The organism is Spirosoma litoris (assembly GCF_054776755.1).
The window spans coordinates 627993-685663 of record NZ_BAAHBI010000035.1; the positions used below are offsets into that span (position 1 = coordinate 627993).

47 protein-coding genes (2 of these 47 cut by a window edge) are annotated in these 57671 nt (G+C 47.5%); 31 read left to right on the forward strand and 16 right to left on the reverse strand.

The window, feature by feature from the left end; all coding sequences use genetic code 11:
* From ACYVGR_RS21940 to ACYVGR_RS21955, 4 genes are all read left to right on the forward strand, one after another.
* Positions 1-1254, forward strand: the final stretch of a protein-coding gene (locus tag ACYVGR_RS21940) for a TonB-dependent receptor domain-containing protein (RefSeq protein ID WP_460960660.1). The gene continues 1599 nt to the left of window position 1, outside the view; 1254 of the gene's 2853 nt are visible here — the last part of the coding sequence; its start codon lies beyond the left edge, outside the window; it ends in the stop codon at positions 1252-1254.
* Between the two features lie 32 nt (positions 1255-1286).
* Positions 1287-2033 (forward strand): GLPGLI family protein, encoded by a 747-nt coding sequence (locus tag ACYVGR_RS21945; protein WP_460960662.1) that lies wholly within the window; start codon positions 1287-1289, stop codon positions 2031-2033.
* 167 nt (positions 2034-2200) lie between these two features.
* Positions 2201-2524 (forward strand): hypothetical protein, encoded by a 324-nt coding sequence (locus ACYVGR_RS21950; RefSeq protein ID WP_460960664.1) that lies wholly within the window; start codon positions 2201-2203, stop codon positions 2522-2524.
* A gap of 226 nt (positions 2525-2750) precedes the next feature.
* Complete coding sequence (locus tag ACYVGR_RS21955; RefSeq protein WP_460960666.1) at positions 2751-3527, forward strand: hypothetical protein; 777 nt, start codon at positions 2751-2753, stop codon at positions 3525-3527.
* A 31-nt stretch (positions 3528-3558) separates the two neighbouring features.
* Here the strand turns inward: ACYVGR_RS21955 and hemN are convergent, their stop codons facing one another.
* Positions 3559-4935: an oxygen-independent coproporphyrinogen III oxidase gene (gene hemN / locus ACYVGR_RS21960; RefSeq protein ID WP_460960668.1), complete on the reverse strand. Its 1377-nt coding sequence runs from the start codon at positions 4933-4935 to the stop codon at positions 3559-3561.
* Positions 4936-5161: 226 nt separating this feature from the next.
* Here hemN and ACYVGR_RS21965 point away from each other — a divergent pair, with 226 nt between their 5' ends.
* From ACYVGR_RS21965 to ACYVGR_RS21980, 4 genes are all read left to right on the forward strand, one after another.
* Positions 5162-7693 (forward strand): heavy metal translocating P-type ATPase, encoded by a 2532-nt coding sequence (locus tag ACYVGR_RS21965; protein ID WP_460960670.1) that lies wholly within the window; start codon positions 5162-5164, stop codon positions 7691-7693.
* Positions 7694-7906: 213 nt separating this feature from the next.
* Positions 7907-8419: an RNA polymerase sigma factor gene (locus ACYVGR_RS21970; RefSeq protein WP_460960672.1), complete on the forward strand. Its 513-nt coding sequence runs from the start codon at positions 7907-7909 to the stop codon at positions 8417-8419.
* A complete protein-coding gene (locus ACYVGR_RS21975) occupies positions 8409-8972 on the forward strand; it encodes a hypothetical protein (RefSeq protein WP_460960674.1) in 564 nt (187 codons plus the stop codon). Before ACYVGR_RS21970 ends, ACYVGR_RS21975 begins: the two co-directional genes overlap by 11 nt.
* A gap of 36 nt (positions 8973-9008) precedes the next feature.
* Positions 9009-10187 carry an MFS transporter gene (locus ACYVGR_RS21980; protein WP_460960676.1) on the forward strand — a complete coding sequence of 393 codons (1179 nt, stop codon included), beginning with the start codon at positions 9009-9011 and terminating at the stop codon, positions 10185-10187.
* A 273-nt stretch (positions 10188-10460) separates the two neighbouring features.
* On the opposite strand, the gene ACYVGR_RS21985 is transcribed toward ACYVGR_RS21980, so the two are convergent.
* Positions 10461-11210, reverse strand: coding sequence for an acyl-CoA desaturase (locus tag ACYVGR_RS21985; protein ID WP_460960678.1), 750 nt, complete (start codon positions 11208-11210; stop codon positions 10461-10463).
* A 309-nt stretch (positions 11211-11519) separates the two neighbouring features.
* Between ACYVGR_RS21985 and ccoS the strand changes: the two genes are divergently transcribed.
* The 8 genes from ccoS (at position 11520) to ACYVGR_RS22025 (ending at position 18876) form a co-directional block, all read left to right on the forward strand.
* Entirely contained in the window at positions 11520-11693 is a 174-nt protein-coding gene (ccoS, locus tag ACYVGR_RS21990; RefSeq protein ID WP_460960820.1) for a cbb3-type cytochrome oxidase assembly protein CcoS, read from the forward strand.
* A gap of 21 nt (positions 11694-11714) precedes the next feature.
* Positions 11715-13937, forward strand: coding sequence for a cytochrome-c oxidase, cbb3-type subunit I (gene ccoN / locus ACYVGR_RS21995; RefSeq protein ID WP_460960680.1), 2223 nt, complete (start codon positions 11715-11717; stop codon positions 13935-13937).
* A gap of 99 nt (positions 13938-14036) precedes the next feature.
* Positions 14037-14207, forward strand: a complete 171-nt coding sequence (locus tag ACYVGR_RS22000; protein ID WP_182458007.1) for a hypothetical protein — start codon at positions 14037-14039, stop codon at positions 14205-14207.
* 11 nt (positions 14208-14218) lie between these two features.
* Positions 14219-15058, forward strand: a complete 840-nt coding sequence (locus ACYVGR_RS22005; RefSeq protein ID WP_460960683.1) for a cbb3-type cytochrome c oxidase N-terminal domain-containing protein — start codon at positions 14219-14221, stop codon at positions 15056-15058.
* 101 nt (positions 15059-15159) lie between these two features.
* A complete protein-coding gene (ccoG, locus tag ACYVGR_RS22010; RefSeq protein WP_460960685.1) occupies positions 15160-16608 on the forward strand; it encodes a cytochrome c oxidase accessory protein CcoG in 1449 nt (482 codons plus the stop codon).
* Between the two features lie 86 nt (positions 16609-16694).
* Positions 16695-17135, forward strand: coding sequence for a FixH family protein (locus tag ACYVGR_RS22015; protein ID WP_460960687.1), 441 nt, complete (start codon positions 16695-16697; stop codon positions 17133-17135).
* A gap of 3 nt (positions 17136-17138) precedes the next feature.
* Positions 17139-17837, forward strand: a complete 699-nt coding sequence (locus tag ACYVGR_RS22020) for a sulfite exporter TauE/SafE family protein (protein ID WP_460960689.1) — start codon at positions 17139-17141, stop codon at positions 17835-17837.
* Positions 17838-17949: 112 nt separating this feature from the next.
* A complete protein-coding gene (locus ACYVGR_RS22025) occupies positions 17950-18876 on the forward strand; it encodes a bestrophin family protein (RefSeq protein ID WP_460960691.1) in 927 nt (308 codons plus the stop codon).
* A gap of 92 nt (positions 18877-18968) precedes the next feature.
* Here the strand turns inward: ACYVGR_RS22025 and ygiD are convergent, their stop codons facing one another.
* The 10 genes from ygiD to ACYVGR_RS22075 all read right to left on the reverse strand — a co-directional run bounded on the left by ygiD (position 18969) and on the right by ACYVGR_RS22075 (position 26064).
* Positions 18969-19802, reverse strand: a complete 834-nt coding sequence (ygiD, locus tag ACYVGR_RS22030; RefSeq protein ID WP_460960694.1) for a 4,5-DOPA-extradiol-dioxygenase — start codon at positions 19800-19802, stop codon at positions 18969-18971.
* A gap of 123 nt (positions 19803-19925) precedes the next feature.
* Positions 19926-20471: an NAD(P)-binding domain-containing protein gene (locus ACYVGR_RS22035; protein ID WP_460960695.1), complete on the reverse strand. Its 546-nt coding sequence runs from the start codon at positions 20469-20471 to the stop codon at positions 19926-19928.
* Between the two features lie 131 nt (positions 20472-20602).
* Positions 20603-20977, reverse strand: a complete 375-nt coding sequence (locus tag ACYVGR_RS22040) for a hypothetical protein (protein WP_460960696.1) — start codon at positions 20975-20977, stop codon at positions 20603-20605.
* A gap of 64 nt (positions 20978-21041) precedes the next feature.
* Positions 21042-22058: a prolipoprotein diacylglyceryl transferase gene (gene lgt, locus ACYVGR_RS22045; RefSeq protein WP_460960698.1), complete on the reverse strand. Its 1017-nt coding sequence runs from the start codon at positions 22056-22058 to the stop codon at positions 21042-21044.
* Between the two features lie 184 nt (positions 22059-22242).
* The gene (locus tag ACYVGR_RS22050; RefSeq protein WP_460960700.1) at positions 22243-22452 is read right to left on the reverse strand and encodes a helix-turn-helix domain-containing protein; all 210 of its coding nucleotides are present in this window, start codon (positions 22450-22452) and stop codon (positions 22243-22245) included.
* Positions 22453-22455: 3 nt separating this feature from the next.
* A complete protein-coding gene (locus ACYVGR_RS22055) occupies positions 22456-22989 on the reverse strand; it encodes a DUF2975 domain-containing protein (protein ID WP_460960702.1) in 534 nt (177 codons plus the stop codon).
* Between the two features lie 336 nt (positions 22990-23325).
* Positions 23326-24438 carry an acyltransferase family protein gene (locus tag ACYVGR_RS22060; RefSeq protein WP_460960704.1) on the reverse strand — a complete coding sequence of 371 codons (1113 nt, stop codon included), beginning with the start codon at positions 24436-24438 and terminating at the stop codon, positions 23326-23328.
* Positions 24439-24663: 225 nt separating this feature from the next.
* Entirely contained in the window at positions 24664-25245 is a 582-nt protein-coding gene (locus ACYVGR_RS22065; protein ID WP_460960706.1) for a Crp/Fnr family transcriptional regulator, read from the reverse strand.
* A gap of 72 nt (positions 25246-25317) precedes the next feature.
* Positions 25318-25737, reverse strand: coding sequence for a hypothetical protein (locus tag ACYVGR_RS22070; RefSeq protein WP_460960708.1), 420 nt, complete (start codon positions 25735-25737; stop codon positions 25318-25320).
* Between the two features lie 12 nt (positions 25738-25749).
* Entirely contained in the window at positions 25750-26064 is a 315-nt protein-coding gene (locus ACYVGR_RS22075; RefSeq protein WP_460960710.1) for a thioredoxin domain-containing protein, read from the reverse strand.
* Between the two features lie 138 nt (positions 26065-26202).
* Here ACYVGR_RS22075 and ACYVGR_RS22080 point away from each other — a divergent pair, with 138 nt between their 5' ends.
* From ACYVGR_RS22080 to ACYVGR_RS22095, 4 genes are all read left to right on the forward strand, one after another.
* A complete protein-coding gene (locus ACYVGR_RS22080) occupies positions 26203-27420 on the forward strand; it encodes a PAS domain-containing sensor histidine kinase (RefSeq protein ID WP_460960712.1) in 1218 nt (405 codons plus the stop codon).
* Positions 27398-28456 (forward strand): response regulator, encoded by a 1059-nt coding sequence (locus ACYVGR_RS22085; protein WP_460960715.1) that lies wholly within the window; start codon positions 27398-27400, stop codon positions 28454-28456. The genes ACYVGR_RS22080 and ACYVGR_RS22085 overlap by 23 nt, the downstream gene beginning before the upstream one ends.
* Before the next feature lie 105 nt (positions 28457-28561).
* Positions 28562-29023 (forward strand): hypothetical protein, encoded by a 462-nt coding sequence (locus ACYVGR_RS22090; protein ID WP_460960717.1) that lies wholly within the window; start codon positions 28562-28564, stop codon positions 29021-29023.
* Between the two features lie 677 nt (positions 29024-29700).
* Positions 29701-33786, forward strand: a complete 4086-nt coding sequence (locus tag ACYVGR_RS22095) for an SdrD B-like domain-containing protein (protein WP_460960719.1) — start codon at positions 29701-29703, stop codon at positions 33784-33786.
* 86 nt (positions 33787-33872) lie between these two features.
* On the opposite strand, the gene ACYVGR_RS22100 is transcribed toward ACYVGR_RS22095, so the two are convergent.
* A complete protein-coding gene (locus tag ACYVGR_RS22100; RefSeq protein ID WP_460960722.1) occupies positions 33873-34295 on the reverse strand; it encodes a hypothetical protein in 423 nt (140 codons plus the stop codon).
* Between the two features lie 317 nt (positions 34296-34612).
* On the opposite strand from ACYVGR_RS22100, the gene ACYVGR_RS22105 reads away from it, so the two are divergent.
* Positions 34613-37396 carry a GEVED domain-containing protein gene (locus ACYVGR_RS22105; RefSeq protein ID WP_460960724.1) on the forward strand — a complete coding sequence of 928 codons (2784 nt, stop codon included), beginning with the start codon at positions 34613-34615 and terminating at the stop codon, positions 37394-37396.
* A 41-nt stretch (positions 37397-37437) separates the two neighbouring features.
* The gene (locus ACYVGR_RS22110) at positions 37438-38325 is read left to right on the forward strand and encodes a hypothetical protein (protein WP_460960726.1); all 888 of its coding nucleotides are present in this window, start codon (positions 37438-37440) and stop codon (positions 38323-38325) included.
* Positions 38326-38384: 59 nt separating this feature from the next.
* On the opposite strand, the gene ACYVGR_RS22115 is transcribed toward ACYVGR_RS22110, so the two are convergent.
* Positions 38385-40655: a T9SS type A sorting domain-containing protein gene (locus tag ACYVGR_RS22115; protein ID WP_460960728.1), complete on the reverse strand. Its 2271-nt coding sequence runs from the start codon at positions 40653-40655 to the stop codon at positions 38385-38387.
* 144 nt (positions 40656-40799) lie between these two features.
* Between ACYVGR_RS22115 and ACYVGR_RS22120 the strand changes: the two genes are divergently transcribed.
* Positions 40800-42125 carry a UDP-N-acetylmuramoyl-tripeptide--D-alanyl-D-alanine ligase gene (locus ACYVGR_RS22120; protein WP_460960730.1) on the forward strand — a complete coding sequence of 442 codons (1326 nt, stop codon included), beginning with the start codon at positions 40800-40802 and terminating at the stop codon, positions 42123-42125.
* Positions 42126-42174: 49 nt separating this feature from the next.
* Here ACYVGR_RS22120 and ACYVGR_RS22125 read toward each other — a convergent pair whose 3' ends face one another.
* Positions 42175-44706 (reverse strand): gliding motility-associated C-terminal domain-containing protein, encoded by a 2532-nt coding sequence (locus tag ACYVGR_RS22125; protein WP_460960732.1) that lies wholly within the window; start codon positions 44704-44706, stop codon positions 42175-42177.
* Between the two features lie 956 nt (positions 44707-45662).
* Between ACYVGR_RS22125 and ACYVGR_RS22130 the strand changes: the two genes are divergently transcribed.
* The 8 genes from ACYVGR_RS22130 to ACYVGR_RS22165 all read left to right on the forward strand — a co-directional run bounded on the left by ACYVGR_RS22130 (position 45663) and on the right by ACYVGR_RS22165 (position 56573).
* Complete coding sequence (locus tag ACYVGR_RS22130; protein WP_460960734.1) at positions 45663-46286, forward strand: hypothetical protein; 624 nt, start codon at positions 45663-45665, stop codon at positions 46284-46286.
* Between the two features lie 23 nt (positions 46287-46309).
* Entirely contained in the window at positions 46310-46951 is a 642-nt protein-coding gene (locus ACYVGR_RS22135; RefSeq protein ID WP_460960737.1) for a GDSL-type esterase/lipase family protein, read from the forward strand.
* A 198-nt stretch (positions 46952-47149) separates the two neighbouring features.
* Entirely contained in the window at positions 47150-47731 is a 582-nt protein-coding gene (locus tag ACYVGR_RS22140; protein ID WP_460960739.1) for an RNA polymerase sigma-70 factor, read from the forward strand.
* Positions 47732-47784: 53 nt separating this feature from the next.
* Entirely contained in the window at positions 47785-48837 is a 1053-nt protein-coding gene (locus ACYVGR_RS22145; protein WP_460960741.1) for a FecR family protein, read from the forward strand.
* Between the two features lie 29 nt (positions 48838-48866).
* Complete coding sequence (locus ACYVGR_RS22150) at positions 48867-52433, forward strand: TonB-dependent receptor (RefSeq protein WP_460960743.1); 3567 nt, start codon at positions 48867-48869, stop codon at positions 52431-52433.
* Positions 52434-52454: 21 nt separating this feature from the next.
* On the forward strand, positions 52455-54185 hold the full coding sequence (locus ACYVGR_RS22155) for a RagB/SusD family nutrient uptake outer membrane protein (protein ID WP_460960745.1): 1731 nt from the start codon (positions 52455-52457) through the stop codon (positions 54183-54185).
* A gap of 323 nt (positions 54186-54508) precedes the next feature.
* A complete protein-coding gene (locus ACYVGR_RS22160; RefSeq protein ID WP_460960747.1) occupies positions 54509-55735 on the forward strand; it encodes a metallophosphoesterase family protein in 1227 nt (408 codons plus the stop codon).
* Between the two features lie 40 nt (positions 55736-55775).
* Complete coding sequence (locus ACYVGR_RS22165; protein ID WP_460960749.1) at positions 55776-56573, forward strand: endonuclease/exonuclease/phosphatase family protein; 798 nt, start codon at positions 55776-55778, stop codon at positions 56571-56573.
* A 321-nt stretch (positions 56574-56894) separates the two neighbouring features.
* On the opposite strand, the gene ACYVGR_RS22170 is transcribed toward ACYVGR_RS22165, so the two are convergent.
* Positions 56895-57671 carry the 3' portion of a 3-hydroxyacyl-CoA dehydrogenase family protein gene (locus ACYVGR_RS22170; protein WP_460960751.1) on the reverse strand. The gene runs 219 nt beyond the window's last position, so only the last 777 of its 996 coding nucleotides appear in the window; its start codon lies off the right edge, out of view; it ends in the stop codon at positions 56895-56897.

Genomic DNA, 57671 nt, shown 5'->3' on the forward strand with positions numbered 1-57671 from the left:
AATCAGTACAAGGCCAATCTGCTCTACGTGGAACCGTTCGCCAAGAAATTCTTCTGGGAAACATTCTATAACTTCAACCTCCGTTACGACGAAGTAGACCGCGATGTATCGAACCTGGACGATAGCCGCCGACGGATCGATTCGTTAAGTTTGTACTATAAGAACAACTACCTGTTCAATCGACTGGGAAGCAGTGTACGGTACTCCTATAAAGGGCTGAATATATCGGCAGGGGTAGCTGGGCAGCAATTCCAGCTTGATGGGAAGTTCGCCCGTGATCAGAGTCAGCCGCTCCAACCCATCAACCGGACGTTTACGACGGTAATTCCGAACTTTTCGCTTAACTACGATCTGAAAAACAACCGATACCTTAACGCCAGTTATGATGTAGGTGTGCAGATTCCGTCCTCTCGCGATTTGCAGCCGGTAACCAGTAACAGCAACCCATTGGCGATTACTCGTGGTAATCCGAATCTGTTGCCTCAGCTGGGCCATAATCTGAGTGCTTATTTCAGCTATTTTAATCCGGGTAGTTTTATTAATTTCTGGTCGAATATCTACACCACGTATTACGTTAACCAGATTATTTATAGCCAGACCGTTGATCCAAAAACATTGATTACCACAACGATGCCCGAAAACCTGACGGGTGGTAAAAACCTGGGCTCGTACATTGGTTTTGGCTTCCCGTTGAAAAAAACAAAGGCAACACTCAATCTGAATACTCAGCTAAATTTTGGCCATAACCTAACACGGATCAATGAGGTGCTGAACGAAACCAACAACCAGAATTACTCGTTCGGCGTCCGGCTGGAGTTGACGCCTAAAGAGTGGATCACGTTTTACGGAAACGCGAACATAGGCATTACCAATACAAAGTATTCGATCAACACGGCGCAGAATCAGACCATTTACAACAACAGCGTTCGGGGTGATCTGAACCTAAAATTACCCGGAGGTTTTTACCTGAATACGACAATGAACTATAGTGCTTATAGAAATGATAAGCTGAATTTCAATCAGCAGATTCCCTTGTTAAGTTCGTCACTCTATCGTATTGTTGGGAAGGCGAAGAAAGCAGAAGTTCGGCTGTCGGGCTTCGATCTGCTCAACCGGAACGTGGTGGTATCGCAATATGCCGGACAGAATTACACAAGCACTGAACGAATTCAGTCGTTGGCCCGGTATTTTATGCTGAGCTTTACCTACAACATGCGCGGTGTTCAGGCTAAAATGCGCCGGGATTATTATTGATTTTAACCCTCTTCTAAACGCACTTATCTATCATGAAGAAACTAATCCTATTACTATGCCTCCTGGTCAGTTCGATGGCCATGGCCCAGAAAACGGAAGGTGTAGTGACCTATGTTCGTAAAGACTATTGGAGCAAAATGATCAATAGGCTGACGTTCCTGAATCAGGAACAAAAGGACCGTCAGACCCAACTACGGAAAAACTGGGAAGAGAACAACAAAGGCACAAAAATGAAGATGGCCTTTAATGCCAACGAAAGCCTGTATACCTATTTCAGCTCTGAGCCGGAAGAGGGTGGTTATTCCTGGCGGCAGTATGAATTGGATTTATACCGCAATTTTGAAAAAGACCATAAAACCGACATCATCGAAATGCTGGGTAAAACCTACATTGTTGAAGATTCGGTCCATGCGCCTGTCTGGAAAATCGGGAATCAGATCAAAGAGGTAGCTGGTTTCATCTGCATGAAAGCTGAGACGGAAGACCCTATTAAAAATCAGAAAATTACGGCCTGGTTTGCACAGGATATCCCGGTTTCGGCTGGCCCCGAACGGATGTGTGGTTTGCCTGGCCTGATTCTGGAACTAGACATTGATGACGGAACCGTGCTTATTGAAGCGACTAACGTTACCTTCCGGCCTCTCACTCCGAACGACCTTAAACTGCCAAAAGTAAAAGGCAAGAAAATTGACGACGCTGGCTACAATAAGGTGATAAGCCAATACATTTCTGAGCAAATGGTTGCTCATAATAATCCGTATTGGGAAATTCGGTATTGAGTCAGTTACTATTGTTTTTACAAGCCTGCTTTTAGCTGTTTCGGGTGTAAAAGCAGGCTTGATTTTTCTGTTGGTTGGGGAAAAGTCATTTTTTTGGCTGATCTACGTCAGGTAAGTTGCCAGCGTCCAGTGGTTGTTTTGTGTCATCATTTAAACGCAAACAAATCATGGCAACCCTCGCACATTCAACTGATACTTATACAACTACAGCTAACGATGGCTGGTATGCCAACTTTATTAACAAGGCCGAGTTTACTCGTTTTGGCTGGGCCGCTTCGGCACTAGCTATTCAGGGCTGTGTTCTATCGCCCACGCTGTTGTTAGTAATGGCCTACTTTGGTGGTGGCGATTGGCAGTTTCTGGTAGGTATGCTTTGCTTCCTGCTGGTATTGGTACCCATTCTGTCGGCTATGCCTGTAAAATATATATTTCCCGCTTTTGCAACCAGTGTGCTAATTCATATTCTAATGATTGCAATAGACTTGTTGTAAAGCCAAGAAACCCACCGTTTATATTCCACTAAACCGAGCCGCCTGATCTTGCATTAGGCGGCTCGGTTTGTAATATGTGGTGGTTCGGTAGAGGGTCTATTCGTTCATAAGCAGGGGATTAGCATAAAAATAGGTGATACCTAGAATAAAAGCGTCGTGCGTAAATTCATAACAGCAAAGATTTTACTTATTATTGCGTGGTCTCGAATCAAATTCACATCACCTTATGAAACTCAACCTTAGCTATTTGTTTGTTCTGGTAGCCTTAGCTGGTAGTTTATTCTCTTGTACAGATCACCGTTTAGGTGGGACTTTATCTCCGGTAAAGCTTCGGCTTAAAACCATACAAAGCGGTGCCGCCATCACTACCTACGCCTATGATAGTCAGAATCGTCTGGCTACTATCACTAAATCAGATGGTAGTTTAAACGCTTTATCATACGATGACGCAGGAAAACAGTACACGTATTTTAGCGAGTACCCCAAGGCTTCCGACCAAACAACTGGTCTGATTACGCTATATCCCTATAATCTCAGTGGGACTTCGTTTAGCGCCACGCAATACCCTATCGTAAATTCTGCTACGTTTTTCCCCGTAAAAAATGCCACGTTCAGCTATGGATTTGATACTAACAAGCACCTGACCGGGTTTTATAAATCGGATGGAGCTGATAATGCTAGTGCACGTGGAGGAGCAAGCTACACCTTTGTTGGTGAAAATATCAGTACGTCAAGCCCGTTTTTTGGCCGTACTACCTCTCCGGCCTATTCATACCAATATGACGATAAAATTAATCCGTTCTTCGGCTTATTTGATCCTGCTATTGATCCAGTACAACGGTTTAGTCGTAACAACGTCGTTAAAGCTGACTATCCGAGCAATACTGCCATGTCAATGACCTACGAATACGAGTATAATCAGCAAAATTTACCCACCAAACGTACGACGAAACAGGCTGGGACAATTACTGAAGTTACTACCTATACGTACGAATCGTATTAGGCTGAGACAGGAAAGGAGGGAAACATATAAATCAAACCGTCTTCGAAAACAGCTTTGTTTTCGCCGAGCCAGCCTTCGATTGGGCGTAGTTTAGTCGTTCGTCGAAGGCCATACAGATGTTTCGAAGAAATGGTCGTCCTTCGGGGTTTACGCGTAATCCTTCAGCGTCGTACTCCAGCAATCCATCGAGCCAGAACGATTCCAGGCGGGCGCTTAAGTCCTCCCATTCGTGTTTCGACCAACTGCCAATATGCCACTGCGTCTGCCCCTGACACATAATGTTCAGAATTTGCCGACGTAAAAACTGATCCTGATCATCGAGAACATGACCTCTCAATAAGGGAAGTTGGCCTGCCATAACTTTAGCTATGTAAGTCTCTACATCTTTCTCATTCTGCGCAAATGCCGACCAGACATCACCTATTGACGACACCCCCAACCCGAGCAACACCTTGGTTTGGGTAGTTGTGTAGCCCATAAAATTTCGGTGAAGCGTGCCTTCCTGCATGGCGCTATAGAGCGAATCATGGGGCATGGCAAAGTGATCCATGCCGATTTCGGTATAACCAGCATGTTCCAGTAAATCCCTGCCTGTTTCGTACAGCGTGCGTTTCTGTTCGCCCGAAGGCAGGTCTTCATCGCGAAAACCCCGCTGCCCATTGCCCTTAATCCAGGGGACATGAGCGTAGGAGTAAAAGGAAATCCGATCGGGTTGAAGTGTGATGGTTTGATAAATCGTATCAACAATTGAATTGGTTGTCTGAAATGGTAGCCCGAATACCAGATCGTGACTAATGGATGTATACCCAATCTGGTGTGCCCACTCGGTCACCTGCTTAACCTGCTCGAACGGCTGATGTCGATGGATGGCACGTTGTACCTCTAGATCATAATCCTGAACCCCAAAACTCACCCGTCGAAAGCCGAAATCATATAGAACCTGCAAATGCTGTTGGGTCGTGTTGTTCGGGTGTCCTTCCCAGCCGTAATCAGGCGATTCGGTTGAGGTGGCTCGCTCAAAGATTCCGATTAAGAGCCGTTTGAGTTGATCGGGCGCAAAAAAACTGGGTGTTCCTCCGCCCAGATGGAGCTCGGCAATGCGCGGTCTCTCGGGCAACAGATCACAATACAGATTCCATTCAGCCAGGAGTGCGCTGATGTAAGGACTTTCGACACTGTGATTTCGGGTGACACGCTTGTTGCAGCCACAAAAGGTACACAAGCTTTCGCAATAGGGTAGGTGGATGTACAGGCTAATGCCCGTTGTTGCGTTGCTCGCCGAAAAAGCTCGTTGCAGATTATGGACCCAGGCGGTTTCGCTAAAGGTTGTTTCGTCCCAGAATGGCACCGTTGGGTAGCTGGTATAGCGAGGTCCGGGAACGTTATATTTTTGAATGAGCGGATTCATGATGCTTAGCATGGAGCAAGGCGCACGGTGCGGGGAGAAAGAACTAAGCACGGATCTTTTTTCTTAACGCCATGCACCGAGCACCATGCTCCGTGCGCCTTGCCATTGATTACACAAAAATGACTTCCTGATGAATGGTGAACCCTGAGTCGTATCAGGCAGGGAGATGATGATTATCAGGAGTTAATAAGTAGTTGATTGCCAAATTGCCTCCAAATTCTTAGGTATGAGTACGGCAACGATTTCATCAACCATCTGCTACCATTGTGGCAATAATTGCCCCGACGAGTCAATCGTTCTTGACAATAAATTATTCTGTTGCGACGGCTGCAAAACGGTGTACAGCATCCTGAATCAACACCAGCTTTGTCAGTATTATGACATTGAACAATTAACGGGTTCTGATCAGTCCAGGCCGGGAAACAGTCTGAAAACGGACGGCGCACGGCAGACACGGCTGGAGTTTCTGGATCATCCCGATATCGTGGCCCAGTTACTTGAGTTTTCGAGTGAGTCGGTCGCGAAGGTTACGTTTTATATTCCGACGATTCACTGTAGTTCCTGCCTTTGGCTGCTTGAACACCTCTACCGGATCAATCCGGCGATTCAGCAGGCGCGGGTTGATTTCCTGAAAAAACAGGTTCATCTAACCTATAACCCATCCGAACTGACGCTTCGGCAGGTAGTCGAACTGCTCAGTTCTATTGGCTATGAACCGTTGATTAGCCTGAATGATGTTGTTCAGGCGGGCCAAAAAACGTCGAATCGCCCGTTTTTGTATCGGCTGGGAATAGCTGGGTTTTGTGCGGGCAACATTATGCTGTTCAGCTTCCCTGAATATTTGGGACTTGAGGATTCATCGTTCAAACACCTCTTCGGAATTCTTAATCTGCTGTTGGCAATTCCGGTTGTATTCTACTCGGCATCGGGTTATTTCGAATCGGTTTGGGCGAGCTTGAAAAAGGGAGTTATCAACATTGATTTGCCCATTTTACTCGGGATTCTAGTGGCTTTTTTTCGAGGAACCTATGAAGTGCTTTTTCTGGACGGAGCGGGCTATTTTGATTCGCTTACGGGCTTGATTTTCTTCTTGTTATGCGGTAAGTGGTTTCAGCAGCGCACCCACGAATTCCTATCTTTCGAGCGCGATTATAAATCCTATTTCCCAATGGCGGTGACACTGGTTGGGCGGGGGGCAGGGAGCGCGGAGCAGGGGGCGTGGAGCAAGGAGCGCGGAGCAGAGGGTATAGAGTATGAGAACGTCAATAACTCCGATCGCTCTACTCCCCGCCCTGCGCACCCTGCACCCTGCTCTATTCCCCTCGCCCAATTGCGCAAAGGCGACCGCATCCGAGTACGTAATAATGAACTGATTCCGGCCGATGGGCTGCTGTATAAAGGTCAGGGCCGGATTGATTATAGCTTTGTAACGGGCGAATCGGAACCGGAGTCTAAAGAACCGGGAGCACTCGTCTATGCGGGAGGTAAGCAGGTGGGTGAGGCCATCGAGCTGGAAGTGGTGCGCGACGTATCGCAAAGCTATCTGACTCAGCTCTGGAACAACGATGCGTTTCAGAAGAAAGACACGTCCCGGATTCGCACCTTTGCCGACGCCGTTGGAACGTATTTTACACTAACCGTTATTTCGCTGGCTACCCTCGTTGGTTTATATTGGTACGCCTGGCATGACCCCGCTCGGGCTATCAACGCCTTTACTGCCGTACTGATCATTGCGTGTCCTTGCGCGCTTTCGCTTTCGTATCCGTTTGCGTTAGGGAATGGGTTGCGGTTGTTGGGTAAACGTCATTTATATCTCAAAAACGCGGATGTTATTGAGCAGATGAGTGCTTGTGATACCATCGTTTTTGATAAAACCGGGACACTCACAACACCACAACAGGCTGTAGTCGAGCGGTTTGGTGAATCGCTAAGTTCGGTAGAGCGGGGCATGGTTGTATCCCTGGTTCGGCAGTCGGTACACCCGCTTAGTCGTAAATTAACCACGCATCTTTCCAATGCTTTATCACTGCCTGTCGATGGCTTTACGGAGGTGCCAGGGCATGGAATTCAGGCAATTGTAGATGGGATAATTGTTAAAATAGGCAGCCGTTCATTTGTGGACCCTACGTTCGGTGAGGACACAGAACGAGGAGAGGCACTAACTGAAGCACGAACGTATCTTAGCATTAATCACCAATACCGGGGTTATTTCGGTTTCCCGAATCAATATCGGTCAGGGTTAGATTCTATGCTGGCTAGTTTACATAAAACCCATCGGCTTTACCTGCTCTCTGGCGATAACGACCATGCGCAGGCTGAACTGACTCGTTTGTTTCCTGATGCCGGACAGATGTATTTCAACTGCCGACCCGAAGAGAAATTGAGCTTCATTAAACACTTGCAGGACAATGGTCGGCGTGTTATGATGGTTGGCGATGGGTTAAATGACGCCGGCGCCTTGAAACAAGCCGATGTGGGCATTGCCGTTACCGACGATACCATTCAATTTACCCCCGCCAGCGACGCAATTCTGGAGGCCGGAGCGCTTATGCAATTACCTGCCATGTTGAACTATACCCGGTTTGGTATGCGCTTAATCCGGTTCAGTTTTGTCGTATCGCTGGTCTATAATTTCATTGGCTTGAGTTATGCGCTGACGGGGAATCTATCACCAGTGGTAGCGGCTATTTTAATGCCGATCAGTTCGGCCACGATGCTGGCGATTTCTACACTAGGCATGCGCTGGAAGAAGTTTTGATCTGTTCCTGGCGCGAGTATGTACTCGTGCCTACCTTATCTAGTCAGTATTCACTGACGCATCTACAATCCCAGGTGCGCGAGTGAATACTCGCGGTATAAGTAGACACGAGTACATACTCGCGCCATTCTGAGCCAGCCTCCCCCAACTATTTTTTTTCTCTTTGTAAGGATTCTGTCCCTAACTAGTACTAATAGAGTAAATAGTGGGGTCATGAGTGAAATCGAACAGAATCGTATTTTTGATACGTGGCTTGGCCAGCATAAGGCACTGCTATTCAATGTGGTGCGGGCGTATGCGACCACAGCTATGGATCAGGATGATCTGTTTCAAGAGATTGTCATTCAGGTATGGCACTCCATTCCAACTTTCCGGCAGCAGTCTTCCAGTTCCACCTGGGTTTATCGCATCGCTCTTAATACGGCGTTGAAATGGGTGGGCAAAGAGCGAAAACATGCTGCCGCTCAGGAGTCGCTCGACAATATACCCGCTATTTTACAGGAAACTAAAGTTCAGGTCGATGAACGTCTGACCTGGCTTTATGAAGCAATTTATCAGCTCGATGAAATCGATCGATCCATTACGTTATTGCTTCTCGATGGATTCAGCTACAAAGAGATGGCGACGATCATCGGCATCTCAGAATCGAATGTTGGCGTGAAAATCAACCGAATCAAAAAACAATTGATCACAAAAGCTAAACAACAGGACTACTATGGAATTTGACGAATTGCAAAAAATCTGGCATTCCCAGGCGAACGAGCCGCTTTGGGTCATCGATGAAAAAGCATTATACAGGCGCGTTCTCGTAAAAAAAGAGAAGGTAAGCCACATCACTAATTTCAGCGAGTTACTTATCCTGATTGTTTATGCAGGAGCCGGAAGTTTTATTGTTGGGCTGAATTATGCTAAGTCAAATCTGGTACTATACCTGATGGCAGCCTGGATGTTTGTTACGGCTTTGTATGTGTTAATAAGCCGAATACGCCGGATAAAAGGGAGCCATACGTTCGATCGGTCCATGCTTGGAGAGTTAAATCATGCAATTTTTATAGCAACCTATCAGGTTCATTTCTCTCGGCTAATTCGCTGGAATATCATTCCAATTGGTGTCCTGAGTTTGTGGGGTGTCTGGCGAGTTGATCAATCGGTTTGGCTAGTGGTGGGGATAGTGATGGTGTTTATTCTGGGTTACGTTGGTGGAGGCTGGGAACATCGTATATACACTGCGAAAAAGCGGGAACTGGAAGCATTGCAACGTAAACTGATGATCGGTTAATACTCACGCCAGTGCCAAAAGGACTTATCTTTGGGCATGCTCGCTTCCTCTCGTATCAATGTTCAGTTGGTGGTTGTTGTCTTTGCTCAATTTGCCGGAACGTCGCTCTGGTTTGCTGGTAACGCGATCCTGCCTGAACTTCAGTCCCTGTTAAACGCAACGGGCACGGGACTAACTGGCTGGATTACATCGGCGGTACAAATTGGTTTCATTGCGGGCACGCTACTCTACGCGCTCTTCGCTATACCGGATCGATTTCGGGCAACGTATGTTTTCCTGGCATCCGTTACACTGGCTGCTATAGTTAATTTACTCTGGTTATTCCTGCCCATACAGGCAGAAACAATCCTAGCCAGTCGCTTCCTGACGGGTTTCTTTCTGGCAGGGGTTTATCCGGTCGGAATAAAGATTGCTGCCGATTTATTTAAGCCCATTTTAGGAAAAGCGATGGGGTTTCTGGTGGGTGCTTTGGTACTGGGTACAGCTTTTCCGCATCTTATGCGTGGCTTAGGAGAGAACCTGCCTTATCGCACCTTGATGCTGTCGATCAGTATGTTAGCCGTTAGTGGTGGTGTTTTGCTGGCGTTGGTTGTGCCGACCAAACCAGTACAATTTGCTGGGAGTTTCTTCCGTTTCCAGACGCTGCTTTCATTAGGAAAACCTTCGGCCTACCGACCTGCGATGCTGGGTTATTTTGGCCATATGTGGGAACTGTATACCCTCTGGGCGTTTTGGCCAGCACTGATTGCCTATTATCGACTACAACATCCTGATAGCGAACTAACCAATTCACTCTGGGCGTTTGGAGCCATTGCTGCGGGGGCCATTGGGTGCATAGGTGGCGGCTATTGGGCTTTACAGATTGGTAGCGCACGAGTAGCCCGTTATCTACTGCTAACATCGGGTTTATGTATTGTATTGACGCCTTTCCTGTTGAGCGCACCACCCACTTTATTTGGTTTATTCCTGTTGATTTGGGGAGCCACGGGTGCGGGAGACTCCCCTCAATTTTCGACGCTTGTTGCCAGTCATGCCACAAGTGAAAATCGAGGGAGTATTCTTACGCTGGTTACCTGTTTCGGCTTCCTGCTGACGGTGTTATCCATTCAGTTGATGGCCTGGCTGGTCGCTCATATTGGGATTTCTGGATGGCTGTTTTACATACTGCTTCCGGGACCGATATTGGGGTTGTTGGCGATGCGTTGGATGAGATAGATCAGTCTAGTTTCTATTGAATATATCTGACTGATTTTTAGGGGTTTTCGAACTAGTATTTAACGTGAATAATGGAGGATTTACGAATAGAATTATACTAGTTTTTGTCATCCCGACGCCAGGAGGGATCTTCGGTAAATAACCAGTTGCCGAAGATCCCTCCTGGCGTCGGGATGACAAAAACTAGTATTATAAATAACTGATAATCAGTCAATAATTTCAGATTTTATCCATTATTCACGTTATTTAGGTGATTTGAGGCTTAGTTTTATCTCACATATACGCTTCATCTCGCCCGAGTCGTAGCTTCAAGACACCAACTTTGTTGAGTAGCAAAATGAGCGGATAAGCTGGGTCAAACTCGTGCCAGCGGAAGCCGCCGAAGTTAGGACGACCACCGTACTTGTGGTGATTGTTGTGGTACGATTCGCCCATCATCAGAAAATCGAACGGGAGCAGATTTTTAGCCGTATCGTTTACTTCGAAATTGGTGTAGCCATAGCGGTGGGCATACCAGTTTATAATAGCTCCGTGGACAGGCCCCATCAGGAAATGGATGGGCAGCAACAGAAAGAACCAGGGGGATGTTGCAAACTGAATATAGAACAGCGTATAGGCCGTACCCCAGGCCAGTCGCACGGGCCAGCGATCGCCAAACCATTCCATAAACGCCCAGTTAGGCACCCCCTTTTTGAACTTCGCCGGAATCGTATCCCGGTTGTTCAGGATGTCGTTATAATACAGCCGGGTTTTCCACATCATGTCGAACAGGTTTGTGGAATAACTTGGCGAATGTGGATCATCTTCGGTATCGGCGTGTGCATGGTGCAGGCGGTGCATAATACCATAGGCGCGTGGACTCAGGAACGACGAACCTTGCCCCACGAACGTCAGAATATAGAAAAACTTCTCCCAGCCTTTGCTCATCGTGAACATCTGGTGGGCGGCATAGCGATGGAGAAAGAACGTTTGCATCAGTACCGATAAGTACCAGTGTGCGAGAAAGAAAGCGAGGATAATCATAAAAGTAAATAGCTGAATGACCCCACCCCCGGCCCCTCCCCTGAAAACAGGAGAGGGGTGACTAACATACGTTTTTTACTTATGCGGATGACTGCTCCCCTCTCCTTATTTCAAGGAGAGGGGCCGGGGGTGAGGTAAACTCCCGCAAAATTGCCCACCCTACACCCGCTTCCTCCTGACCCGCGTCACCTCGCTAATTGACTTTTGTCAGGTCATTCTCAATCCGGGTAAAGTCAGTTCCAGGCCTGACGAAACTCATGTGGCCTACCCTGAAATCGCCCCACTTTTGAGCCACAAATCGACAAGATGATGAGTATTATCTTTTTCATGATTGGTATCAGTCTGCTAATGGCACTGGGATTTCTGGGAGCGTTTTTCTGGTCGATGCGAACCGGACAACAGGATGATCTCTACACGCCCTCCATTCGAATGCTGCTGGACGATGACGTACCGACTACCTCCGAAACTCAATCAAACGCATAGTAACTTCTGTACTCCTATAGTATGAATGTTTCCTTCAATCAACCTACTGCCGTTACGTCGCCCAATCGAGCGACAGGCTCAATAGCCATTGGGCATCAGCCACCGGGTGGCGATGCTCCCGTGGAACGCTTCGCCTATGACAACCGGATTGTCCGGGATTTCGGCGTAGCCACCATCATCTGGGGTATCATCGGTATGCTCGTAGGCGTTATTGTTGCCAGCCAGTTGTTTGCACCAGCGGCTAACCTCGGCAATCAGTACACCACGTTTGGCCGGATTCGCCCCTTACACACCAACGCGGTGATTTTCGCCTTCGTCGGGAACGCCATTTTTATGGGCGTTTACTATTCGTTACAACGGCTCTGCAAAGCCCGGATGTTCAGTGATTTGCTGAGTAAAATCCACTTCTGGGGATGGCAATTGATAATTCTGTCGGCAGTGGCAACGCTGCCATTGGGGCTTACTACCTCTAAAGAATATGCCGAACTGGAGTGGCCTATCGACATTGCCATCACGCTGATCTGGGTCGTGTTCGGGATCAACATGTTCGGTACGATTATCAAACGGCGTGAGCGGCACCTATACGTAGCCATCTGGTTTTACATCGCTACGTTCGTGACCATTGCTGTGCTACACATCGTCAATTCGATGGAAATGCCAGTCTCGTTCCTCAAAAGCTACTCGATGTATGCCGGTGTGCAGGATGCGCTGGTGCAATGGTGGTACGGCCATAATGCGGTGGCCTTCTTCCTGACGACGCCGTATCTGGGCATGATGTACTACTTCCTGCCTAAAATGGCGAACCGGCCAGTTTATTCGTACCGACTCTCGATTCTACACTTCTGGGCACTGATTTTCATCTACATCTGGGCTGGGCCTCACCATCTACTGTACACGTCGCTGCCCGATTGGGCGCAGTCGCTGGGGGTTGTGTTCTCCATTATGCTCATTGCGCCCTCGTGGGGTGGTATGATTAACGGATTGCTGACACTTCGGGGTGCCTGGGATAAAGTGCGCGAGGATGCCATTCTAAAATTCATGGTCGTAGCTCTGACCTGTTACGGGATGGCTACGTTTGAAGGGCCGATGTTATCCCTCAAGAACGTAAACGGCATTGCCCACTTCACCGACTGGATTGTGGCTCACGTACACGTTGGCGCCTTAGGCTGGAATGGCTTCATGACATTCGCGATCCTGTACTGGCTGATTCCACGCATGTTCAGAACGCCTTTGTACTCAAAAAAACTGCTCAATTTCCACTTCTGGATTGGTACACTCGGTATTCTATTCTACGCCGTGCCGATGTACATTGCGGGCTTCACACAAGGGTTGATGTGGAAAGAGTTTACGAAAGAAAGCGTTCTGAAATACCCAACGTTCCTCGAAACCACGCTCCAGATTCTGCCCATGCACATGATGCGGGCGGTGGGTGGTACGCTTTACCTGCTTGGCGCTATTCTGATGGGCTATAACCTCTTCAAAACAATGGCTGCCGGTAAACTGGTCGCCAATGAAGATGCCGAAGCGCCTGCTTTACCGAAACTCTACAAACCAACAGGTGGCGATACGTTCTGGCACCGCACCTTAGAACGGAAGCCCTTCCCGTTACTGGTTAGCTCGCTGGTGGTGATTCTGATCGGCTCGCTCATTGAACTCATTCCGACCTTCATGGTGAAATCGAACGTACCAACTATTGCGTCGGTGCAGCCCTATACGGCGCTCGAAGTTCAGGGACGTGACATCTACATTCGGGAGGGTTGTGTGAACTGCCATAGTCAGATGGTACGGCCTTTCCGTTCCGAAACCGAGCGTTACGGCGACTACTCCAAAGCGGGCGAGTTCGTATATGACCACCCGTTTCTGTGGGGTAGTAAGCGTACCGGCCCGGATTTACACCGCGAAGGGGGTAAGTATCCGAATTCCTGGCACTACCACCACATGAACGATCCTACGTCAATGTCGCCAGGTTCCATCATGCCAGCGTATCCCTGGCTGATTACCCAAAAGCTCGACATTTCGAATACGGCGGACAAACTCACCGCCCTGAAAAAAATAGGCGTTCCGTACGACGATCCAACCATTTCGTATGCCAACGAAGACCTGAAAAAACAGGCCGATGGCATCAGCAGCCAGTTAGCTACAGAAGGCATCAAGGTCAGCTCTGACCGTGAAATCGTGGCCCTCATCGCCTACCTCCAGCGGTTAGGAACGGATATTAAGAAAATGGAAACTACTCAAAAATAAGGAGTTAGTATGTAGGAGTGAGGAGTTAGGAGGGCTGGCGCATGTTATTGTCGCCGGAGGCTCCTCGCTCCTAACTCCTCGCTCCTAATACTAAAAAACATGTTCAAGCAATTCATCTCAAAAATTCCCGGAGCAGACGTCTATATGATCGGTTCGTTCCTGACGTTTTTTACCTTCTTTATTCTGGTCGGACTGTATTTGCTGGTTGCTGATAAGCAGCACCTTCGGCAAATGGGTAATCTGCCATTAGACGATTCTACCAAGTCTTAACGACATCAGCTATGACTCTTCTGTTAACAACAATTCTTGACCCAGCCGCCGAAAAGTCGATCTGGAGTCTAACCTCTGGCGAAGACTTGCTATGGGTGATGGTGATGATCTTCGTGACGGTTGCGACGGGGTTATTATTGGTCATTACCCTTTATCTATCTTATATACTGCGCAAGGCGTTAGCGCCAGAGGCTGCCAAAACGAAAGCCGCTGATACACGTACCACATGGCAACGGTTTACGGGATTGCACGAGTTAAGTCAGGAAGAAGACCTGAAAATGGATCATGAATACGACGGTATCGCCGAGCTTAACAACCCAACGCCCCCCTGGTTTATGGGCTTATTTTATGCTACAATTGGCTTTGGTGTCGTGTATCTGCTGATTTTCCACGTGATCGGTAAGGGTAATATTATGGAGCAGGAATACACGCAGGAAGTGACCATTGCCGAAAAAGAACGGGAAGCTTATATCAAACTTGTAGCGGGTAAAATCAATGAAAATACTGTCACAATGCTGACGGATAAAAAAGGCGTTGAAGCCGGACAAGTGCTGTTCAATCAGTACTGTACAGCTTGTCACGGACAAAATGCCGAGGGGAAAGTTGGCCCCAACCTGACGGATGAATATTGGCTGCACGGTGGTACGATCAAGGACGTGTTTCATACCGTTACCGAAGGTGTTCCCGCAAAGGGTATGCTCTCGTGGAAGAAGCAGCTGAATCCGCTTCAGGTTCAGCAGGTTGCGAGCTATATTCTATCGTTGCAAGGCACAAAACCCGCCGGAGCCAAAGAGCCACAAGGCGATAAGGTTGAACCAACGCCTGCTACGCCAAAAGTGGCTATGCAGTAATTTTTTCCTTGTCATTCCGAGCGTAGGGAGGAATCTCAAGCTTGACTATTACGAAACTTGAGATTCCTCCCTACGCTCGGAATGACAAAAAATACAAAACAATGACACCGCATCTCAACGCTCCATCCCCATCTGTAACAACGACGACTAACAAACGACAGTGGCTTTATCCGCGTGTTGTTAAAGGACGTTATTATCGCTGGCGGACGGGAGTAGCCTGGGTCTTTCTGGCCATGCTGTTTGCCGGGCCATTTCTGAGCTACAATGGGCAACCGCTCTTTCTGTTTAATATTCTTGAGCGGAAGTTTAACTTTTTTGGCGTAACGTTCTGGCCACAGGATTTTTATCTGGTTGCCATTGGCCTGCTGGTATTCATCGTCTTCGTTGCCTTGTTTACGGTTATTTACGGACGAGTATTCTGTGGCTGGATTTGCCCACAAACGGTTTTTCTGGAAATGGTTTTTCGGAAAATCGAAATCTGGATTGAAGGCGACCATAATGCCCGTAAACGACTGGATGCATCGCCCTGGACCACAGAGAAAATCTGGAAGAAATCACTCAAGTACAGCCTCTTTTTTCTGGTATCGTTCTTAATCGCCAACACGTTTCTTGCTTACATCATTGGCAAAGATGCCCTACTGGTGGTCATCACCGATAACCCCGCTAATCACCTTGTGGGGCTAACTACGATCCTGCTGTTCACGGGCGTTTTCTATGCGGTATTTGCCTACGTACGCGAAATCGTTTGTACGACTATCTGCCCATACGGACGTCTTCAAAGTGTATTACTGGACAAGCAGTCAGTCATTGTCGCCTACGACGATGTTCGCGGGGAGCCGAGGGGGAAAAAGAGCAGGGAGCAGGGGGCTCGGAGCACGGAAGCAGGGGCAAACCTTAACACTTTCTACCCCCTGCCCCTTGCGCCGAGCTCCGAGCCAAAAGGCGATTGTATTGATTGTAAGCTTTGTGTACAGGTTTGTCCAACGGGAATCGATATTCGAAATGGTAGTCAGATGGAGTGTGTAAGCTGTACGCAATGCATCGATGCCTGTGATGACATCATGGATAAGATCGGGCGACCTCGGGGTTTGATTCGTCACGATTCGCTGGATGGGATACAGACGCGTAAGCCGTGGCGGCTAACGAGCCGTATGAAGGGTTACAGTGCGGTTCTGTTGCTATTGATGGGCGTGTTGGGCTTCCTGTTGTGGAGCCGTAGCGATCTGGATACGACGCTCCTTCGGGCACCGGGGCAATTGTATCAGCGTGAGAAAGGCGGACTGGTGTCCAACTTGTACCTAATCGAATTGGTCAACAAAACGCATCAGACAAAACCCGTTACGTTCCGTGTCGATTATCCGGGAGCTACGTTGAGGATGGTTCAACCCATCACGAAAGCACCCGCCGATGAACTAACCAAAGGCATGTTTTTTATACTACTCCCCGAGAAGTCCATTCATGAGAGTAGTACGAAGCTAACGGTCGAGATCGTCTCCGAAGGCGTCGTACTCGATCAAGTCAAAACAACATTTTTAGGACCGGTACAATGAGCGAAAGAGTGAATGAGTGAAAGAGCGAACAGGCTCGTCAATTATTCATTCACTCTTTCACTCATTCACTCTTTCGCTCATTACTTATGAACTGGGGAAAATCAATTATTCTCGTGTTTGTGCTCTTTGGGGGCTTCATTGGTACGATGGTGTACCGGATGACCCGCGAGCGCATCGATCTGGTCAATGATAATTATTATCAGAACGAAATCGAATATCAGCAACACATCGACCGGGTGAGCAACGCCCAACAAATCAACTCAGACCTTAATTCCGCGACAGCTATGACGTATCTGGCCGATCAGCAGCAGATCGTGTTTGTGCTGCCCACGAGCCTTCAGAAAGGCGAAATCACATTTTATCGTCCCGGTGACAGTCGGCAGGATTTTCGGGTGGCTATTGCAGCCAGACACCCAACCCGGCAGGTGGTTCCGACAAAAGCCATGGCAAAAGGGAACTGGCGCGTGCAGTTCACGTGGTCGGATGGGCACCGGGAGTATTATAAAGAGGAACAAATTTTTCTATAAACCATGTCGCCCTGGCTTGCCACCGCTTTCCTGACGGGTCTGATCAGTAGTCTGCATTGCGTAGGTATGTGCGGACCGCTGGTGGCTGCGTTGCCGGTTGGCCGATTACCGCGTGAACAGCGATGGCAAGCTGTTGGTCTGTACCATACCGGGCGAATTGCCATCTACAGTATGCTGGGGGCGTTGGCGGGTATATTGGGTTTTGGACTGAACTTCATAGGGTGGCAGCGGCCGCTGGCTATCGGGTGCGGGATTGTTTTGTTGGTGAGCTTTCTGTGGCGGAAAAGTTTGCCTGCCCGTTTCCACTGGCCCTGGTTAACGGTCCGAATATCGAAACTATTCGGGCAGTATGTTCAGCAACCTCGGCGCTGGAATTTTGCCGGATTGGGTATACTGAATGGCCTGTTGCCCTGCGGATTTACCTATCTGGCGCTAGCCGGAACGCTGTCGACGCATACGCCCTTAGCCGGAGCCTCGTATATGTTATTGTTCGGGCTGGGTACATTGCCTGCGCTTCTAGGTGTTAATCTGATCACAAGCTGGTTACCCATTATTGGTCGGCAACGACTGAATCAAGTACTCTCGGGCGCGACGATCGTTATCGCAGTATTACTCATTGGCCGGGGAATGGCTGAGTATCAGTTGCCAATTGGACCGGCAGATGTTATCCCGATCTGTCATGGATTGTTGACCGGGAAATAATTGTTTTCCCGATTCCCCTCCCCAATACCCGGCCAGGACTTGCCAGCTGAAGATGAATGTGTATATTGATTCTTTACGTGAGAAACAATAACACACTATTCTTCTACAACCGGTGATTATTTACGAAGCAAAAAATTGGTTTGGCGCGCTTAAGCATTTCCACACCAGCTACAGTATTCGGGTTCTTTTGCAACGCGTGGGGTATGTAAGCCTTTACGGTGTTTTGCTAACTTTAATCGATCAGCATGTTGCCGATATCCATGTACCGTTCGACGGAACACTCTTTTCCCTATTAGGTATCACGCTCAGTTTATTACTGGTATTTCGGACCAATACCGCTTATGATCGATTCTGGGAGGGACGCCGACAGTGGGGATTGTTAGTTAATTACAGCCGTAATCTGGCCGTTTTGCTGGATGGACTTTTGCCCGATGACGCACAAACAAATCGAGTTTTCTTCGCCCGAACGCTGTCTAATTTTGCGCTGGCACTCAAAGGCCATCTGCGTACAGGTGTTGAGTTTACAGAACTCGAAGAAGCGGGCGATGACCAACTGAAAACCCTCTCCGATTACGTGCATATCCCCAGCCGGATAGCGGCTTTACTCACTCGTCGATTTCAGCTATTACGTCAGGATGGCCTTCTCAACGACGCCGATTTAATTACCATTCGGCTTTATCATCAGGCATTGCTGGATATAACGGGTTCCTGCGAGCGCATCAAAAAAACACCGATTCCGTTCTCCTACAGCTTCTTTATCAAGCTGTTTATTACAATGTATGTGTTGCTGATCCCCTTGGTTCTCGTTTCTAACTACGGCTATTTCGGCATCATTGCAACCACACTGGCAGCCTATGCCTTGATCGGTATCGAGATGATTGGCGATGAAATTGAAGAACCATTCGGACTGGATTGCAACGACTTGCCCCTGAATCAAATTGCCCAGAATATCCGGCGGAATGTGCACGAAATTCTGGGCGTAAAACCTGCCGCAACAGTACTGGCCAAGCCGGAGGTTGATTATGTGAAGGTGAATTAGGCCGCATGGAGCAAGGTGCGTGGAGCAGGGGTTATAGCTGCGCTGTTCCACATCCCCTGCACCGTACACCATGCTCCATGCAACCAGCCCAATTACCCAATCTTCACCGACGTCATCGTCAACGAACCCGCTACGGCCCGGTCGTTAAAGAACGAGACGGAATCTTTGGTCCCTTGCAGACCTAAGCTGTATAATAGCGGCAGGTAGTGCTCGGGCGTGGGAATCGCTAAAGCAGCTTCCCGACCCAGCATGTTGTAATTGATGAGTGGCTTAACGTCGCCGTCGCTAATCAACTGTTTGAACTTGTCGTTGAGCGATTTTGCCCAATCGAAGCCATAGTTGGGCACGTCCATTTTATCCCAGGCCACCATGCGCAGATTATGGACCATGTTCCCGCTACCGATAATCAGCACGCCTTTCTTGCGTAACGCATAGAGTTCGCGGGCTAAATCATAGTGATATTGCGGACCTTTGGTATAGTCGATGCTCAATTGCAAAACGGGAATTTTAGCCTCAGGATACATGTGCCGGACGATTGTCCAGGTGCCGTGATCCAGGCCCCAATCGTGTGCTAATTCGACATGGGCGGAGTGAAGCAAGGTGGCTGTTTCTTTGGCTAACGCTGGATTGCCGGGGGCTGGATACTGTACATCAAACAACGCTTTGGGAAAGCCGCCGAAGTCGTGAATGGTTTCTGGGAAATCCATCGCCGTGATTTTAGTGCCTTTCGTAAACCAGTGCGCCGAAACGACCAGAACAGCCGTTGGTGTTGGAATTTCCTTCGCCATATGTGTCCAGCGACGGCTGAATTCATTGTCTTCGATGCCGTTCATCGGCGATCCGTGCCCAACAAACAGAACGGGCATGAGAGGGCCTGCTTCGTCCAGATCGTCGGTAAATTGTTTAAAGGCTGATAAAGTGTTCATTGTAATTGCTCCTGTTAGAATGGTCTTTACAAACTGTTTCCGTTCCATATATAAGTTGTTTTCGACAGGATTTACAGGATTGTCTGTCTCATAGTATTAATCCTGTGAATCTTGTAAATCCTGTCAAAGAATTTTTGTGCTATCTACCGACCAGTCTTCGGCAACGATGGGATTCAAACCAGCTTGCTGAATTAGCGTTGAAACCGTAATCAGTGCTTCCGGATACGTGCTGATGAGAAATGCATCTGTTCGTTCTTCGCCCATGATGATTACGTTCACAACCTTAGAATTCGGAAGCCGTTGTTGTAATTCCTCGCCCACGTGAATAGCTGTAGACTCAAAATGACGGCTGTCTTCATCATGCAATGGTGTATAAAGACGGATGACGATTTTGCAAACGGCCACGTCTCTGATTCGATCAGCCACCTCTTTTTTTGACGATTCGGGAACGGCCAACACAATGATGTCGGCTTCCCAGGACGCATTTGTCGGGCAGTCGATAGCTTCCACTTCGGCAGTAGGAGTGGCCGTCAAAAGCTGCTCAGTTAGGGCCTGTGCTTTAGATAAATCCTGATCGAAAATGAGCAGTCGATAGGGGCTGTTACGTAATCGGATAGCCAGGGCTGCCCCCAAATTACCCGAACCGATTATGGCGATTGTCTGCTTCATGGTGCTGAGTCGATTTGCCGACCCCTGACGTTGATACGACAAAATTACCGCCATCCAATAGGCAAAAACGATGATCTAGTACAAGAAATAACGTTGTACAAGGTCAATGAAGAAGTAGATAGGAATAGGATTTAGGTTGTCTTATACACATACCATCCATCCCCGATTTCTCGGAGCATAATGATCAGATCCGCACTCATGGCAGGTAAATTCTTTTTATTAGCGATGTACACATCTAACACAGTCAAAGCCACTACGGCCCGCTGATCTGTTTGACTGAGCAGTTGAAATCGGGTCGTTGAGTTTTTCGGTAAATCCTGACCATTGGGATGCCCGTTGTAGTCGTTCCCTTCAATATAATTAGGAAGGTCAGCGAAGCCTTCTTTATCAAAAATTCGTTTGGCTAATTCAAGAGGTTCGAGGGTTTGACAGAAGCCTGCCTGTGTACGCAGAAGCATCCATAAACAATAGCTTAGAATAAGGTTCAGCTTGACTCGTGAGGGCATTTCTTAAGGATGTTTTGTTGGTAAATGGTGTGGGACTTTCACTTGGCGACTTTTGCAACAGTCACTACGAATACGCTTGTAATCTCAATGTAGAAACCGGCTTTTTAGCCCATGTAATACGACCTTGAAAATGCTGCATTTGAGGATGCTTTTGACCAGAAATTAGGTCGTCGCACGGTCTGGATTGGGCTTTGTTGGAAGGCGATAAAGCCGACTGATAATCGCACTGATAACAAAGGCTTGACGACTGAATAACCAGAGCTACCGGAATCAATGAAGCAGGTCGGAAGAAGTTTCTTAACAGTAAAATCAGGCCGAGCAGAATGGCTGGTACGCTCAATAACTGACCCATATTGAGGCTCATACTATCTTCAAAGGCCACCTGATTTTCCTTGAAAAACTCCCAGACAAACCGGAAACCGAATACCCAAATGAGCGCTATACCAAGCATTGTACCGGGAGCTGACTGTTTTCGGTACGATCGCCAATACCAGAACAAACTGAAAAATAGGACCAAATAAGATAGGGATTCGTATAGCTGAGTAGGGTGACGGGGCACCTGACTGTAGTCATGATCTCTTACGAAGACAAACGCCCAGGGGACATCGGTTGGCTTTCCGAAAATCTCGGAGTTCATCAGATTACCAAACCGAATGAAGGCACCACCTAAGGCTGCGATAATAGCTATGCGGTCGCTAACCCACAAAAACGTTTGACCGCTGGCTTGACTTGACTGACGACGCACGTAAAACCAAAGGCCAATAACGATACCGATTATACCACCATGACTAGCTAGCCCACCAAAAGGAGGAGTTATGATGTACAACGGATTCTGGATGAACATATAGGGTTCGTAAAACAGAAAATGTCCCAGTCTGGCCCCCAGAATAGTTGATAACACCATTGTCATGAGTAGTGGATCAAGGTCGGAAAGGGGCTTCTTCTCCACGCTGAAAATGTACTTCATAATCTGAACCCCAATCAGAAAGCCCGCAGCGAATAGTAAACCGTACCATCTTACGGGCCAGGAGCCAATGCGGATTAGTTCGGGATCAACATTCCAGATAATGTATTGAAGCATGGTTTCTCAGCTGTCTATAGGGCTCTAAAGCAACAAGGTAATAGTTTCTTGTTGAATAGCGTTGCGCTCTATCTTGTATTCCTTCAAGGTCAAATGTTTATAGCACATGGGATTTACTATAAACATTTGACCCTGAAGGGGTCGTACAGATAGTGAATAAGCATTGCTAAATAGCCAAGATTACTTACTCGTGGTCTACATACTCCAGTAAATCGCCGGGCTGGCAATCTAATGCTTTGCAGATCGCTTCAAGGGTACTGAATCGTATGGCTTTGGCCTTTCCGGTTTTGAGAATCGAAAGGTTGGCCAGCGTAAGATCCACTTTTTCCGAAAGCTCATTTAATGACGTCTTGCGCTTGGCCATCATCACATCCAGGTTGACAATAATCGGCATGGCTTATACGGTTAATTCATTTTCTGCCTGGATTTCCACGCCCCGCTTGAACACCTGCGAAATAATGAATACGAGACCAGCCATAAACAAGAGTTCGTCGGTAGCGCCACTACTGAAAGACTCTCCAGTTCTTTTTAGTAGCCAGGACGTATAGGCGTTGCTGAGTGAGCCGACAATCCAGGCGCTTACTAAAACATAACTGATCTTTTCGAGGGTCTGGGCGACCTCCATTGTAAACGGGTTTGCCAGCGAAATCTTCGACAGAATTGTGGTTGTCAGAAAGAGAGCGTGCGCTTTCAGCATCAGTATCGCTAAGATGAAGGAGACCAGCAAAACATAATAGGTGATGTTCATTTGCCGAAGGTGATCGAGATCCAGCCCCTTGTAGAGATTCTTTACAGCCTCTGGGTTGATGAAGCTCACGCCAAAAGAAATCAGAATGGCTCCGGTTTTTATACAAAGCCCGATGTAGGCTATCCAGGTGAGGATTTGCATCACACTTAGGATCTGTTGCGTTCTCGTTGATTTACGTGTCATGTTTGTTGTTTTTTAGTAAATATTGAGCAAATATAGATAAATATTTATTGATAATCGATAATTGAAAAATAATTTTCTAAATCTTGGTTTGGATTTTGACCTACCGAAAGGCTAGTACTCGTCCAATTTAGTTTCTATCGATTCTTTGGATTCTATTGTCTTTGATTATCAGTACAATAGGACCAGCCGCGCGGGCGGCCCCGAGAATCCATAGAATCCCCTAGAATCTAGTTTGCCAAAGCACTAGTGAGTGTATGGCTGAAAAGAAAATGGCCTGTGAGGACACAGGCCTAGGAATGCACATAAGGAGTCTAATGCAGTCTATTTTTCTTTTCGCTACTTCAGTTTTTTTCGCAGCCAGGCTCGTGCTGGTTCATCGTACAGCTTTAAACTAGCATAAGCTAACACAATAGCTCCTGAAAAGGTGAGCAGTGCATAGGGCCAGGCCTGCCCTAATGTGATGCCTTTGTGATTGCTTACCCAGGCCACATAGAAATAGACAAGCACATAATGTGTCATGTATAAGGGATAAGAAAGATCACCGAGGAACTTGCAGATTTTCTCTTCCGTGGGACTACGCACCACACCGCTGGCCCCGATATAAACAATGAGCGGAAAGACAATGATGATGCAAAACGCTTCGTACAAACCATTCATCCAAAGATGGTTGGCACCGCCTATTCGTGGCATAAACAAAACAACTGCCACCAACAGACTACACCCTAAGAACGCATGTTTGATAGAGGTAGGCCGTGATACCCGCGATAAAAGTAGACCCGCAAAAAATGGAAAGATCGTACGTGTTATGCCAATACGCATCTGTTCGACGTTCAACGTCCAGCCGCCGGTAACATCGCCGTTTGGGTTTGTAATGGCAAAATGCAACAGCACGGCACCCGCCAGTACGACAAAACACGCCAATACTTTATTCGATAGTTTTCGCAAACCCAGGGCGTAAAGAATATTCGCGATGTATTCGAAAAATAACGACCAGCCAACACTATTGAGCGGATGCATTTCTTGCCAGCCGCGTATGTCCATAGAAAGTGGGATGGGCAAAATCGTCCAACCGATTAGCATAACGACGATCAGTTTCCATACAGGAACGGTATGAATAAGCGGCCATATGGTGGAGTCGGTAAAGTAAAAACCTATGGCACCGAGCGTCATGCCCAAAACAACGAGTGGTTGCAGTCGTTCGAATCGGCGCCGAAGAAAGCCGCTAATGGTTAATTGGTCCCATCGGTTGTCATACGCATACCCAATGACAAAGCCGGATAGGAGAAAGAAAAAATCAACGGCGAGGTAACCATGATTGACAACATTGTCGAGGTGGCTGCTGGCAAGTGGCTCGGTAAGGTGAAAGAATACGACGATAATAGCGGCTACTCCCCGAAGTCCATCTAATAGTTGATAATGCGGCTTTGTGTCAAGTTGGTTATTGTTCATTAACAGCAGGAAATTTGGGACTATACGGTGGCTTGGTCAGGAAACAAATAGATGGTACTATTTCACAAAGGCGGGTAAAAAGCCATGAAATTAGGGCTCAAGAAAGGGCTTTACCTAGCCCAAATCAACTTTTTATAGGGTCATGATTGATGACAAATGATCCTGGAGGAATAGCGATTAATTGCTGCGTTAAGCCAATAGCCACCCTAAAAGTACCAACAAAACTCAATCATCCGTGTGTTTTCGGGCGCGAATCCGGCTGAGGAAGGCGGGCGTAATGCCCAGATACGAAGCAATCATATGCTGCGGAACGCGCTGCACAATATCCGGGTAACGCTGTACGAATTCGGTGTAGTTTTCCTCGGCCGATTGACTCAGTGAACTCACAACCCGGCGGTGCGTGGCTATGTAATTGTTCTGGAGCATAATCCGAAAGAAACGCTCTAGTTTAGGGATGCTTTCAAGCATGCGTTCCATATTGCTCCGATCCAGCAGGAGCAGTTCGGAGTCTTCGAGCGCTTCGATGTTGTATTGCGAGCGTTCGCCGGTTAGGTAGCTGTACATATCCGACGTCCACCAGCCTTCCGGGGCAAACTGAACAATGTGCTCAGTGCCCTTGGCATCAACCGTGTATGTTCGTAAAAGACCTTTTTCGACAAAGGAGATGTATTTACAGAGGTCGCCTTCCTGGAGAATGTACTGCTTCCTCCGCAGTTTTTTGGGAATGAAAAACGTTTTCAACTGGGCAAACTCGCTTTCGGTGAGGTCGACCAGTCGGTCAATATGCGTTTGAAGGCGCTCGTACATGTCGCGTTGGCTAGATCGCAACAAGTATAGCGTCTTATGGGTTAGGAGCCAAAATTTAGTGAAGTCAACCGCTTACAGCAGGTTCAGACTCATCATGCCCGACAAAAACTGGAGGCAGCCATCTTTGATCCGGGAAAACTCATTGGCAAGCGCTGTCGCATGGCGTTCAATGGTAGCCGACAAGCCAAAGTGCGTATTGGTGCAGGTGGGTTGATTCAGTACAACCGGGCACTCAATGCCTTCGCAGATCAAGTCGCGGTTCAATCGAGTGAGCTTGGTTTGTAGCTGGTTCAGGTCCCGATAATAATCAACCGCATCGTGCCGCAAACTGCGACAGTTATAGAGATTCATAACGTCGAGTAACAACGATCGGAGATTACGAATCTCTTCTTCCTGCTGGCGAATAATTTGTTGCCAATGCTGGTGCTCGTGCTGGCAGGAAGCCGTTTGTTCAAGTAAAGGAAGCGACGGATTGACCTCGTTGGAATTCATACAGGATAGCTGTTAATGGGTTTGGGAAAATGTCTGATTCATCTGATAAAAAAGCTCTGGATTATCCACAGGGCCCGAGTAGCGCCATAATTCCAAACCTTGTTGAAGCAGAACAAAGGCTGGTAGGGTAGTAAACCCAAAACTGCGAACGACTTCTGGGTGCGTTGTTTCGCTAACACGCATGATCTTTACGGTTGGGCTTAATACCGATTGTGCCTTTTCCAGAAGCTGGTCAATTTCGACACGTTGAGTATGGGATGCCGACGTAAAGACCAGCAGCACAGGCCGTTGAGGTAAATCCGTCAGCAACGAAGAAGGAGGTGTCATGCCAATAGTCGGTTAATGACTCAAAATTGGCTTCCCTGTCGCTCCTGAATCGTGAGTCAGATCAATAGAAAAACTGATTTTTGTCAACCGCATTCGGATTGTGGGCGTTTACTTTGCAATCAGAAAGATTTGCTTTTTATGTTCGACGACTCGTTTGAGGCCGTTTTTACGCATGCCACCATTGGCATCATCGTTTGCGATGAACAGGGCCGTATTCGGTCGACGAATCGGTATGCCCGTACGTTGTTTGGATATACCGAGGAGGAGATGCATGAGGTATCCATCGATGCGCTTGTTCCTGATTCGGTTGCCGGTCGTCACGCTGCATTGAGAGCTTCATTCAATGCCAATCCACAGGTGCGGGCTATGGGCCACGGGCGCGATCTGTTTGCCAAACGGAAAGACGGTTCGGTGTTCCCGGCAGAAATTAGCCTGAGTTATTTTTATCGGGAGGGCGCCCTGTTGGCAGTGGGGTACATCATCGACATTACTGCCAAGAAAGAAGCCGAACGAACCCTGTTGGAACAAAAAAGCCGCATTGAACAACTCAACGCCGAACTGGAGCAGAAAGTCATTGATCGCACACACGCGCTGATGGCCACGTTGCATCAGCTCGAACAGTCGAAAGATGAACTAGCCAAAGCCTTAGCTGCCGAGCGCGAACTGGGTGAACTGAAGTCCCGGTTTGTGTCGATGGCATCGCACGAGTTTAGAACCCCTTTGAGTGCCGTATTGACATCGGCCTCGCTGATCGAGAAGTATCCTGAAACCGATCAGCAGGACAAACGACTTCGGCACATTCAACGAATTAAAGCGTCGGTCAATCACCTGAACGATATTCTGGAGGAGTTTTTGTCGGTTGGGCGACTCGAAGAAGGCCGGATTGAAGCGACTTTCTCGTGGGTCGAGTTGCCGAAACTGGTCGACGAAGCGTTTGCCGATTTACAGGGCAGCCTGAAAGCCGGGCAAAAAATTGAAACGCAATTCGATTGTCCGCAACCCATCCAGACCGACCCGTCTTTATTGCGAAAAATTCTGGTCAACTTACTATCGAATGCAATTAAGTATTCGTCTGATAATCAATCTATTTTTGTGAGTGCCCAATGTCGGGAAACTGATCTGACAATTACGATTCAGGATAAGGGAATTGGCATTTCGGCTGATGATCAGAAACACTTATTCGAACGATTCTTCCGAGCCAAAAACGCCACTAACTTCGCCGGAACGGGCCTCGGTTTGCATATTGTTGCCCGCTACCTCGAATTGCTGAATGGCACTATCGAACTAGCCAGCCAATTGGGCGAAGGCACTACGGTTACTCTTTTTCTTCCTCATGAAAACTATCCTGATCATTGAAGACAACACCGATATTCGGGAGAATACGGCCGAAATTTTAGAACTGGCGGGCTATCGAACGCTAACCGCCGAAAACGGAAAGATCGGAATTGAGCAGGCGCTGGCCAGCCACCCCGATTTGATAATCTGCGACATTATGATGCCCGTTCTGGACGGTTATGGCGTGTTGCACATTGTCAATAAAAACCCAGAACTCAATGGCATTCCGTTCATTTTCCTGACGGCAAAATCAGAACGGGTTGATTTTCGGAAAGGCATGGAACTGGGCGCCGACGACTATCTGACCAAACCGTTCGATGATACGGAACTGCTCAATGCGGTCGAAGGAAGGCTCAATCGGTTCAGTAAGCTTCAGGCCGAACAATATGATCTGAAACAGGAAGGGCTTGCACAGTTTCTGGATGACGCGCATAAAACGGGTGGTTTGCAAGGTTTGTCGGCCGATCGGAAAACGCACCACGTTACCAAAAAACAGTTTGTGTACACGGAGGGCGACGAACCCACGCGCTTGTATTTCGTAAAAAGCGGCCGCGTTAAAACCACACGAACCAATAATGATGGCAAAGAATTAGTAACGGGCCTCTATGGGGCAGGTGAGTTTTTTGGTGATCTGGCCTTGCTGGAAGAGACCGCCTATACCGATTCGGCGCTGACGCTCGATGACTCCGAACTGGTCTACATTCCAAAGCAGGATTTCCTGCAACTGCTAACCGCTCAACCCGAAGTCGGGCGGCAGTTTGTCCGGTTGCTGGCGGGGCGTGTCAGCGAAAAAGAAGATCAGTTGTTGGGGATGGCCTATAGTTCACTTCGTAGGCGAGTGGCCAATGCACTTCTGCGACTTCAGGAGCCCTTGCCAACCGGAGAACCTGCTCCACCTATTCAACTCTCCCGCGATGATTTGGCGGCCGTTATCGGCACCGCTACCGAATCGTTGATTCGAACCTTAAGCGAATTCAAACAGGATGGCCTGATTGAAGTAAGTGGGGGAGGTATCCGGGTGCTTCAGCCCGACAAACTGCGTCGGGCCAATTGGTAGACGGCCAACCTTTGTTGATGAGAATCAGTTTTCTAGGTGAGCTTTCTCACGTTGGGTAGCGGAGCGTCGGTGTAATTTTGGCAAGATTATTTGCTGTAATGACACATGAAAAAAGCCCTGTTGCTCACCGACTGTTCTGTTGATTTAGCACTGACCATAAACCGTTGGGCTGCCAATCAAATAGATGCTATCGACCTAACGGTTGTTTATGCCTTTGCCGTTTCGCAGGACGATAATCAACCCTTAACGGCAGCTACTCACCGGGCAGCCAAGCAGGAGGCCAATGCTAACCTCGGCCAATGGCTGAATTACCTAACTACACCCTGGGCAGGTAAAATTCAGACAGAAACACTTCTGGGCGATCCTGGGCTGGTTATACGCATTCATTTATTGCTGCGCCAGTACGATTATCTGCTCATCGACCTTGGGCAACAGGAAGTCGCATCGGCATTTTTGGCATGTCAAAACTATACTACAACTGAACTGCACAGACTAACCGTGGCCGAAGACGTCAGGCTTACTGCGGCTCAAACGGAGACACCGCAGCAATGGTTACGAGCCGCCTAATTTGTATGTGGGGAACAACTCATCCCATAGGGATAAAACAGCATAGCGTCGGTAGAAGAAGTAGGCCCAAGATACACTTATCGTGCCGTAGGTACGTGATCCATGATCAGTTACGTACCTACGGCACGACAACTAGCGGGAAACTCATTTATAGGCTATACTGCGCTGTTAAGCCCCTATCGGGGCGAAAAATTTAAAACCAGTATAGGATTTAGTTGTCCACCAACTGAAAAAAGCGAATTCCAGCGTCACGTTAATCTAGTAATACAACAAGTCAGCACCGATTGGCCCAACGGCCACTCCAGATACCATTCCGAGCGTTTTTTATCAGCGAATGCTATCTAAAAGAGAAAGCATGGTATAGTTATTGATAATTGAGCGCAGCTAGAATTAGGTGAATTCCAATTTTTGATAATTATACACACTGTTACTTATATATTAAATTAGTAAAATAGTTCCTTTATTTATATTCAATTATTGCCTTTATTTTATTAATCTAAAACATTACTGCCCTGTTGGTATAGCATTTGTATATGTGGTTGCTGTAGAGTTAGGTAGTTGTTCAGGATAAATGATTTCCAGTTCGTTGCTGTTTTTTCGTACGAACTACAAGTCGCTAATCAACTGCTGCAAAAGCTTCGGACACTAACTCTTACGCATACATCTACAAATCATTTATGAAAAATCTTGTACAATCTGTTCCACGAACAGTGCTTTGGCTCTGCCTTTTTGTAGCTGTTTCGGTAATTGCCAAGACATTTACCTTCGTAACTGGTCTACCTGCACAGCTTGCTTTTTCTGCCCCGTCTGGAGCAACTAGAATAGAGGGAAAAGAGCCGCGTGACCCATCGCAGGGCTTAGGCAGTTTGTTAACGTCACAAACCACGGCCCCTTGCTCGCTTACGTTTAACCGGGTCGATGTGTCGGGTTGTTATTCAGTAAGTGGCGTTAGTAAAGCAACTGTTAGTGTAGAAGTTGCCTGGACAGATGCTCCCACAAATGGGTATATAGTCGTAACGGCAGGCGTGCAGAGTCGGACGATTACACCTGGCACGATTACCGTCGACTATGGCTATCAGGTAGGTAACGCAACGCAATTGATTGTCTCACCACAGGTTGTTGCCTTCGAAATACCAGCCGACGGCGCATCTGGAACGATTACGGCCGTTTTTTCTGATAGTCCAGACTGTACAGTAACCCAGACATACATTGCGCCAGCAGCCTGTCCACCTACGGACTGTGCTACTGGCAATCAATTGGGCGGAACAGTTTTTAATGATTATAATGCTGATGGAACTAAAAATGCTGGTGAAACAACCGGGATTTCATCGGTTTCTGTAACGGCTATTGCCTGCGACGGTACGAAATACACGACCACAACGGATAATTTCGGTCAATATGCGCTCACTATTCCGCAGACTAACTATCCAGTTCGGGTTGAATTCAGCAACCTACCTGCCTATGCGGGTATGGGCACGCTTCATGGAACTGATGGTCAAACAACTGTACAATTCGTTAAGAGCCCCACTTGTGGCGTTGATTTAGGCGTTCTTGACCCTACAGATTACTGCCAGGCCAACCCCCAGCTTTTTGTGCCCTGCTATGTAAACGGGGACCCCTTAGTTAGTGGGACTACCAGTTCTGACGCCGACGCCTTTGTCAGTTTTCCCTACAGCGCTACGGGTGCACCGAAGCTAACAGGCTACGTTGGGCCAACCCATATAGCTACGGCGGGTCAGGTTGGGTCGCTATGGGGAGTTGCGTACAACAAGTATACAAAGCGTGTGTTTTCGGCCGCTGTATTACGTCGCCATGTTGGGCTAGGCCCCTTAGGGATTGGGGGAATTTATGTCGCTGACGTAACCAATCCAGCGTCGGCAACAATGACCAGTTTCATTGATGTCCGCACATTAGGCATTGTTGTAGAGGATCCAGCTAGTCCAGTTCTGTCAAATACGGCTCGAGGGTTATCAGCTAGTAAGACCTCACCTAGTTTTGATACCGACGCCTTTAGTAAAATTGGCACGGTTGGCCTGGGCGATATAGAGATTAGTGACGATGGCAACAAACTTTGGTTTGTGAACCTTTATGATAAGAAGTTATATTCGATCGATATCAGTGCCTATAACGCCGACGGAACCACACTACCCACCGCGGCTAATGTGACTTCGGTCCCTATTACAAATCCTGCCTGTGCAAATGGGACGTACCGGCCATTTGGCTTGAAGGTGCTCAAAGGAACGGTCTATGTTGGGGCTGTTTGTGATGCAGGTGTATCACAGGATAAAGCAGATTTACGTGCATTTGTTTTCGCTTACAATGGGGTAAGCTGGTCAACCATTTTTGATTTCCCCCTGACGTATCCAAAGGGCTTTGCTGACCCCAATAGTGGGTTAGCTACCCGGACAGGCTGGTATCCGTGGACCAATGATTTTGCCAAGATGACCACTGTGGTGCGCGATATAAATGGCGTTAAAGGCTTTACGTATCCAATGCCAATCCTGTCCGATATCGAGTTTGATATCGATGGTTCCTTAGTATTAGGGTTTGCCGACCGTGCCTCGTTGATGGCAGGTAGCGCAAACTATTCACCCTTGGGTAATACATCGCCACTTTACAGTGTGACGTCAGGGGGCGATATTCTTAGAGCCTATTCGTCAAATAATGCCTTCATTCTTGAGAATGCAGCGAAAGCTGGGCCTGAAATAGGGTCTAGCCCAACGAACAACCAGGGGCCAGGTTTTGGTGAATTCTACAATGAAAATTTAATTGCTGAGGGTGGATTACAACACGCTGAAACCGCATTGGGTGGCTTAGCCTTACGACCCGGTTCAGGAGAAGTAGTAAGCACATCTATTGATCCAGTTGATAACGTACCTGATTATGGTTCTTACGATATGGGGGGTGTTATTAAATTTAACAATACTACAGGTCTCAAAGCCAGTACATATGGGGTTTACCAGGGTGGGATCGGCACTGGATTGCTTGGCAAAGCGGCTGGTTTAGGTGATATTGAAATAGCCTGTGATGTACCCACCTATTTAGAAATCGGTAACCGGGTCTGGCGTGACGATAATACGGATGGCGTGCAGGATGCGTGCGAACCACCTTTGGCAGGCGTAACCGTTTCACTCTATCAAAATGGAACGCTGGTTGCCACGACAAGTACGAATGCCGATGGGGAGTACTATTTCAACAATAGCCCTATTAGTAGCACCCTGGCCGGTACCGTTTCAAACACCGCTATACAGCCCAATATAGCGTATCAAATTGTGTTTGGTAAAACACAATTTGATGGCAATCAATTGGCTCTCAGTGGCAACTCGTATGTGCTAACCAAAGCGAACAGCAGCACCACGAATGCCAACGACATGAACGACTCTGACGCGCTGGTAACAACAGTTGATGGTAGTGCTGCTCCCGTCATTAGCCTGACAACAGGCGCCAGTGGTACAGTCAATCATACCTATGATGCGGGCTTTTATCAGTTGGCAGGTCTGGGCGACTTTGTTTTCGAAGATGCGAATCATAACGGCCAGCAGGATGCGGGTGAGCCGGGTATCCAAAACGTCACGGTAACGCTGTTGAGTTCTGGAACAGTTGTAGCAACCACAACGACCAATGCATCGGGCTTCTACTCGTTCAAGGGCTTAACACCAAGCGTACCTTACTCAGTAAGTTTCACGGCACCTGTGGGCTATTCGGCTACATTACAGAACATAGGCAATGATACCACTGATTCGGATGGTAACCCAACTACGGGGCTGACGGGTGTATATAGCCTGACGGCTGGTGAATTCAACCCGACAGTGGACATGGGCTATTACAAGCTCAGTCCGACAGTGTCGCTGGATAAATTCGTGGATAAATCAAAAGCGAAAATTGGCGATGTGTTGACGTATACGATTGTTGTGGCCAATTCAGGCAGTGTTTCAGCTACCAACGTAGTGGTGCGCGATTCGTCAAGTATAGGGCTGACGTATGTAACGAACTCAGCTACTGCGCCAGTGGGAACCACGTTTACGCCGGGAGCCGTCAACACCTGGACCGTTGGTACGCTGTCGGCAGGGCAGAGCTTAAGCCTGACCTTCCAGGCCGTTGCTGATAGCTCGGGTATTTTGTACAACGTGGCTACTATTCCTGGCGATACCGCTTCGGTTTGTACCTCTGTTCCGTTTGTTATGTGTGCGGGGCAGGCATATACGTTCCGCTTAACAGCCGCTCTGGGCCGTTCGTCGTACAAATGGTATAAGGATAATGTGGAGATCGCAGGCCAGACGACAAACATCCTGGATGTGAGTGCGCCCGGTACCTACAGCCTGGCTGTGGATAATGTTACCGGCAAGTGCCCCGATTTCAGTTGCTGTCCCTTTATTGTGGAAGAGGATACGCTACCTACCTTCCAGGCTACAACAGTGCCCGTCGGTTGTTCAGGTATTGTAGCGCAAAGCAATGGTAAAATTGTGCTGAGCGCATTCAAACCGACCTACACCTACCAGTATTCGCTGGGAACCAGTTTCAATGAGGCTGCCGTATTGTCGGGCACGAAGCAGGTTATTCCGGCAAATGGTGTGATCGTGAGTAATCTGGCTAACCCCGTTTCGGCTCAGGCTTATACGGTTCGGGTGTACAATGCTTCTGGTTGTTATACCGATGTAACGGTGTTGTTACCATCTACTGTTTGCGATTGTCCGCCCGCCAGTTGCGTGCCTTTGCTAGTTAAACAAACCAAACGAGCCAAACGGATTGGGGATCATCCATAACTGTCTGGTTTTCTGTAAACAAAAAAGCGATGCTGAGACATTCTCGGCATCGCTTTTTTGTTTTAACGATTATGTATTAGATCGGGCTAATAGCGCTCGTTACCTTCTTCTTCCTCTTCTTCGAGTTCGGCGATTTCTTCGTCTATCTCTTCATCCGACAAGTCGTCGTCCGCTAAATCATCTTCGGTAAACTCGTCGGGCTCTTCATCGTTCGAGAGTTCATCGGTTGCATGACGTGCCGTAGCCGTGTCGGTATACAAAAGTGTGTCCGACGCTTCTTCGTCGCCGGGGTTTAAAATATCGGGTTGGTTGTTTACGCCCAGACCTGCATATACAACGGCATCTTCCTCTTCGTTGTTTTCGGGCGGATTATTATGTTGGGGCGAGAGCCCTTTTATCGAATTACCTGCTGTTTGGTCGGGGCTTTGTTGATCGGCGTTGTTCGTATTTTCCATAATCATCAGGAAGTTAAGTAAGCCTTGTTTCTGGTGTTGGTTGAGGCTATCCATCCGTTTACTCACTAACTATTAGGAAGGAAAAGAGTTTAGTTTGGTGCTCTTGCTGAAGCTACTTAAGGCATGAAAAACCTGGTATGATGGTGGTTTTGTAAAGCAGTATTGTAACTAACGTTTAAACGCCGTTTTGTATCAACTACTATCACTTTTATGTATTTTAATTGATATTTAGCTAGGTAAAATAGTATTTATAAATGCTGTTTTATCATCAATATTCTGAATAGTATTTACTTCCTGGTACAATGTTTGAGATGCGATGAAAATACCACATTATTCATCTTAAATGTTCTACCTCAGTCCTATTCAACCCCATGTCCAGGGTTACTCAAACACTTGGTATTCTGCTTCTTATTCAACTTCTGTTTATAGCTGGCCAGAGTAGAGCACAGGCTATTTGCGGGACTCCTCAGTTAACAGACGATCAACTGATTTGGCAAGAGCAATTGATCGCCCCTAAGCACTCACTTCCTGCTGGCCGACGTGCAACACAACTCCAGTACATACCCATCCGATTTCATGTCGTGCGTCAGAACGATGGAACGGGTGGGGCCGACATCGCCAGTCTGAACCAGGCACTGGTATTAATCAATCAGCTGTATCAACCGATCAATATCGCCTTTTATCTATGTGGTAAGCTACCGCATTATATCAACAATACGGCCTTGTTCGATTATGATAATACGGAAGAGAGCTTGCTGGCCGACGGAAATGATGTATCGAATGCCATCAATGTTTATCTGGTTAATACACTAACCTACGCAGGTAGTCAGGTAACAGGGTACGCCTACTACCCAAACGCACAGGCTACCACGAACCGGGTATTTTTGAAAGCCAGCCAGGTAACGGACTATACACTCGCCCACGAGCTGGGTCATTATTTTAATCTCTATCATACGTTTCAAAACAATCAGAGCAGCACGATCGCCAATCGCGAACTCGTGATTCGCCCTGGAGAAGCGTTGCAGGGACGACCGTTTGGCCCTAACTGTACAACCGCTGGTGACTTTGTGTGCGATACCCCCGCCGATCCGTATGGCATGACCGGGGCTACCACATCTGGCTGTAGTTATACCGGGACGAGTAAGGATGCCAACGGGGATTTATTTAATCCGTTAATCGCCAATATTATGTCGTATTATTTTTCCTGCGGCATGAGTAAATCGTTTACAGCCGGACAGTATGCCCGGATGACGGATGGCCTAAGCCTGCGACTCGATCCGGGTAACGCCTATGCCCTGACTTGTGCCGACAATTCAGTTGTAGCACCAACGGGGCTTTCTGTTATGGCTCAAACGGGAGTAGCAGGGGCACAACTTCAGTTTTCGTATTCCGGAACCAATGCTGCTGGATTTCTTATTGAACGTTCGCTTGATTCTACTACCAATTTTACGGTCATTGGTAGTTTACCTCCTGATTCATTTTCCTATACGGACGGCACTGTACTGGCGAATACCACCTATTATTATCGGGTCAAGGCCTCAAATGCAACTACCCAATATAGCGCGATAGCGAAGGTCAATGTAGGCCAGTTTTACTGCGTACCTGTTTACACCTGGCCTATTGGAAATTTTTTTCCACGAATTGATGACTTTATACTAACGGGAAGCCAGTCTACTTTACGTTCTGTAGCGACCGGTATTGGCCTGGATGGCTACTCCGACTATTCGGATATTTTGCATAAAGTACAGTCGGGGCATGTATACTCGTTTACAGCCAGTGCCATTACGGGAAATGTCGGAAGCTATATTAAGCAACACCTAACCATCTGGCTTGATAGCAATCAGGATGGAGTTTTTAGTGATACCGAAAAGCTTTTTCAGTCGTCAGCTACGCAGTATTTGACGCCTTCTCTAACGGGTACGCTAACCATACCGGCGTCATTCTCCGCTGGTCAGACCCGGCTCCGGTTACGTAGTCAGTATTATGCCGATGGGTTGGTCGAAAGCCCTTGCGATCCGTATAATTATGGCGAGGCCGAAGATTACACCTTAGTAATCGACAACCCCACGCCACCTTCCTGTTTTAGTTTGTCGGCGCTGGCAATTCCTGCGACCTGTGCTGGTAAACAGGACGGAATCGTTAGCCTCTTATTAGTAGGAGGGACGGCCCCTTTTTCCTATTCACTGGGCAATCAGACAAGTACAACAGGAACCTTCTCTGGTTTATCGGCGGGGAGCTATACCGCTACTGTCACCAATGCGGGTTGTAGTCAGAGTCTTGTTGTAACGGTAGGTCAACCTGCCGCCTTTATTGCTAGTATTTCTTCGTCGGCTACGTCGGTTTGCAGCGGTCAATCGCTAACGCTTGTTGCCAGCGCAGGAAGTCAATACCGATGGAGTACAGGGCAGACGGATGCCCAGCTTATCGTTGTGGCATCCGGTGCGTATTCGGTAACCGTTACTAGTGTAGCCGGTTGTACGAGTGTGGCCAGTACCTCGGTTCTGGTAACGAACTGTGTGTTGCTATACCGGGCAAAAGTGCTCCTTGAAGGATTTACGAATGCGACCACCGGGCTAATGCACAGCTTGTTGGTTTCTGGTAATCTGCTTCCTAAACAACAGCCCTATTCATCGGCTCCCTGGTCATATACTGGCTCCGAACAAGTCACAACTTTCCCGGCCAATGTGACGGATTGGGTGCTGGTTGTAGCCCGAAATGCAGCGGGTGAGGTGCTATCCCAAAAAGCAGCCTTTGTTCGAAACGATGGTACGTTGATTCGTTCTGATGGAACAGAAGGGGTTGTCTTTTCCACGTCATCAGAACCGATGTATGCATCGATACACCATCGTAATCACCTGGCCATTCTCTCAGGCAGGCCAATGGTCGACAACCAACTCGTTGATTTTACGACCGATGCCACCGCGGTTAAGGGGACGTCGCAACTTAAATCTGTGGGGAGTAAACTGGTCATGTATAGTGGTGATTACGACGCCAATGATGTGATCAATAGTACCGATTACAATAAATGGAAGGTGAACGCATCAGCCATTGGTCATTACTTATCTATCGACGCCGATGGCAACGGCATCATTAATAATCAAGATTTTAATCGCTGGGTACTCAACCGTTCCAAAATAGGCACCCCCGGTCTATAATCAATCAAGTTTCTGTTTTAGCTCTTATAAACCCTTTTCAAATGCAAAGGATTAGTCTCTTCATGACTATACTGTTGATAGGTGTAGTCTCTTCCAGGCTGCTGGCACAAACAGCTGACCTTCGACTGTCGACTCAAGTTGATTGTGAGAAGGGTCAGTATTTAGCTACCATCCAGATTCGGGCAAGTGACGCCACTTCATTTTCAATTGGTACGTCCTCGGTTTTTCTAAGTTATGATCCGAGTTCGTTGACGTTTGCCAGCTATCAGTCTCTTAATTTCGATAACAATTCTCTTTGTGGAGGCCAATCGCTTTGGGATTCCCATAGTTTTGATGGATCGAGCCCTGGTTTATTTAACCTGACGATGGTGCTTAACAGTTCGTCGATTAGCTGTCCGCTTATTACCAGTACCGACTGGGTGAGTATCGGTACGATCATCTTTCAGATACGTAATCCAGATGGAAATCCCACGCTGCTATTTAACCCTGATTTCAGCAGTTTTAATGCCGTTCCGGCTAATAACGGGTTGAATCAAATTCTACCGGGACAGTATACTGGAGTCAATCAGGCGAGTGTTTTGCGCTGTACGCCCATCTGCTCGCTGACAATGGCGGCCACGCCGGGCAGTTGCAATGCCAGCTCGAATCAATACACCCTGACCGGTACAGTAAGTCTACATAACGCAGTAGCCGGGAATTTGGTCATTACAGATGGTAATGTCTCAACAACAGTGTCGGTAGTAGCCAATCAGCCAACGGCGAGTTTTTTATTGACAGGGCTGAATGCGGATGGAGTAAGCCATACTGTTTCGGCTAGTCTAAGTGGTTGCAGTACTGTTACCACATCCTATGTGGCTCCGGTAAGTTGTACGGCACTTCCCTGTGCATCGGCCAGTTGTGTTCCTATGTACATTGTCCGATTACACTAGATTTTATCGCTGATGAGATTATGTTCCAGGACTTTCGCCTGGGCCAAAACACGGTTCTCTTATTTCCAGACCACTACTTTTTGTACCAGTGCTGGCCGATTTGCCCCCATAAGTCGTACTAAATACGTTCCGTCTGGAAGGCTACCCAGATCAATTGTGGTATCGGTATCAATCGCGACCGTTTGTGCTGGGAGCATTGTTTGGCCAGATATAGAAAGAACTTCTATCGTGCCGGCATAGGGCGGGCGCACCGTGAGGTACCGATCCGTTGGGTTTGGAAATGTCCAGGGGCCTGTTACTTCTTCTGGTACACCTGTTACGACCACTTTTTTGGATGTATTTTTCAGATAACGAAGTCCGCCAGCCTGGGTTCCCAACATCAGATCGGGGAGTTGATCGCCGTCGAGATCGGCAACGGTAGCAATGAGGCTCGTGCCCGGCAACCCGATGGACGCGAGGGAATCGATCAACGTGAGGGTAGATTGACTCGTTGGGTCGGGAAACTGGTAAACCCTAACCTTTCCATTGCTTTCGGCTAAGATTAATTCGTTTTTCTGATCACCATTTAAGTCCGCCACAACAATTGAGTGCGTATTATTAAACGCCAGGTCAGGTTTGATACCTCCGAAGGTCTGATTTTGCAACTGGAAGGTGGGACTAGCGGCTGTTCCGGCATTGCGGTAATAGCGAATCGTTCCGAGGCTGTTGCTACCGATTAACAGATCGGGCTTTCCATCTTTGTCAACATCAGCTACCGTGAGCAGATCGAGTGCTCCCATTAAATCGGGGGTTGGCCAGCGTAAGGCTCCGGCAAGGTTGTATTGTGAGGCAACTCCTTTGGCTGAGCCATTGATCAATACACGAATCTCAATCGCCTGGGTAGAGGTGCCGGTAATTATCAGATCCATACTGCCGTTGGCATCGACATCGAAAAAGGAAGGAACGATATGCGTCAACGTCAAGGATTTTGATAGACCGAGGTAATCGGTTGTGATGAGTACAAAGGCTGGGTTTTGGGTTGTGCCCTTGTTCTCGAACTGCCAGATACTGGCGCGGTAGTTACTGCCCAGCCCGACTCCGTCGTAACCAACCAGCATATCCAGGTCGCCATCGCCATCCAGGTCGGCCAGGGCGGGGGCAGCCCGTTCGCCCAGATCAAGCATGTCGCTTTGCAGGAAATCTTTCTGGGTTAATTGGAAGTCAGGTTTTTGTGTTGTTCCCTTGTTTTTGTAAAACCAGCTAGATGCCCGAAAGTCAAAGGCATAGTTATCGTTTGCCGTTACATTGGGCGATGCGATTAAGTCCTTCTGCCCGTCGGCGTCTACATCCTCAAAAAATACGGCTGGAAATGCCGGAAATAGAACTGGGTTGACGGCGGGGAACAAACTGTCGTAACTCGTAAAATTGGCTTTGTCGGAGTTGGCGCCATCATTGCGCAGGCGAGCCAGGTTTTCGCAACTTACAAAGCCGAACAGAAGATCTTTCTTTCCATCGCCATCCGTATCGACTACCGTAAGCGTGTTGCCTGAATGTAAAGGTCTGGCTCGGCTTGGATCGACCTTGCTCGTCTTCGCCGTGCTTGCAGTTGCTGACACCCGACCTGAGCCATCGCACTGATAATTAAATGTAAAATCGTTGCAAAACTCTTTGTGGAAGTGTCCCCAGCATGAACCGCCTGTGCGCTGAAAAATCAGCCCACCTTTCTTACCCGTTTTTTCAACGCTCATGTTCTGCTGGTAAGCTGGGATGTTTCCGTCCGCGTCGAAGGTGATAATGTCGATATCGCCGTCATCGTCGTAATCGGTAATGACCGGAATATCCGTATTGGCAACATAGACCGGTTGACTAGTTTCACTAAGGCCAATGGTTAAAAGTGGATCGATGGTTAGTTTGAACGATACCTGTCCGGCTTGAGACTCATTATGATAGACCGCGATGCCATTGGCGCTGGTTGTAAAGATGTCTTTGCGCCCATCGAAGTCGTAATCGACCAATAATAGCCAGTTATACAAGGGTGTTGGGAAGGCCGTTTCGTATTCGGGGGCATATTTCCAGGCCGTTCCGCTACCAGTTGGGTTATCGACCGCTATAAATGTACTAACCTTGTTCGTTGTCCGATCAAATACCACCAGGTCGTCGCGGGTATCATCGTTTAAGCGAATGGTTGAGTACTGAGGGGCGTTGAGTCCACCCGCCCAGGGGCTTAGCAACACGTTTGAATTCACCGTAACGGTTGGACTTTGGTCGTACCGAAAGCCAATTGCCCCGCCCGACTGCGCATAGTTGAACAGGGGACTCAGCAAAAAACAAAGCGTAAATAGCTTTTTCATCTAATTTTGGGCATGTTTAACCGCTACGGCGGCCCGGCGCAAAGTGCGCAGAGGTTATGCAGAGGACGCACTGCAAAATTTTCGTTGCGCCTTCGCGGTTGGAGCGAAACCTGATTTGAAAACGAAGAAACTGGTCCGAATGTGATGGTAACAACTGAACAACTCTACCATAAATTTCTGGAATGCACCGGAGTGTCGACCGATACGCGCCGAATTACCCCTGATTGTCTGTTTGTTGCGCTCAAAGGTGACAAATTCGACGGGAACCAATTTGCCGAACAGGCACTGGCCCAGGGTGCCCGCTATGCGCTGGTCGATGACCCCGCCGTGGCAGAGCGGGATCAGGAGGGTTGTCTGCTGGTGGCCGATGGTCTAACCGCTTTGCAAGACCTGGCTCGCCATCATCGGCAAACGTTTAGCTTTCCAGTTATTGGCCTGACGGGGTCTAACGGGAAGACGACCACCAAAGAACTTATCGCAGCTGTTTTATCGAAAAAGTACCGAACCTACGCTACCGTTGGCAACCTGAATAATCACATTGGGGTGCCCTTGACGTTGCTCTCCTTAAATGAACAGTGCGAACTGGCTGTTGTGGAAATGGGAGCGAATCACCAGAAGGAAATAGAATTACTCTGCTCCATTGCCCAACCCACGCATGGTCTGATTACCAATGTTGGCAAAGCGCATCTGGAAGGTTTCGGTGGTATTGAGGGCGTTCGGAAAGGGAAAGGCGAGTTATATGATTACCTGATTCAGAACGGAAAAACGGTCTTTATCAATTCCCGTGATAAAACCTTAATGGCCATGTATCGCGAACGATTGAAAGATACTCGTTCCGAATCTACGGCAGCTGAAGCCATTTTCTATCCTGCAGCAGAGGCTGCTGACGAGCCAATCGAATTGCTACAGGAGTCGCCCGTCGTGATCTATCGTAATTTGACCGGACAGGAAGTGACAACACATTTGCCGGGTCGGTATAATTTCGAGAATATGCTGGCCGCTTTAGCAATTGGTGATTATTTCGGAGTGTCAGTTGAAGAAGCCAACCGCGCCATTGCCGATTATAACCCGACTAACAACCGTTCGCAGGTGATTACCAAAGGGACCAATACCGTATTGCTCGATGCCTATAACGCCAACCCAAGCTCAATGGCGGCTGCGATCCGCCAATTTGCGGCTACCCCGGCCAAGCGCAAAGTGGTCATTCTGGGCGATATGTATGAACTCGGTGAGGAAAGCGAAGCTGAACATGCGGCACTGGGCAAACTCATTGCCGACAGTAAGTTCGATCTGGTTATTCTGGCCGGGAAAGACATGCATTATGCACTGGGTTACTTGCCCAAAGCCTATTATTTCCCCGACAAATTTTCGTTGCACAACTGGATCATGGACAACCCCATGACCGACACGAGTTTTCTGATAAAAGGCTCTCGGGGCATGAGTTTAGAAACGGTATTGCCTTTTATTTGAAAGATAAGACGGTCTACCATGGCCTATATTCGATTCAATTGTTATAGATTCATTTCAAAATAAATACACTGCCTTGTAAAACTGCTTGCGATGGTGAAGGCTTAATTTGATAGATGTAAGCCCCTGTGGGTAATGGGCTATTTTTCCACGTTCCATCGAAAGGCTGTTTGTACTGTTTTGAGAAAAATATAATTTCTCCCCAACGGTTAAAAATAGTGACTTCGGCAAGTGGATAACTTTCAATACCACGTAGCTCCCAGTTTTCGTTCATGCCGTCGCCATTTGGTGAAAAAGCATCCGGAATCCATATACGCTCATAAACAGTAATGACAATATTATCAGTTGCTGAACATCCGAGATTATCCGTAACGGTCAAGGTGTAGCTACTGGTTTGTTCCGGTGTACAAGTTGGATCTGAACTAGCTGAGTTGCTCAAGCCCGTTGGGGGTGTCCATTGATACTGATAAGTCCCTTGGGAACCACTATGAAGTTGAATGGAGGAGCCGCGCCAAATTTCTACATCTGGTCCTAAATCGACTACAGGTGGAGACTGAATTAGTCCTAGTCGCTGTGTCGTACCATTTTGACAGGCAAACGAACTGTTGACCGTATATTTTAAAAGGTGTGTTCCAATGCCTGCTATACGTGGATCATACTGATTTCCAGTAACTCCTGGACCGCTAAACACTCCGTTGGCAGGGTAGCCTTGAAGGGTTATAGGAGAGTGATCTGAGCCGCAAAAAGCGGGTACCGAGTCCATACGCACATGGATTGTCGGTGTAATCATCAGTGAATAAGTTTGTGATTGTGCCTGACAACCATCAGTATCTACTATACTCACCTGATAAGTACCGGCCTGTTTTGCCGTTATAGTTTCTTTCCCCGACAGTGGTATATTGTCAAGTAGCCACTTGTATGAATAAATAACTGCATTGAGTGATGTTTGAGCAGTTAGCTGTAATGAATCTCCAGCGCAAATTTCGGTAACAGATCGAGCAGGAGAGATAACAACAGAGGGGGCAGATACTATAGCAACCTGTTGAGCTGTGCCTTGCTGACAGGATAAATCACTTTTTATAGTATAGGTAAGCGTATGATGACCTACTCCGGCTTTAATCGGTTCAAATTTGTCGTCTGATACACCTGGGCCAGCAAAGAAACCACCTGATGGGCTGCCTTTTAGTAGAATACTATTCCCTAAAAAGCCGCATTGCTTAGGAATGGAGTCTATGGTAACAGTTACACTGGGTACTACTGCTAATGTAAACGGCGGACTTGCCAGTTGGCAGGTTGTTGAATCTGTGACGGTAACTGTATACTGCCCTGCCTGATGAACAACAAGCATGTTGGTCGTGACACCAGATAGGGATGTACCATTGAACGACCATTGATAACGATAATTAAGTTGATAGGGGGTAGTAAGCACTAACGAATCACTGCTACAGATTGCCGTTGTCGACCGCTGTGGAGATATTGATGCAACAGGTAAAGCTGTTCTAGTCAGTTGGATTGTGTCAGAAAAAGACGTACATCCCTGATTCGTATCGCGTACAACTGCCCAATAGGGACCAGGCTGATTAGCTATAAGGGTAAACGTATTTTCGGGTAGAAGTTTTCCATTGAAATACCATTGATAAGTCAAACCAACACCCGATAAGGCTTCTAACTCTACTGACCCTGATGGCCCACAAATTCTTAAGGGATTTGGCGACTTTAGCTTAAAATGTTGTTTTGTTACGGTCAATTTTACCTCATTTGAGCGACGTGACTTTGAACACTGATTTTTGAGCGATGTAGTAAGCTGGTAAGTGCCACTTTCGGTTGCTGTTAGAACAGGAGAGGTAGCGCCTGGAATAGAACTACCGTCTTTTTTCCACTGATAAGCCCAATTGCTATTGGTAATGGCCTTCATCTCTACGCTTGCACCTTCGCAGATTTGAGCTGTTGTAGCAGGCTGATTATTTATTGTTATTGTTGGATCGGGAGGGGAGGTGGGAGGGCAATCTACTACAAGCAGTTGATAGTCGCGACGAACAAGCCCTATTTTCTGACCATTTCTGTATTCTTCTACTACTACCGTAAAAACAAATAAGCCTAGTTGCGTTGGTGTTACAGTTAGTTCTCCTGTCTGGCGATTAATTGTCAATGGAGGTGTACCCGGAATAGCCTTATCCGCGCTAAAACCCGAAATCCATTGGACGTCTAATCCATTTTGACTACCTACACTCACATTGGGATCTAGGCGGTCTAACGGCGTAGCGAACGAATAACGTAGCTCATCACCATCAGCATCTTTAGCATCAAAGGAAAACCAAAATGGATCGCCAACGCATAGGAATTCTCCATCAATCTGACCAAAAATGGGAGATGAATTGAGGAACACTTTCCCATTTTGAGATAAAGCCGGGAACTCTAAGTAAAAGGTCTGTCCCGTAAGTGACGGATTCTTAATATTGTCAATAATTCCATTTCTGCAGCAATACTGCCAGGTCATATAGTAGCCGCCAGGATCATTATAATCTGCTGGATTCCAATTGACAATGTCTTCATACCGGTAAAGGGAAGTTTTAATTTGCCGCAACGTTGCGCAAGTCTGATTGGTATAATTAACTGATTGGCGGGAAAGCCCAGGTATATAAAAACTGGTGATTTTTTTGTTGTCTGATTTTCGATAAACAAGTATTAGAACATCTGATGTAGGCGCTCCCCCTACGTCTTGATTTATATCATCAAAATACATGTTTAGGGCAATTCTATAACGACCTGGTACCTTGTCAAGATTGACCATCTCTAAATTGCCACCTACCACGTGCGATGCAAAGGACGGGTTACTTAGCAATGTGTATATCAAGATAAAGAATGAGCCTAATAGTATCGGAAGGGTTTTGTTGAGCGTAATTCTCATAAATAATAAGAAACTCGTGATTGTCTTCTGGTGTGTATTGGATCTAAGCTTAAAAGCCTCTTGGCTAATTTCACTGTAGAAATAATTGCTACTAAATAAGTTATTTGTGAAATTACAGAATCACTCAAATGTGTTTTTGTCTTTGGTTGTAATTAATACCAACTTCTACTATCACGACTACTTATACATATAGTTATCAGGGTTGTCAATAACATATACTAAGCTTACTGTCTATTATTTTTCTGATAAATTTTTGCTGTATAACTGGGTTATGGACAACCTCATGAGCGACAGGAGTTTTCTGATAAAAGGCTCTCATTGCATGAGTTTAGAGACTGTCCTGCCTTTTATTTGACATCTTTTTCAATTTATTCATATACGCCAAATTGTTTTAGTCGGCCTAACGATTTCTAAAGTTAGAAAGTAGCTGATCAGATCCCGCAATGTTTCCTAATAAATGCTGAATCATCTTTAAGATTCAAGCAAATTTTTCGGTGTGCGAAAAAAATACATGAATCTTTGGGGCATGAGTTTAGAGACTGTCCTGCCTTTTATCTGAATGGGCGAAATATGGAAAACATAACTTTCATTAATCTACATAAGGACAGGTAAATTTCCCATGCCGGTAGGTGATGAAGAACCTTATTATACTCTTAGTTGGTCTGAGTCTATGCACTGTCGCATGTAGATCAGCAGATTCCGCTGATCCTCTTACCAACGAGGATTATGCGATATATTCTACATATCTGGAGAGTTTCTTATTTTATAGAAATACTCCATCGGCCGAAACAATTATCCTTGAGGATTCAACTAAGAGTATAACAAACGAGATTCACCCTGAAACAACCTGGTTATGGATAGTAAGCAACTTAGGCGAGCGCTGCAAGTATCTAAAAGATACCGCAGCATGTCATAAGGCGAAACATCCGGCCTGGGCTTCGCTATTTGAAAACGTCAAGCAGTCGGCTCGTCATAGGCAGGATTTTTTGCAGCCATCGAAATTTAAGGTTCGTTATCCTATACAGCTACTATCCCAATTCCGTAAGCAGCTACCTAAAGTTCGGCGTGATAATGACTCATTGACTTATTATATCTTCGGACTGTCTAGAGTTGCTTACAATATTGATAAAACGAAAGCACTTTTTTTTGGTAGTTTTATTTGTGGTAGTACTTGTGGAAGGGGAGAGTTAATTATGCTGGAGAAGGTTGATGATACCTGGGTATTAATTGATAGGTTTAGATTTTGGATTGCATAACCTACATAAAGTTTACTAACTCAATGGTGAGATTATTCTTTTTGCTCTTAGTTCCACTCTGTTCGATAGGACAGAGTACACCCTTCGAGGATGAGATTCGGGCGTTTGAAAAAACGGATCAAACTACCCCGCCACCGCACAATCCAATTGTTTTTACGGGTAGCTCCTCTATTCGACTCTGGGAGAATCTGGCCGACTATTTTCCCAAAAAGACGATTCTTCAACGGGGATTCGGAGGCTCTCAGTTAAACGAAGTCTTGCAATACGCTGACCGAATTATTGTGCCCTATCATCCGAAGCAGGTCGTTTTGTATGCGGGTGAAAATGACATTGCTACGGGTAAACTAACTGGTCAGCAGACCTTCGAACGGTTTGTGGCCTTGTTTGTGCATGTTCGCCAGAAATTGCCGAATGTGCTGTTTACGTTTATTTCGATAAAACCCAGCCCATCGCGCCGGAAGTTTTTCCCGGAAAACGACATTGCCAATCAGCTTATTAAAGACTATCTGGCGAAACGAAAGAACACTCAGTTTGTGGACATTCGCCCAGTGATGCTGACAAAAGCGGGCCAGCCTGTCCCTGAATTATTCAAACCCGATAGCCTGCACATGCTGCCCGAAGGGTATCAGCGGTGGGCCAAGGTCCTGGGGCCGTATTTGAAGTAATGAATCTGTGGTGGGGTGCCGAGTTTGTAGTCGTAAGCCAGAGCTGATGACCTGTGGCTTTTCCTAATCAATGAGTTGTTCAGTGGGTGATATTGGTAATCGCTCCGGGCGAAGTGTGTAATTTAAGCGGGTGATAATTCACAAAAACTTAACGTACGTCTGGCTGTTTAGTGCGCCGTCAATGCCAATTTTGTGGCTATGTCTGAGCAAACGCTGAATGACGACGAACTAGTCGCTTTGCTTCGTTATGACAACGAAGAGGCATTCCAAACGCTGTATAAACGCCATTGGTACGACTTTTTTGTCCTGGCCAATCGTAAACTCCGCGATGAAGATGTTGCTGCCGATATTGCCCAGGATTTGTTTCTCCGGCTCTGGCAAAACCGCAAAACACTCCTGATCAGTAACCTGACGGCTTACCTGACCACTTCGCTTAAAAACCTTATTATTGACCACGTTCGCACGCAATTACACGGCGAACAGTATGCCAGCCACTTTGTGTATACCTCGTCTGTTGGTACACTCGACACGGCTAATACGGTTCAGTTTAGTGAACTCACTGAATCGCTCAATCAGGCTTTGTTACAATTACCCGACAAAACGCGCGAAGTATTTATTCTGAACCGCTTTGAGCAACTGCCTATTCGCGAAATTGCCCTGCGGCTTGGCCTCTCCGAGAAAGCAATTGAATATCATCTTTCCCGCTCGCTTACCTTCCTTCGTGCAAACCTGCACGACTATGCCACAGCCGTTGTGCTGACAGTCCTGTTCGGTCGTTAACAAAAGCTTAACATAAAAGGCTTAGGGAATTTTTCAAGTTGCCCGTCTCTCTTATGAAGGCGGCTGCAAAAAAGGGCTTGCCATTGACTGACAAAATGGACCCCCAACAACTCCGGGCCTTATTGACCAAGTACCAAAACGGTGAAGCATCCGATAGCGAACGAACACAGGTGGAAGCCTGGTACGACGCGCTGGACGCTGAAGCCGAATTGACTCGATCTGCTTCCGATAAGCGCGCGTTTATCGAACATTACTGGCAGCAGTTAGCCGAACAGATCAGACCGTCGACTAACGTTAGGGCGATGCCGATAGGCCTCTATCGTCTGGCTGCTGCGGCTGTTCTGGTGTTGGGGATTGGACTGAGTTGGTATTTTCTGATGAACCCTGGGCGCGAAACAGATTCAGGACGCCTGACTGCGCAGACAGGCAAACTGGAGCTGGTACGTAAAACAAACGAGTCTGATCAGCCAATTCGGGTAGCCTTGTCGGATGGTAGTGTCATTACCCTAAAGCCAGGTAGTCAGGTACAGTATCCGTCAATGTTTACGGGCAATCGGCGGGAGGTTCAGTTGAATGGGGAGGCATTTTTTGAAGTCACTAAAAATCCAGAACAGCCCTTTCTGGTGTATGCCAATGGGCTGGTCACGAAGGTACTGGGAACCAGTTTTACCATTGTCGCTAAAGCAGATAAGCCCACCGCCGAGGTAGTGGTCCGGACGGGACGGGTGGCTGTTTATCAACAAACGGACAACCAGGCTGCTGCGTCTGATATGGTGCTGAAACCCAACGAAAAAGCTACGTACTTTCTGGCCGACAAGCGAATCGTAAAATCGCTGGCCGACCATCCGGTAGTTCTACGGCCAGAGGCTATCAAAACGCATTTTGTATTCGACGATACGCCCGTTGCCAGGGTGTTTCGGGAGTTGGACGATGTGTATGGGATACATATCTCCTTCGACGAGCAGGCACTCGTCAATTGCACGCTAACGGCCAATCTGGCTAATCAACCATTATCAGCCCAGTTGGATATGATTTGCCTATCCATCGGCGCTACCTACCAAACCAAAGGTACCCAAATCCAGGTCAGCAGTCGGGGCTGTCCTTAAACCGAGAACTACTCAATCAATTACACTTTATGAAATGTTTACTTTCGCTAGTGTTCAGCATCCTGCTGAATGCTAGTCTAGTCCAGGCTGTGCCCATTTCAGCACCAGACCTGATGAGCCGACCCGTTTCCATTACAGTAGAAAGCGAAACGGTACGAACTGTATTACAGCAACTTGAAAAGGCTGTCGATGTTCGCTTTGTGTACAGCCCCCGAGTAATTGGGGCCGATAAACGAATCTCGATCAGTGCGCGCAATGAACGTTTAGCCAGTGTGCTCCAGCGGTTATTCACCTCGTTAGATGTAGCCTGGGAAGTAGTTAACGGACAGATTATTCTGAAAAAAGGCAATGCGCAAACAAGTCTGCTGTCTGTTCCCATTTTTCGGATCAATGTTCCTGTTGTGTTTGAACAGCCCAGGCGACTCCTGTCCGGCCAGGTCAACGATTTTGCCAGCAACCAGCCATTGCCGGGTGTGAGCATTGTGGTAAAAGGAACCACAAGAGGAACCACAACCGATGCGGATGGTCGGTTTTCGCTTAGCATTCCCGATTTTGGCGACGAGCTAACCCTTTCCTTCTCGTTCATTGGCTATGAAACGCTGGAGGTACCGGTGAAGAATAACCAGACAAATTTGAAGGTGGCCCTCAAGGAAACACACAACTCGTTGAGTGAAGTAGTAGTGGTGGGCTATGGCACGCAAAAGAAGGTGAATCTGACCGGAGCGGTTTCGCAGGTTTTAGCTAAAGAGCTGGAAAACAGACCGCTGAACAATATGTCCCAGATTCTTCAGGGCATGGTGCCTAACCTGAACATTACGTTCAGTACGGGTCAGCCAGGGCAGGGCGGTAACCTGAACGTTCGGGGAGAAACGTCTATCAATGGAGGAGGGCCGTTGGTGCTGATCGATGGGATTCCGGGCGATATCAACCGAATCAACCCCGCCGATGTGGAGTCGGTATCGGTATTGAAAGATGCCGCTGCCTCGGCTATTTATGGCGCACGGGGTGCCTTTGGGGTTATTCTGGTAACAACCAAAACAGCCAAGAACGGCAAAACAACCATCTCGTATAGTACCAACTATGGCTGGTCGGCGCCAACGGTTAGTACCAAATTCCTGACTAATGGCTACGAGTATGTGCGGATGAACGACGAAGCGTTTACCAGAGCTACCGGCAACAGCTACACCCGTTATTCTGAAGAAGATTATAAAGAACTGGAAGCCCGCCGGTACGATAAAGTTGAAAATCCGGCTCGTCCCTGGACGGTGGTTAAAAATGTGAATGGCAAAGACATCTATAACTATTACGGCAATTATGACTGGTGGAATACGCTCTTCAATACAACCGAACCATCCAAACAGCATAACATCAATTTATCGGGCGGAACAGATAAGGTGAATTACTTCCTGTCGGGGTCAATTTTTGAGAAGGACGGGATCATGAAAATCAATACCGATAAATTCACGTCGTACACCCTTCGCAGCAAGATTAATGCACAGTTGACGCCTTGGCTCAAAGTGGGTAGTAACATCCAGTACTTCGATTCGAGATATACCTATCCAGGTCTGGAAGGCGGTGCCAATGCCAATTTCGTGGCCATTACAGTACATGCCTTGCCAGCCTACGCACCTACGAACCCAGATGGTACGGCTACCTATAACACGCTGAAAAATAACTATTCCATCGGCGATGGTTTATTCGCGAACCTGTTGAAAGGCGTAGCTGGTGGCGAAAAGAAGGTTCACGAACTGACCGCCATCAACTCGGTTACCATCGACTTTACCAAGAACTGGAATCTGGTGGGTAACTACTCCTATTCCTTTTATATCGCCGATGACTGGTACCGGTCTGCCGTAGCGCAATACTCAATTCAGCCGGGAATCCTGGCCACGGTACCCAATTACAATACCGATCAGTACCGCAAGACCATGTGGTTTGACCCTGCAAACGTCACGAACCTGTATTCTTCGTATAACCAGACATTTGGAAAACACTATGTTGGAGCCACGGCGGGGGTAAACTACGAATCCAGAAAACACCAGCGCTTGTTTGGTGCTCGAAAAAATCTGCTCTCAGAAAGTCTCAATGATTTGGATCTGGGCACCGGCGAACAACTTTCGGCTGGAGATTCCTATCAGTACTCGCTGTTCGGGGCATTCTACCGCCTGAATTATGATTACGTTGGCAAGTACCTTCTGGAAGTGAATGGCCGTTACGATGGAACATCCCGCTTTGGTCAGGGCCGACGCTATGGCTTCTTTCCATCGGTTTCGGCAGGATGGCGGCTTAGCGAAGAAAGCTTCTTTGAACCGCTGAAACAGGTAGTCGATAACCTGAAAATCAGAGCTTCCTATGGTACGTTGGGCAACCAGTTACCGTCTAATACCAACTCGGCGAGCTTTTATCCATACATACCCATCATGCCAACGGCTCAATCGAGTTGGATAAATAATGGGCAAAAGCTTACGTATGTCAATAACCCCAACCCAATTTCGCCCGATCTTACCTGGGAAAAGGCCACGACGTCCAATCTTGGTCTGGATGCGGGTTTGTTGAAAAACCGACTGAATATGTCGCTGGATGCCTATATCCGCAATACAACCGGAATGCTGGTTCCAGGTCAGGTGCTGCCTGCAGTGTATGGTGCTACGGTGCCCACGCAAAATGCCGGGGATTTGCAAACCAAGGGTTTCGAACTATCCATCGGATGGCGCGATCAGGTTAAAGTGGGGGGTAAAGCATTGGCCTATAATGCCTCCTTTATTCTTTCCGATTCTAAATCGACGATTACCCGGTATGATAACCCAAACAAAATCCTGTCGAGCCGCTACGAAGGCCAGACAATTGGCGATATCTGGGGCTATTCGATTGACGGATACTTCAAAACCAACGAAGAAGCGCAAGCCTACACTGTTGATCAAACCATTGTTAATAAGCAACGACTGAGCGCACCCGGCGACTGGAGCAAATTGCAGGCGGGTGATCTTAAGTTTATCGATATTGATGGCAATGGTAAAATAGATCAGGGGGCTAACACGCTGGCTAATCATGGCGATTTGAAAGTGATTGGTAACGACCGGGCTCGCTATCGCTATGGCATAAACCTGGGTGCTACTTGGAACGGGATAGACCTGTCAATACTGGCGCAGGGTATTCTACGGAAGAACTGGTACCCCGGTAACAATGCCGATAAATTCTGGGGGCCTTATTCCCGTCCGTATTACTCTTTTATTCCTGAGAATTTCGAAGCCGATGTCTGGACGCCCACCAATACCGATGCGTATTTCCCGGTTCTGAGAGGCTATACCGCCCTGAATGGGGGAGGAGATTTGAACGCAGCCAATGACCGATACATTCAGAATGTGGGTTACCTCCGGTTGAAAAACGTGGTGATTGGCTACACCTTTCCCGAGCAGCTTACCAAGAAAATCTGGATACCACGAGCCCGTATTTATGTGAGTGGCGAAAATCTGCTGACATACACACCACTCCGCTCCAAATACATTGATCCTGAGCAATTGGATGGTGATGCCACCAACGGCAGAACATACCCCTTGTCGAAAACCATTTCTGCTGGCCTGAACATCACGTTCTAAACCGATTTACTCCATAGTTAGATGAAAAAATTAATTAGTCTCATAGCCGTAGCCATTGGTCTGGCTGCCTGCGATCTGAACCTGGTTCCTCAGGATGCGATTTCGCCTGAAACTTTTTTCAAGACCGAAAACGACCTTTTGCTATACACCAATTCGTTTTACAATGCCCTACCATCTGCCGAGGATGTGTATAATGAGGATGTTGACAATGTGGTGAAGAATAGCCTTCGCGACGAATTGCAGGGAACACGAGTTGTGCCAACCAGTGGGGGAGGCTGGAGCTGGACTACCTTACGAAATATCAATTACTTTCTGGCTAATTCTGCCAAATGCCCGGATACCAAGGCGGTAGCCAAATACAATGGATTGGCCCGTTTCTTCCGAGCCTATTTTTATTTTGGCATGGTCAAGCGATTTGGCGATGTTCCCTGGTATTCCCGCGCCATTGAGGTGTCGGATCAGGAGATGCTGACGAAAGCACGTGACCCGCGCACTATGGTGATGGACTCGGTGATGGCCGATATCAATTATGCCATTGCCAACCTTGATGGCTCCCGGCAGGTGAACAGCATTACCAAATGGACCGCCCTTGCCCTGAAATCCAGAATGGCTTTATACGAAGGCACCTTCCGGAAGTACCACCCTGAATTCAACCTCCCCGGTGCTGATAAATTTCTGGATGAATGCGTTTCGGCATCGGAGAATCTAATGACAAACAGTGGCTATACGATCTACAAAGCTACACCAGCTACAGCCTATGGCAAGCTGTTTTCGTCCGATAATGCCATCCCAGATGAGGTTATTCTGGCGCGGGATTTCAGTGATGAATTACAGGTTTATCATAATCTGAATTACTACACGATGACCGCATCGTACGGGAAACCGGGCCTGGAGAAGAAGCTGGTGAACAGCTACTTAATGGCCGATGGGTCGCGTTTTACGGATATCAAAGGGTACGAAACCATGCAGTTTTATGACGAAGTACAAAACCGGGACCCTCGTTTGTCGCAAACCATCCGAACACCGGGCTACACCCGAATTGGCGAAAGTACCCCGTTGACTCCGGAATTTGGGGCTACGGTTACAGGCTATCAGCTGATCAAGTTCGTTTCGGCACCGAAGTGGGATACTTACAGTAAGGATATTACCGATATGCCCATTTTTCGGTACGCCGAGGTGCTCTTGAATTTTGCCGAAGCCAAAGCCGAGCGAGGTACCTTAACCCAGGCCGATCTGGACCGATCAACCAAACTAACCCGCGATCGGGTCGGCATGCCAAATATCAACCTGACGATTGCCAATGCGAATCCAGACCCCTATCAGGCGCAGCAGTATACCCAGTTAAGTGGAAGTAACACGGGGGTAATTCTGGAAATTCGACGGGAAAGACGTATTGAGCTGGTGATGGAAAATTTCTTCCGCTGGGATGATCTCATTCGCTGGAAGGAAGGACAATTGCTTACCAAAACCTTCAAGGGGATGTATTTTCCGGGGCCTGGGAGCTATGATCTGGATAAAAATGGAAAAATTGATCTGGTCATCTATGAGGGCACCAAGCCGACAGTTGCTGGCGCTCAACTCCTCAAGTTAGGCAGCGAAATATTGCTGGAAAATGGCAGTAAAGGCGGCAATATTGTCGTGAATGGACATATTACCAAGAAATTTAACGAAGCGCGGGATTACCTGTATCCCATTCCGACACAGGAGCTTTTGCTGAATCCCAACCTGACTCAGAATCCGAACTGGGAGTAATTAATTTTAACGGAACTAATTCCTTCGACTAATATAAATTCAGTATTCGTCATGGCCCGTATTGGTTTTGATTAATTAATCGAGCAAAATCCCGTAGGGATCAAACAGCGCAGCGTCGGTAGGAAATGGGTTTTCTGAGTTATCTATCGTGCCGTAGGTACGCGACGGGTCGCGTACCTACGGCACGCCGGAAAAAGTGCACTGCTTTTATCTACCGACGCTACGCTGTTGAGCCCTTCACAGGGTAGAAAAAAGCTTGATTATTTTGTGAAAACCAATACGGGCCATTTCGAATACTGAACTTCCTTAACTACTTCATGACAATGATTTCGGATAGACGATTATTCCTTGAAAAAATGTCGCAGCTTGGGGCACTGAGTCTGCTTCCTATTGCCCCGGTTTTAGCCAATGACGCAGCTGTTGCCCCAGCGGAAGAGAAAAATCATTTCGTGGCTGGTCCTTATCTTCAAAACATGGGTACGCATGACGTGACAATCATGTGGATTACGCACAAAAACTGCTTTAGCTGGGTCGAATATGGAGCCGGAACGTATACTAGCAAGCGGGAATTTGGGTATGTCAACGGATTGATTGAGGCTAATAATCGTATCAATAAAATTACACTCTCTAATCTCAATCCGGGTACCGAGCATAAATACAAGATCGTTTCGACCGAAGTTCTGGGTTACAAAGGCTCGAAGGTTGAGTTTGGCGAAACCATTAGCAGCCCCATGTACGGCTTTAAAACACCGGCCGAAAATGAAGAAGAATTCAAGATGGTGGTGTTCAACGATATTCACGATCGACCACAGATTATTCCGCAACTGCTTTACCGACACGGCTATACGGGCAACAAACGAGATTATGATTTCGTGGTGTTTAACGGCGACTGCTTTGATTGGGTTACCGAAGAAAGTCAGATCGTCGATCATCTGATTAAACCGTCGGTCGATATTTTTGCCGCTGAAATGCCTTTCATTTTGACCCAGGGAAACCATGAATGTCGGGGGAGTTTTTCCCGGCACATTCCGGCCTATTTTGCATATCCTGAAGACAAGTATTACTATGCGTTTACCCATGGGCCGGTCCGGTTTGTTGTGCTGGATTCGGGCGAAGATAAAGGCGATGATAGTGTTGAATATGGTGGATTGTCGGCCTTTGATCGGTACCGGGAAACGCAGAAAAAGTGGCTGGAAAAGGAAATTGAGAGTCCTGAGTTTAAAAAAGCGCCCTTCCGAATCGTTCTAATTCACATTTCGCCCTACCATTCTGGCGACTGGCATGGCCCTATGCATGGCCGCGAAGTGTTCGGACCGCTGTTGAACAAAGCCAAAATCGATCTTCAGATTTCGGGGCATACCCACCGTTATGGCACGCATGATCCTGATGCGCTGCATAACTATCCCATCGTAATTGGTGGCGGTCCGCTGGAAGGGAATCGAACGTTAATAAAGCTCCATGCTACCCCAAAAGAGCTGACGCTAAAAATGATTCGTGATGATGGCGAAGTAGTAGGGAAATATGTCATTCCCAAAAAAGCAAAGGCGTAATCGTAGCAAAGACACAAACTTATTGCATAACCCCCTTCATATGAGAACAGTTATTGGCTTGCTCTTTACCTTCCTTTCACTGGCAACGTATGCTGGCGAAGGCCCTTTTGTCCAGAAGCTGAAAAAGCTTAAGGTGATGACTTATAACATTCACCACTGCAATCCGCCATCGGCCGGGACCAAAATTGAGGTAGAGGCTATTGCCCGCGTGATCACTAATGAAAAGCCAGATTTTGTTGCCCTCCAGGAAGTCGATGTGAATACGGAACGTTCGGGGAAAGGATTACACCAGGCAAAAGAACTAGCCCGATTAACGGGAATGCACTACTTTTTTTCGAAAGCCATCGACCATCAGGGCGGTGATTATGGCGTAGCCGTTCTATCCAGATTTCCGATAATCGACTCAACACGATTGACTCTGCCTATCGACCCCGCAATTGGTGGAGAAACCAGAACGATAGCCGCCATAACTGCAGAAGTAGCCAAGGGGGAAAAGGTCATCTTTGCCAGTACGCACCTCGATTTAAAAGAGCCTAATCGACTCTCCCAGTCAGAGTTAATCATAAACCTGTTTAAAGAGTCTACGCTTCCCGTAATTCTGGCGGGCGATTTTAATGCGCAACCCGACAGTAAAGTCATTGGTCTGCTGGACCAGCATTTTACCCGAAGCTGTCTGGATTGCAAGCCCACAATTCCAGTTAAAGAGCCCAATCGTGTTATTGATTTTATCATGTTCAAACCGGGGAGCACGTTTAAAAGCCTGTCAACCCGAGTAATTGATGAGCAGTATGCTTCAGATCATCTGCCCGTAGTGGCTGAGCTTGGCATAACGTACTAGATGGGATTACGGACCGGGATCGGATCTTATTTTATCCGTAAAAACGCTTCCCGATTACTGTCACCGTTCCAATCACCAACATGATCTTTTTTCGACAGGATTAACAGGATTATTTACTGGGAAGCTGTTTAAACTTTTCCTTTTATAGAAGAATCTGGGCTGTTTTTGTCATCCCGACGCCAGGAGGGATCTTCGGTAAATAACCAGTTGCCGAAGATCCCTCCTGGCGTCGGGATGACAAAAAACGATTCAAATTCAATAGCAATAAGAAAGTTTAAACAGCTTCTGGAATAAAAAATTATGAAAATCCTGTCAAAAAAACTAGTCATCAGCGTCGCGAGCTAGCTTCTTTTTCACGACATCGACCGGGTATTTGAGCGCCAGCCGACGAATATCGTAGCTGAATTCTTCGTAGGTTTCTTTCCAAAGCTTGGCTTCTTCGGGTGTGTAGTCATAAAAGCCCTGCGCGTTTAAAACCCCTTTACCGCCTGCCTGTACAATATCGTCGATCAGCTTGGGGACTTCTGTCTGATTGCTCAGCGTCGGAAACAAATCCTTCATAACCGTGTGGTAAGCAGGCACGCCCGTCAGGTCCATCCATCGGAAAACGCCCACGAGAGTCATCCAATAGCCGGCATTATTTCGGCAGGCCCGATCGACATCTTCAACCGTCGCATAGCCGTTTTCGACCAGATTAAAGGCCTCCCGATACATCGCGTACATTAGGCGATTGGTGATAAATCCTCGAATATCCTTCCGAACCAACGTCGGCTCTTTCCCCCATAAGTGCGACAACTCATAGAGCCATTCGGCCGTTAGAATATCGGTCAGGTCTCCACAAATAATTTCCAGAAATCGAGTTGTATGTGAGGGTTCTGCCCAATGCAAACCCACAAACCGCGCAGGAAGTCGGACCTCGCGCTGAAGCAGGCTAATCGGAATAGCTGACGTATTGCTGGTAATAAGGGCATTCTCGGCAACAACGGCTTCGATTTTCTCATAGACCGATCGTTTAATCGCGACGTTTTCGAGCGTACACTCCATCACGACTTTGCTGTCTTTGAGAAGGCTATAATCCTCTGTAATAGTTAGTTGTTG

Excerpts from the sequence above, each read along its gene's own strand:
- ACYVGR_RS22165 (WP_460960749.1), top strand. The coding sequence starts at position 55,776 with ATGAGAACAGTTATTGGCTTGCTCTTTACCTTCCTTTCACTGGCAACG.
- ACYVGR_RS21975 (WP_460960674.1), top strand. The coding sequence starts at position 8,409 with ATGGAATTTGACGAATTGCAAAAAATCTGGCATTCCCAGGCGAACGAG.
- ACYVGR_RS22090 (WP_460960717.1), top strand. The coding sequence starts at position 28,562 with ATGAAAAAAGCCCTGTTGCTCACCGACTGTTCTGTTGATTTAGCACTG.
- hemN (WP_460960668.1), bottom strand. The coding sequence starts at position 4,935 with ATGAATCCGCTCATTCAAAAATATAACGTTCCCGGACCTCGCTATACC.
- ACYVGR_RS21970 (WP_460960672.1), top strand. The coding sequence starts at position 7,907 with ATGAGTGAAATCGAACAGAATCGTATTTTTGATACGTGGCTTGGCCAG.
- ACYVGR_RS22120 (WP_460960730.1), top strand. The coding sequence starts at position 40,800 with ATGGTAACAACTGAACAACTCTACCATAAATTTCTGGAATGCACCGGA.
- ygiD (WP_460960694.1), bottom strand. The coding sequence starts at position 19,802 with ATGAACACTTTATCAGCCTTTAAACAATTTACCGACGATCTGGACGAA.
- ACYVGR_RS22070 (WP_460960708.1), bottom strand. The coding sequence starts at position 25,737 with ATGAATTCCAACGAGGTCAATCCGTCGCTTCCTTTACTTGAACAAACG.
- ACYVGR_RS22105 (WP_460960724.1), top strand. The coding sequence starts at position 34,613 with ATGTCCAGGGTTACTCAAACACTTGGTATTCTGCTTCTTATTCAACTT.
- ACYVGR_RS22005 (WP_460960683.1), top strand. The coding sequence starts at position 14,219 with ATGACTCTTCTGTTAACAACAATTCTTGACCCAGCCGCCGAAAAGTCG.
- ACYVGR_RS22135 (WP_460960737.1), top strand. The coding sequence starts at position 46,310 with ATGGTGAGATTATTCTTTTTGCTCTTAGTTCCACTCTGTTCGATAGGA.
- ACYVGR_RS22145 (WP_460960741.1), top strand. The coding sequence starts at position 47,785 with ATGAAGGCGGCTGCAAAAAAGGGCTTGCCATTGACTGACAAAATGGAC.
- ACYVGR_RS22115 (WP_460960728.1), bottom strand. The coding sequence starts at position 40,655 with ATGAAAAAGCTATTTACGCTTTGTTTTTTGCTGAGTCCCCTGTTCAAC.
- ACYVGR_RS21980 (WP_460960676.1), top strand. The coding sequence starts at position 9,009 with ATGCTCGCTTCCTCTCGTATCAATGTTCAGTTGGTGGTTGTTGTCTTT.
- ACYVGR_RS22065 (WP_460960706.1), bottom strand. The coding sequence starts at position 25,245 with ATGTACGAGCGCCTTCAAACGCATATTGACCGACTGGTCGACCTCACC.
- lgt (WP_460960698.1), bottom strand. The coding sequence starts at position 22,058 with ATGCTTCAATACATTATCTGGAATGTTGATCCCGAACTAATCCGCATT.
- ACYVGR_RS22035 (WP_460960695.1), bottom strand. The coding sequence starts at position 20,471 with ATGAAGCAGACAATCGCCATAATCGGTTCGGGTAATTTGGGGGCAGCC.
- ACYVGR_RS22160 (WP_460960747.1), top strand. The coding sequence starts at position 54,509 with ATGATTTCGGATAGACGATTATTCCTTGAAAAAATGTCGCAGCTTGGG.
- ACYVGR_RS22150 (WP_460960743.1), top strand. The coding sequence starts at position 48,867 with ATGAAATGTTTACTTTCGCTAGTGTTCAGCATCCTGCTGAATGCTAGT.
- ACYVGR_RS21950 (WP_460960664.1), top strand. The coding sequence starts at position 2,201 with ATGGCAACCCTCGCACATTCAACTGATACTTATACAACTACAGCTAAC.
- ACYVGR_RS22000 (WP_182458007.1), top strand. The coding sequence starts at position 14,037 with ATGTTCAAGCAATTCATCTCAAAAATTCCCGGAGCAGACGTCTATATG.
- ACYVGR_RS22055 (WP_460960702.1), bottom strand. The coding sequence starts at position 22,989 with ATGACACGTAAATCAACGAGAACGCAACAGATCCTAAGTGTGATGCAA.
- ACYVGR_RS22015 (WP_460960687.1), top strand. The coding sequence starts at position 16,695 with ATGAACTGGGGAAAATCAATTATTCTCGTGTTTGTGCTCTTTGGGGGC.
- ACYVGR_RS21965 (WP_460960670.1), top strand. The coding sequence starts at position 5,162 with ATGAGTACGGCAACGATTTCATCAACCATCTGCTACCATTGTGGCAAT.
- ACYVGR_RS22095 (WP_460960719.1), top strand. The coding sequence starts at position 29,701 with ATGAAAAATCTTGTACAATCTGTTCCACGAACAGTGCTTTGGCTCTGC.
- ACYVGR_RS22140 (WP_460960739.1), top strand. The coding sequence starts at position 47,150 with ATGTCTGAGCAAACGCTGAATGACGACGAACTAGTCGCTTTGCTTCGT.
- ACYVGR_RS22130 (WP_460960734.1), top strand. The coding sequence starts at position 45,663 with ATGAAGAACCTTATTATACTCTTAGTTGGTCTGAGTCTATGCACTGTC.
- ACYVGR_RS22040 (WP_460960696.1), bottom strand. The coding sequence starts at position 20,977 with ATGCCCTCACGAGTCAAGCTGAACCTTATTCTAAGCTATTGTTTATGG.
- ACYVGR_RS21955 (WP_460960666.1), top strand. The coding sequence starts at position 2,751 with ATGAAACTCAACCTTAGCTATTTGTTTGTTCTGGTAGCCTTAGCTGGT.
- ACYVGR_RS21945 (WP_460960662.1), top strand. The coding sequence starts at position 1,287 with ATGAAGAAACTAATCCTATTACTATGCCTCCTGGTCAGTTCGATGGCC.
- ACYVGR_RS21985 (WP_460960678.1), bottom strand. The coding sequence starts at position 11,210 with ATGATTATCCTCGCTTTCTTTCTCGCACACTGGTACTTATCGGTACTG.
- ACYVGR_RS22110 (WP_460960726.1), top strand. The coding sequence starts at position 37,438 with ATGCAAAGGATTAGTCTCTTCATGACTATACTGTTGATAGGTGTAGTC.
- ccoG (WP_460960685.1), top strand. The coding sequence starts at position 15,160 with ATGACACCGCATCTCAACGCTCCATCCCCATCTGTAACAACGACGACT.
- ACYVGR_RS22050 (WP_460960700.1), bottom strand. The coding sequence starts at position 22,452 with ATGCCGATTATTGTCAACCTGGATGTGATGATGGCCAAGCGCAAGACG.
- ccoN (WP_460960680.1), top strand. The coding sequence starts at position 11,715 with ATGAATGTTTCCTTCAATCAACCTACTGCCGTTACGTCGCCCAATCGA.
- ACYVGR_RS22080 (WP_460960712.1), top strand. The coding sequence starts at position 26,203 with ATGTTCGACGACTCGTTTGAGGCCGTTTTTACGCATGCCACCATTGGC.
- ACYVGR_RS22100 (WP_460960722.1), bottom strand. The coding sequence starts at position 34,295 with ATGGATAGCCTCAACCAACACCAGAAACAAGGCTTACTTAACTTCCTG.
- ACYVGR_RS22060 (WP_460960704.1), bottom strand. The coding sequence starts at position 24,438 with ATGAACAATAACCAACTTGACACAAAGCCGCATTATCAACTATTAGAT.
- ccoS (WP_460960820.1), top strand. The coding sequence starts at position 11,520 with ATGAGTATTATCTTTTTCATGATTGGTATCAGTCTGCTAATGGCACTG.
- ACYVGR_RS22085 (WP_460960715.1), top strand. The coding sequence starts at position 27,398 with ATGAAAACTATCCTGATCATTGAAGACAACACCGATATTCGGGAGAAT.
- ACYVGR_RS22020 (WP_460960689.1), top strand. The coding sequence starts at position 17,139 with ATGTCGCCCTGGCTTGCCACCGCTTTCCTGACGGGTCTGATCAGTAGT.
- ACYVGR_RS22155 (WP_460960745.1), top strand. The coding sequence starts at position 52,455 with ATGAAAAAATTAATTAGTCTCATAGCCGTAGCCATTGGTCTGGCTGCC.
- ACYVGR_RS22075 (WP_460960710.1), bottom strand. The coding sequence starts at position 26,064 with ATGACACCTCCTTCTTCGTTGCTGACGGATTTACCTCAACGGCCTGTG.